This is a genomic window from Streptodolium elevatio (genome assembly GCF_053592165.1).
This window is the reverse complement of record NZ_JBSFVE010000009.1, coordinates 63,138-119,576: the sequence shown is the minus strand read 5'-3', so window position 1 is coordinate 119,576 and position 56,439 is coordinate 63,138. Positions and strand designations below refer to the sequence as shown.

51 protein-coding genes and 2 pseudogenes (1 of these 53 cut by a window edge) are annotated in these 56,439 nt (G+C 70.6%); 21 read left to right on the top strand and 32 right to left on the bottom strand.

The annotated features are described in order from the left end of the window. Positions 1-335 carry the 5' portion of a 2,4'-dihydroxyacetophenone dioxygenase family protein gene (locus ACWD12_RS18295; protein WP_450100362.1) on the bottom strand. 127 nt of this gene lie to the left of the window's left edge, so the window shows 335 of its 462 coding nt (coding positions 1-335); the start codon lies at positions 333-335; the stop codon falls past the left edge of the window. A gap of 104 nt (positions 336-439) precedes the next feature. On the opposite strand from ACWD12_RS18295, the gene ACWD12_RS18290 reads away from it, so the two are divergent. Both ACWD12_RS18290 and ACWD12_RS18285 read left to right on the top strand, forming a co-directional pair. Then, positions 440-1,306, top strand: coding sequence for an IclR family transcriptional regulator (locus ACWD12_RS18290; RefSeq protein WP_450100361.1), 867 nt, complete (start codon positions 440-442; stop codon positions 1,304-1,306). Positions 1,307-1,369: 63 nt separating this feature from the next. Then, on the top strand, positions 1,370-1,645 hold the full coding sequence (locus ACWD12_RS18285; protein WP_450100359.1) for a S1 RNA-binding domain-containing protein: 276 nt from the start codon (positions 1,370-1,372) through the stop codon (positions 1,643-1,645). A gap of 47 nt (positions 1,646-1,692) precedes the next feature. Here ACWD12_RS18285 and ACWD12_RS18280 read toward each other — a convergent pair whose 3' ends face one another. Further along, the gene (locus ACWD12_RS18280; RefSeq protein WP_450100358.1) at positions 1,693-2,439 is read right to left on the bottom strand and encodes a hypothetical protein; all 747 of its coding nucleotides are present in this window, start codon (positions 2,437-2,439) and stop codon (positions 1,693-1,695) included. A gap of 678 nt (positions 2,440-3,117) precedes the next feature. Here ACWD12_RS18280 and ACWD12_RS18275 point away from each other — a divergent pair. After that, a complete protein-coding gene (locus ACWD12_RS18275; protein WP_450100357.1) occupies positions 3,118-3,798 on the top strand; it encodes a helix-turn-helix domain-containing protein in 681 nt (226 codons plus the stop codon). A 47-nt stretch (positions 3,799-3,845) separates the two neighbouring features. On the opposite strand, the gene ACWD12_RS18270 is transcribed toward ACWD12_RS18275, so the two are convergent. Further along, a complete protein-coding gene (locus tag ACWD12_RS18270) occupies positions 3,846-4,517 on the bottom strand; it encodes a TetR/AcrR family transcriptional regulator (RefSeq protein WP_450100356.1) in 672 nt (223 codons plus the stop codon). 89 nt (positions 4,518-4,606) lie between these two features. Between ACWD12_RS18270 and ACWD12_RS18265 the strand changes: the two genes are divergently transcribed. Together ACWD12_RS18265 and ACWD12_RS18260 are read left to right on the top strand one after the other, a co-directional pair. Continuing rightward, positions 4,607-5,536, top strand: coding sequence for a zinc-binding dehydrogenase (locus tag ACWD12_RS18265; protein WP_450100355.1), 930 nt, complete (start codon positions 4,607-4,609; stop codon positions 5,534-5,536). A gap of 584 nt (positions 5,537-6,120) precedes the next feature. Then, positions 6,121-6,588, top strand: coding sequence for an NUDIX hydrolase (locus ACWD12_RS18260; protein ID WP_450100354.1), 468 nt, complete (start codon positions 6,121-6,123; stop codon positions 6,586-6,588). A gap of 187 nt (positions 6,589-6,775) precedes the next feature. Here the strand turns inward: ACWD12_RS18260 and ACWD12_RS18255 are convergent, their stop codons facing one another. From ACWD12_RS18255 to ACWD12_RS18235, 5 genes are all read right to left on the bottom strand, one after another. Continuing rightward, entirely contained in the window at positions 6,776-7,573 is a 798-nt protein-coding gene (locus tag ACWD12_RS18255) for an SDR family NAD(P)-dependent oxidoreductase (protein WP_450100353.1), read from the bottom strand. Positions 7,574-7,679: 106 nt separating this feature from the next. Continuing rightward, on the bottom strand, positions 7,680-8,981 hold the full coding sequence (locus ACWD12_RS18250) for an RNA polymerase sigma factor (RefSeq protein ID WP_450100352.1): 1,302 nt from the start codon (positions 8,979-8,981) through the stop codon (positions 7,680-7,682). An 89-nt stretch (positions 8,982-9,070) separates the two neighbouring features. Beyond that, entirely contained in the window at positions 9,071-9,436 is a 366-nt protein-coding gene (locus ACWD12_RS18245) for a YciI family protein (RefSeq protein ID WP_450100351.1), read from the bottom strand. 166 nt (positions 9,437-9,602) lie between these two features. Continuing rightward, positions 9,603-10,265, bottom strand: a complete 663-nt coding sequence (locus tag ACWD12_RS18240) for a response regulator (RefSeq protein ID WP_450100350.1) — start codon at positions 10,263-10,265, stop codon at positions 9,603-9,605. Continuing rightward, positions 10,240-11,418, bottom strand: a complete 1,179-nt coding sequence (locus tag ACWD12_RS18235) for a sensor histidine kinase (protein WP_450100349.1) — start codon at positions 11,416-11,418, stop codon at positions 10,240-10,242. Before ACWD12_RS18235 ends, ACWD12_RS18240 begins: the two co-directional genes overlap by 26 nt. 175 nt (positions 11,419-11,593) lie before the next feature. Here ACWD12_RS18235 and ACWD12_RS18230 point away from each other — a divergent pair, with 175 nt between their 5' ends. After that, entirely contained in the window at positions 11,594-13,873 is a 2,280-nt protein-coding gene (locus ACWD12_RS18230) for an MMPL family transporter (protein WP_450100348.1), read from the top strand. Positions 13,874-13,962: 89 nt separating this feature from the next. On the opposite strand, the gene ACWD12_RS18225 is transcribed toward ACWD12_RS18230, so the two are convergent. Together ACWD12_RS18225 and ACWD12_RS18220 are read right to left on the bottom strand one after the other, a co-directional pair. Then, the gene (locus tag ACWD12_RS18225; protein WP_358356976.1) at positions 13,963-14,376 is read right to left on the bottom strand and encodes a VOC family protein; all 414 of its coding nucleotides are present in this window, start codon (positions 14,374-14,376) and stop codon (positions 13,963-13,965) included. Positions 14,377-14,741: 365 nt separating this feature from the next. Next, positions 14,742-14,954, bottom strand: a complete 213-nt coding sequence (locus ACWD12_RS18220) for a hypothetical protein (RefSeq protein ID WP_450100347.1) — start codon at positions 14,952-14,954, stop codon at positions 14,742-14,744. A 96-nt stretch (positions 14,955-15,050) separates the two neighbouring features. Here ACWD12_RS18220 and ACWD12_RS18215 point away from each other — a divergent pair, with 96 nt between their 5' ends. After that, complete coding sequence (locus tag ACWD12_RS18215; RefSeq protein WP_450098265.1) at positions 15,051-15,221, top strand: hydrophobic protein; 171 nt, start codon at positions 15,051-15,053, stop codon at positions 15,219-15,221. Between the two features lie 201 nt (positions 15,222-15,422). On the opposite strand, the gene ACWD12_RS18210 is transcribed toward ACWD12_RS18215, so the two are convergent. The 4 genes from ACWD12_RS18210 to ACWD12_RS18195 all read right to left on the bottom strand — a co-directional run bounded on the left by ACWD12_RS18210 (position 15,423) and on the right by ACWD12_RS18195 (position 22,682). Then, entirely contained in the window at positions 15,423-16,325 is a 903-nt protein-coding gene (locus ACWD12_RS18210) for a hypothetical protein (RefSeq protein ID WP_450100346.1), read from the bottom strand. Positions 16,326-16,382: 57 nt separating this feature from the next. Further along, positions 16,383-20,723 carry a hypothetical protein gene (locus ACWD12_RS18205; RefSeq protein ID WP_450100345.1) on the bottom strand — a complete coding sequence of 1,447 codons (4,341 nt, stop codon included), beginning with the start codon at positions 20,721-20,723 and terminating at the stop codon, positions 16,383-16,385. A 287-nt stretch (positions 20,724-21,010) separates the two neighbouring features. Further along, positions 21,011-21,628, bottom strand: coding sequence for a hypothetical protein (locus tag ACWD12_RS18200; protein ID WP_450100344.1), 618 nt, complete (start codon positions 21,626-21,628; stop codon positions 21,011-21,013). A 619-nt stretch (positions 21,629-22,247) separates the two neighbouring features. After that, positions 22,248-22,682 carry an Hsp20/alpha crystallin family protein gene (locus tag ACWD12_RS18195; RefSeq protein WP_450100343.1) on the bottom strand — a complete coding sequence of 145 codons (435 nt, stop codon included), beginning with the start codon at positions 22,680-22,682 and terminating at the stop codon, positions 22,248-22,250. A gap of 134 nt (positions 22,683-22,816) precedes the next feature. On the opposite strand from ACWD12_RS18195, the gene ACWD12_RS18190 reads away from it, so the two are divergent. Both ACWD12_RS18190 and ACWD12_RS18185 read left to right on the top strand, forming a co-directional pair. Then, positions 22,817-23,503: a type III effector protein gene (locus ACWD12_RS18190; protein ID WP_450100342.1), complete on the top strand. Its 687-nt coding sequence runs from the start codon at positions 22,817-22,819 to the stop codon at positions 23,501-23,503. 313 nt (positions 23,504-23,816) lie between these two features. Then, complete coding sequence (locus ACWD12_RS18185) at positions 23,817-24,098, top strand: DUF2795 domain-containing protein (protein ID WP_450100341.1); 282 nt, start codon at positions 23,817-23,819, stop codon at positions 24,096-24,098. Positions 24,099-24,187: 89 nt separating this feature from the next. Here the strand turns inward: ACWD12_RS18185 and ACWD12_RS18180 are convergent, their stop codons facing one another. Beyond that, a complete protein-coding gene (locus ACWD12_RS18180; RefSeq protein ID WP_450100340.1) occupies positions 24,188-24,931 on the bottom strand; it encodes a hemerythrin domain-containing protein in 744 nt (247 codons plus the stop codon). A 326-nt stretch (positions 24,932-25,257) separates the two neighbouring features. Continuing rightward, the gene (locus tag ACWD12_RS18175; protein WP_358364198.1) at positions 25,258-25,440 is read right to left on the bottom strand and encodes a YegP family protein; all 183 of its coding nucleotides are present in this window, start codon (positions 25,438-25,440) and stop codon (positions 25,258-25,260) included. 384 nt (positions 25,441-25,824) lie between these two features. On the opposite strand from ACWD12_RS18175, the gene ACWD12_RS18170 reads away from it, so the two are divergent. The 3 genes from ACWD12_RS18170 (at position 25,825) to ACWD12_RS18160 (ending at position 26,726) form a co-directional block, all read left to right on the top strand. Continuing rightward, on the top strand, positions 25,825-26,055 hold the full coding sequence (locus ACWD12_RS18170; protein ID WP_450100339.1) for a hypothetical protein: 231 nt from the start codon (positions 25,825-25,827) through the stop codon (positions 26,053-26,055). Next, positions 26,046-26,195 (top strand): hypothetical protein, encoded by a 150-nt coding sequence (locus ACWD12_RS18165; protein ID WP_450100338.1) that lies wholly within the window; start codon positions 26,046-26,048, stop codon positions 26,193-26,195. The genes ACWD12_RS18170 and ACWD12_RS18165 overlap by 10 nt, the downstream gene beginning before the upstream one ends. A gap of 120 nt (positions 26,196-26,315) precedes the next feature. Further along, on the top strand, positions 26,316-26,726 hold the full coding sequence (locus tag ACWD12_RS18160) for an SgcJ/EcaC family oxidoreductase (protein WP_450100337.1): 411 nt from the start codon (positions 26,316-26,318) through the stop codon (positions 26,724-26,726). Between the two features lie 28 nt (positions 26,727-26,754). Here ACWD12_RS18160 and ACWD12_RS18155 read toward each other — a convergent pair. The 4 genes and pseudogenes from ACWD12_RS18155 to ACWD12_RS18140 form a co-directional block, all read right to left on the bottom strand. After that, positions 26,755-26,961 (bottom strand): annotated as a pseudogene (locus tag ACWD12_RS18155) (hypothetical protein); the annotation flags it as partial. A 122-nt stretch (positions 26,962-27,083) separates the two neighbouring features. Beyond that, on the bottom strand, positions 27,084-28,058 hold the full coding sequence (locus tag ACWD12_RS18150; RefSeq protein WP_450100336.1) for an alpha/beta hydrolase: 975 nt from the start codon (positions 28,056-28,058) through the stop codon (positions 27,084-27,086). A 152-nt stretch (positions 28,059-28,210) separates the two neighbouring features. Then, a pseudogene (locus ACWD12_RS18145) lies at positions 28,211-28,501 on the bottom strand (NAD(P)H-quinone oxidoreductase); the annotation flags it as partial. Positions 28,502-28,621: 120 nt separating this feature from the next. Continuing rightward, positions 28,622-28,864 carry a hypothetical protein gene (locus ACWD12_RS18140; protein ID WP_450100335.1) on the bottom strand — a complete coding sequence of 81 codons (243 nt, stop codon included), beginning with the start codon at positions 28,862-28,864 and terminating at the stop codon, positions 28,622-28,624. Positions 28,865-29,241: 377 nt separating this feature from the next. On the opposite strand from ACWD12_RS18140, the gene ACWD12_RS18135 reads away from it, so the two are divergent. Then, positions 29,242-29,862, top strand: a complete 621-nt coding sequence (locus ACWD12_RS18135; RefSeq protein ID WP_450100334.1) for a GNAT family N-acetyltransferase — start codon at positions 29,242-29,244, stop codon at positions 29,860-29,862. Between the two features lie 125 nt (positions 29,863-29,987). Here the strand turns inward: ACWD12_RS18135 and ACWD12_RS18130 are convergent, their stop codons facing one another. The 5 genes from ACWD12_RS18130 to ACWD12_RS18110 form a co-directional block, all read right to left on the bottom strand. Beyond that, positions 29,988-30,476, bottom strand: a complete 489-nt coding sequence (locus tag ACWD12_RS18130) for a hypothetical protein (protein ID WP_450100333.1) — start codon at positions 30,474-30,476, stop codon at positions 29,988-29,990. Positions 30,477-30,480: 4 nt separating this feature from the next. Continuing rightward, positions 30,481-31,314: a class II glutamine amidotransferase gene (locus tag ACWD12_RS18125; RefSeq protein ID WP_358355375.1), complete on the bottom strand. Its 834-nt coding sequence runs from the start codon at positions 31,312-31,314 to the stop codon at positions 30,481-30,483. 772 nt (positions 31,315-32,086) lie between these two features. After that, entirely contained in the window at positions 32,087-33,637 is a 1,551-nt protein-coding gene (locus ACWD12_RS18120) for a hypothetical protein (protein WP_450100332.1), read from the bottom strand. Between the two features lie 663 nt (positions 33,638-34,300). Beyond that, positions 34,301-35,068 carry an LPXTG cell wall anchor domain-containing protein gene (locus tag ACWD12_RS18115; RefSeq protein WP_450100331.1) on the bottom strand — a complete coding sequence of 256 codons (768 nt, stop codon included), beginning with the start codon at positions 35,066-35,068 and terminating at the stop codon, positions 34,301-34,303. 358 nt (positions 35,069-35,426) lie between these two features. Further along, positions 35,427-36,413: an outer membrane protein assembly factor BamB family protein gene (locus tag ACWD12_RS18110; protein ID WP_450100330.1), complete on the bottom strand. Its 987-nt coding sequence runs from the start codon at positions 36,411-36,413 to the stop codon at positions 35,427-35,429. Positions 36,414-36,977: 564 nt separating this feature from the next. On the opposite strand from ACWD12_RS18110, the gene ACWD12_RS18105 reads away from it, so the two are divergent. Next, positions 36,978-37,571, top strand: a complete 594-nt coding sequence (locus ACWD12_RS18105; protein ID WP_450100329.1) for a hypothetical protein — start codon at positions 36,978-36,980, stop codon at positions 37,569-37,571. A gap of 533 nt (positions 37,572-38,104) precedes the next feature. Here the strand turns inward: ACWD12_RS18105 and ACWD12_RS18100 are convergent. Both ACWD12_RS18100 and ACWD12_RS18095 read right to left on the bottom strand, forming a co-directional pair. Beyond that, positions 38,105-40,246: a PIG-L family deacetylase gene (locus tag ACWD12_RS18100; RefSeq protein WP_450100328.1), complete on the bottom strand. Its 2,142-nt coding sequence runs from the start codon at positions 40,244-40,246 to the stop codon at positions 38,105-38,107. Positions 40,247-40,580: 334 nt separating this feature from the next. Beyond that, positions 40,581-41,618: a TetR/AcrR family transcriptional regulator C-terminal domain-containing protein gene (locus ACWD12_RS18095; protein ID WP_450100327.1), complete on the bottom strand. Its 1,038-nt coding sequence runs from the start codon at positions 41,616-41,618 to the stop codon at positions 40,581-40,583. Between the two features lie 178 nt (positions 41,619-41,796). Here ACWD12_RS18095 and ACWD12_RS18090 point away from each other — a divergent pair, with 178 nt between their 5' ends. The 3 genes from ACWD12_RS18090 (at position 41,797) to ACWD12_RS18080 (ending at position 43,964) form a co-directional block, all read left to right on the top strand. Beyond that, positions 41,797-43,008, top strand: coding sequence for an FAD-dependent monooxygenase (locus ACWD12_RS18090; protein ID WP_450100326.1), 1,212 nt, complete (start codon positions 41,797-41,799; stop codon positions 43,006-43,008). Between the two features lie 259 nt (positions 43,009-43,267). Beyond that, on the top strand, positions 43,268-43,672 hold the full coding sequence (locus ACWD12_RS18085) for a hypothetical protein (protein ID WP_450100325.1): 405 nt from the start codon (positions 43,268-43,270) through the stop codon (positions 43,670-43,672). A gap of 169 nt (positions 43,673-43,841) precedes the next feature. Then, a complete protein-coding gene (locus ACWD12_RS18080) occupies positions 43,842-43,964 on the top strand; it encodes a hypothetical protein (protein WP_450100324.1) in 123 nt (40 codons plus the stop codon). A gap of 198 nt (positions 43,965-44,162) precedes the next feature. On the opposite strand, the gene ACWD12_RS18075 is transcribed toward ACWD12_RS18080, so the two are convergent. Next, positions 44,163-44,423 carry a hypothetical protein gene (locus tag ACWD12_RS18075; RefSeq protein ID WP_450100323.1) on the bottom strand — a complete coding sequence of 87 codons (261 nt, stop codon included), beginning with the start codon at positions 44,421-44,423 and terminating at the stop codon, positions 44,163-44,165. 315 nt (positions 44,424-44,738) lie between these two features. Here ACWD12_RS18075 and ACWD12_RS18070 point away from each other — a divergent pair, with 315 nt between their 5' ends. The 3 genes from ACWD12_RS18070 to ACWD12_RS18060 all read left to right on the top strand — a co-directional run bounded on the left by ACWD12_RS18070 (position 44,739) and on the right by ACWD12_RS18060 (position 48,598). Next, positions 44,739-44,879, top strand: a complete 141-nt coding sequence (locus ACWD12_RS18070; protein WP_450100322.1) for a hypothetical protein — start codon at positions 44,739-44,741, stop codon at positions 44,877-44,879. 435 nt (positions 44,880-45,314) lie between these two features. After that, the gene (gene katG, locus ACWD12_RS18065) at positions 45,315-47,504 is read left to right on the top strand and encodes a catalase/peroxidase HPI (RefSeq protein WP_450100321.1); all 2,190 of its coding nucleotides are present in this window, start codon (positions 45,315-45,317) and stop codon (positions 47,502-47,504) included. 476 nt (positions 47,505-47,980) lie between these two features. Then, positions 47,981-48,598 carry a toxin TcdB middle/C-terminal domain-containing protein gene (locus tag ACWD12_RS18060; RefSeq protein ID WP_450100320.1) on the top strand — a complete coding sequence of 206 codons (618 nt, stop codon included), beginning with the start codon at positions 47,981-47,983 and terminating at the stop codon, positions 48,596-48,598. Here the strand turns inward: ACWD12_RS18060 and ACWD12_RS18055 are convergent. From ACWD12_RS18055 to ACWD12_RS18040, 4 genes are read right to left on the bottom strand one after another with little or no spacing between them, the layout of a single operon-like run. Next, complete coding sequence (locus tag ACWD12_RS18055) at positions 48,513-49,310, bottom strand: ABC transporter ATP-binding protein (protein WP_450100319.1); 798 nt, start codon at positions 49,308-49,310, stop codon at positions 48,513-48,515. The genes ACWD12_RS18060 and ACWD12_RS18055 overlap by 86 nt on opposite strands. A gap of 55 nt (positions 49,311-49,365) precedes the next feature. Beyond that, positions 49,366-51,207 (bottom strand): dipeptide/oligopeptide/nickel ABC transporter permease/ATP-binding protein, encoded by a 1,842-nt coding sequence (locus ACWD12_RS18050; protein WP_450100318.1) that lies wholly within the window; start codon positions 51,205-51,207, stop codon positions 49,366-49,368. After that, complete coding sequence (locus ACWD12_RS18045) at positions 51,204-52,148, bottom strand: ABC transporter permease (RefSeq protein ID WP_358355441.1); 945 nt, start codon at positions 52,146-52,148, stop codon at positions 51,204-51,206. Before ACWD12_RS18045 ends, ACWD12_RS18050 begins: the two co-directional genes overlap by 4 nt. Before the next feature lie 21 nt (positions 52,149-52,169). Next, on the bottom strand, positions 52,170-53,702 hold the full coding sequence (locus ACWD12_RS18040; protein ID WP_450100317.1) for an ABC transporter substrate-binding protein: 1,533 nt from the start codon (positions 53,700-53,702) through the stop codon (positions 52,170-52,172). A gap of 344 nt (positions 53,703-54,046) precedes the next feature. On the opposite strand from ACWD12_RS18040, the gene ACWD12_RS18035 reads away from it, so the two are divergent. Further along, positions 54,047-56,293 carry a glycoside hydrolase family 3 C-terminal domain-containing protein gene (locus ACWD12_RS18035; RefSeq protein WP_450100518.1) on the top strand — a complete coding sequence of 749 codons (2,247 nt, stop codon included), beginning with the start codon at positions 54,047-54,049 and terminating at the stop codon, positions 56,291-56,293. Positions 56,294-56,439 lie beyond the last annotated feature (146 nt).

Below are 56,439 nucleotides of genomic sequence, written 5' to 3'. Positions count from 1 at the left end.
CCGTACATCTGGAACCAGACGCGGGTGTCCGGCTCGATGCAGGTCAGGGTGTGGACGGAGCCGGCGGGCTCGTAGAGGAACGACCCGGCGCGGTTGACGTAGTCGTACTCGGCGTACTTCCACGCGCCGGAGACGGTGTAGGCGTACACCGGGCCGGTGTGCCGGTGCGTCTGCACGGCGAAGCCCGGCTGGAACACGTTCTCCACGATCCACAGGCCCTCCTGCGCCTTGACGCAGATGACCTTGAGCTTGTTGCCGCCGCCGATCTCGACGAAAGGCAGGTCGTCCGCGCCGATGTGGACGGACAGCTCGGGACCCTCGGTGGCGGTTGGCATGGCGGGCTCCTCCAGGGTCGCCTCTGTACAGGCGACGAATATTCGGCGTAGCATGGTCAGCTATTTGGCGAAGATAGCGGCGCCGCCGAGGAGGAACAAGAGCCATGTCCACGTCACCGCCCACCGACCGGGTCGTCGCGATCGTGGAGTTGCTGCTCGACGTCGAGGACGGGGCGACCGTTTCGGAGATCAGCGAGCGCCTCGGCCTCAACCGCGCGACGTGCGCCGCCGTCCTCGGCGCGCTGGAGAACCACGGCTGGGTCGACCGCGGCCCGGACCGCACGTACCGCGTGGGCACGGCCCTGGTTCCGGTGGCGGGCGCGATCCTGACACGCGTGCCGATCGTCGACGGCGCCCGGAAGCTGCTGCGGCAGCTCGGCGACACCACAGGTCTCGCCGCGTCGCTGAGCCGTGTCGCGGCGGACCACACCAGCGTGATCGCGTCGTACGGTCGCGACCGCACCGGCCCGGCCGACCGGACCCGCCTGCCGATGTTCCCCCCGTTCGGCGCGGTCGTGCTGGCGTTCCGCGGCCCGGCCGAGCGCCGCGAGTGGCTGGCCCACGCCCCCGACACGGCGACCCGCGAACACCTGGAGCGGTTCCTGTCGACGGTCCGCGCCGAAGGCGTGGGCATCTGGCGCCTCGACGACGCCATGGAGCAGGTCGCCGAGGCGATCCGCACCATGTCGACGATGACGGGGCGAAGCGACCTGCCTCAGATGTCCGCCTTCCTCCAGCGGATCGGACGCGGCTACCTGGCGAGCGAGTTGGCGGAGGCCAGGACCCTGCCCGTCTCCTACATGGCCGCACCGGTGTTCGGCCACGACGGCAGACCGCAGTTCGAGGTCGAACTCCATCTCCTGCGGCCCGACGCCCGCGCGGACGACGTACGCGAACTCGCCGACGAACTACGCGCCGTAGCCGATGACCTAACCCTCCGCTGCGGCGGCACCCCCCGCCCCGACTCATGACCACGCCCCGTCAGTGCCGCGGACGTTCGCCCATAGCGAGCGCTGCTGACAGAAGGATGTGACTTGCCAGACGAACGCGAAACCCAGCGGCGAACGGTGCTGGAGACGTTGGAACTCGGTGAGGTCAGACGCGGAGTCGTGTCCGCGCTCACGAACTTCGGGATCTTCGTCGACCTCGGCGGACTCGACGGGCTGGTGTCTGCCGGCGATCCGGCCCTGACGCGGTTGGCAGCAGCCGGCCGCAACTGCGCCAAGGGCGACCCGCTGACCGTCCGCGTCTGCAACATCAACCTGCATCGACGACAGATCCGACTCCGCGTCGTCGAGACCCCCCAATAGCACCCCGACTCGCTTCGCAGAAGCAGGGTGGCACTCGAAGCGTTGTGTCAGTCGCCTCGAACTGTGGACTCGATCGCGCCGTCCGCCCCGACCGCGTACCCGTGCAACCCGTCCTCGGACGCGACGAAGAGGCGCGACTCGGCGGCCGCGAGCGCAACGACGGGCGAGCGTACGGCAATCTCCGCAACGCACCGCAACTCAGCCAGGTCCCACAGGCGTACCGTCCGGTCCTTGCTGCCGCTCGCCAGAAGGGTGCGCCTGCCGAGCGGCAGGAGACACAGCCCGCGGACCCAGTCCCGGTGCCCGGTCAGCACGCGCTTGGTACGTCCCGTCACGGGATCCCACAGACGCACGGTGCCGTCGTGGCTGCCGCTGGCCGGCAGGATCCGGCCGTCGACCGGCACTCCGCACACGGCGTTGACCCAGCCGCGGTGTCCGACCAGAGGCTTGGGGTGGTCGTCGGACGCGATGTCCCACAGCCAGACGTAGTTGTCCCAGCCGGTACCGGCCAGCAGAGTGCGGTTCGCCAGCGGGAGGGCGCATATGGCCTGGAGTCTGCCCTTATGACGGGCCACGGTGCGCAGGTGCTCGCCGGTCGCGGGGTCCCAGAGGCGTACGTGCGCCACGTAATCCGTCCCGGGCTCTCCGCAGGTGGCCAGCAACTGCCGCCCGCCGGACGGCACCGTGCACACGGACATGAACCGATCGGAGACCAACTCCCCTTCGGCGGTGCGGGCGTAAGCGCCTGTTCCGGGGCGGCTCGGGAGCGCCGGGTCCCACAGGTACCCGATCATGCGGACCCCCTGGCCCGCGGCAGGATCGTGCAGCCGGATGGTGCCGTTGCGGGCGGCGACAGCGAGGAGCGTCCGGTCCTCGACAGACAGCGCGCGAGAGTCTCCTCGCCGGTGGCCGGATCCCAGATACGGATCAGGCCGTCACTGGTTCCGCAGGCGACCCGCGTCGCTTCCGCCAACTCCAGTGCGCACAGGGCCTGGACGGCTTCGGCCCCGCAATCGAACGACGCCAGGTCGTCACGCCGCGGCCCCACCGCCCACAATTCCCGGTGCGCCGGCACACCTCTCACCGCCCCCCCTAAATGCGCAGACACTATATGCAACCACCAGGACAGGGATGCCCAACCACCATGGCGTGAACAACGGTTGACCCGTCAGCGCAGCCGGGGCAGATGTCCATGCGCGAGGTCGCCCGCGCTGTGCGGTTGCCTAGAGCAGCCTGCTCGCCTTCCAACCAAAGCCGCCCGACCCGTTGGCCGAACACTCCGTATGAACCCACTTGCCCCCGTGCGCGGATTGTCGGTTCCGCGTGCGCACAACGCCGATTTCCGGATGGCGACAGTGCGATTGTCGTTGCGTCCGCCGTCAGACCCTCCGGGGCGCGATCCGATCTTGGAGGACGCAGTGCACCAGGGTTCCGTCGCGCGCCCTGCCGGCCCAACCCCGGTGATAGCTGGGGTGCTCCCCGCCGGAGTGCTGACGAGCCCCGCGATACGCGACGCCGGCGCCCGCCGCGACATCGGGGAGATCTTCCGGCTCGCGCGCCGCGACGCGGGCCTGAGCATCAGCCGGATGGCGCGCTTGTGCGACATGACGCCGAGCCGCGTCAGCGCGTACGTGCGAGGTGCCTCGCAGGCCCGCGACCAGCGTGTGATCGAACGCGTCGCCGACGGCCTGCGCATCCCGGGCGAGATCCTCGGGTTGCGCAGCCGCCCGTGGGAGGGCGGCCCACACCCCTCGGCCCCCTCGCCGCACCCCTGCAACGCACAGGAGCCGCCGTTCCTGGGCGAGGTGGCGACGGGGGTCGAGGTGGAGGTCGGCCCGGACGGCCTGATGCGCGTCACGTACCGGCATACCGTGGTCAACACGACCGGTCGGCCGATCTCCCGACTGCCCCAGCAGCTCACGTTCCCCGAAGGCAAGGGGGCGCTCACGCTCGTCCCCGTGCCCGGTCCCGCGTACGACTTCACCATCGAAGACCTGTATGACGCCGGGACGTTCGCGACGTTCACCTGCCGGATGACCGCGCCGATCCGGGTCGGTGACGTGGCGCTCGTCGCGTACCGGTGCAGCTCGATGCGCTACGTCCGCAAGAGCACGGCGTCGAAGGCCGGGCTGGAAAGAGCCGGACGACGGTGAAGGTTCTGTCGTGGTTGCGCGCGGGTGGCACGGCCGCTGTCGAGTTCTCAGCGGGTCTGTCCGGCGACAGCCTCTCGGGGTACGGCCGGCAGCGTCATGGTGCCCGGGATCGCCGCGAACACGGCGCGCAGTTCGTCGGCGAGGGCTTTGCGCCCCGGTTCGCGTGGCAGTTCGACCCAGGTCTCCATCGCGCGGCGGGTGGCAGCGACCAGGACGTCGAGCGCGAGGCGGGGGCGCGGGTCCTGCGGCTCGTCGAAGGCCAGCCTGCGGTGCAGCGTGGACAGGGACGAGCGGATGGTGCGGTCGCAGAAGTGCAGGCCGTGAGCGTCCATCGACGGCGTCTTGGCGGCCAGGCGGCGGCTGAGCCGGACCCGGGAGGGCCAGTCCTCGTCCGTCATGCGGTCCACCGCGGCGAGCAGGGACTCCTGTAGGAACTCCAGGAGAGTGTCGCCGCCGGGGGTGCGGCGGTCCAGTTCGTCGACGAACGCCGCCCACATGTCCTGGGTCGGCGCCATCACCACGTCTTCTTTGCTCGCGAAGTTGCGGAAGAACGTGCGCTTGGAGACCTCGACCGCCTCGCACAGCTCGTCCAGCGTCGCACCGTCGAAACCGCGTTCGGTGAACAGTTCCAGGGCGGTGCCGATCAGCGCCTCGCGCGTGCGCAGTTTCTTGCGTTCGCGGAGTGAGGGGCCGGCGTCGAGGTTGCGGGTGGCAGTCATCGTGCGTCGAGTGTAGCGAAGAGGCGAACGCCCTTGATAGGTTTTTGCCACTGAGTGGCACTATTGGTCCAGCGGAAGGCACCACCGGCATGCGCGCACTCCTCATCGACCGCTCTGTTCCGGGCAACCTCCGTCTCGGAGAGGTCCCTGCACCAAGCCCGGCCCCTCACCAGGCCCTGGTCCGCATCCGAGCCACATCCCTCAACTACGGGGAGGCCAAGCACGTCCTTGCCTCCGCGCCCGAAGGGTCCATCCCGGGCTGGGACGCGGCAGGCGTGGTCGAGCGCGCCGCCGCGGACGGATCCGGCCCACCGGCCGGCACACCCGTCGTCACCCTCGCCCCCGACGGCGCATGGGCGGAACTGCGTGCCGTGGACACCAGCTGGCTCGGGACCGTACCCGCCGGTGCCGACCTCGGCACGATCGCCACCGTCCCGGTTGCCGGAGCCAGCGCTCTGCGCGCCCTGCGGCGCCTGGGGCCGCTCCTCGGGCGCCGCGTCCTCATCACCGGCGCCACCGGCGGCGTGGGCCGGTACGCGGTGCAACTGGCACGCCGAGCGGGAGCACACGTCATCGCCTCGACCGGTGCCCCCGCCACCCACAGGGACGGACTGCAGGCCTTGGGAGCGCACGAAGTCATCGGAAATCCAACGGAATTGACCGCTACCGTCCACGGCGTCGTGGACATGGTCGGCGGTCCGCAACTCGTCGAGGCCTACGCGCGACTCACCGAACACGGCACCCTCGTCTCCGTCGGCCGCGCCACGGACGCGCCCGAGCAGTTCGCGTCCGGCGCCTTCTCCGGTGCCCCCGAAGGACACGACCGCTCGATCACGAGCTTCTTCCTCCTCCGGTGCACCGACGTCGGACCGGACCTGTCCTTCCTTGCCAAGCTGGTGGCCGAGGGCAGCGTGGATCCTCACATCACCTGGCGCGCCCCATGGGACAAAGCCTCCGAAGGCATTGCGGCGCTCCTGGACCGCACGGTGCACGGCAAGGCCGTCCTGGACATCCCCTGACTCGCGCAACCCGGTGCACTCTTCGCGTCCGCAGGACAGGCGCGCATGCGGGTGGGAGCAGTACTTACGAGCACGGCCCTTGAGACCTGTTCGCATTCCCGTACGCGTCCCGCGCTGCTGGCCCGCTGCTCAAGCCGCCAGCCTCCGCGGACCCTCTGCCGCTGTTCGCGGCGGTCACTGTGCGCGGCGACCACCCGGTTCCCGGACGCTAGGGCGGGGTCCCTGACGAGGTGACGACCGGGCAGGGTGGACCGATGTCCGAGTCGTCCTTGCCGGGAGGTTTCGTCAATGCCGTCGTGCGTGTCGGGGACACGGGAGGCTGATTGCCGACAGCTACGACTTGTCGGAGCGGCACCGTCTTGTGACCACGGTCTTGTGGTGGCAGGACCGATGCTGGCGGGGCATCGAAGCCAAGGCCGACATCCCGCACCCAACGCGACCGCGTTCAGGCACGCGACCCGGGCCTCCACGGACCGACATCAGGCAACTTCCCCTGACACCAGTTCTGTTCGTTCGTCAATCACCATGCCGGCGCTATGTGACCCCAGCGAGGGCGGCTCGTTAGACCGGACGTTCGATAGGTCGTGCGTTCGATCGAGGGGGGTTCGGCGGTGCGCCATTCGACGGTGATCGGGGTCCATCTCGTACTGCGCAGCAATCGCGGGGTGCTGCTCGGACTGCGCCACAACACCGCGTTCGGCGACGGGCAGTACCACTTGTGCGCCGGGCACTTGGAAGCAGGTGAGTCCGTGTTGTCCTGTGCCGTACGCGAGGCCCGCGAGGAGACCGGCGTCGAACTCCACCCCGACGACCTGAGCCTGGTCCACACCCTGCACCATTTCGATCCGGACGACGGCCGCACCCGCCTTCAAGTCTTCCTCGAAGCCTCCCGATGGACCGGCGAGATCACCTTGCGGGAGCCGGAATGCTGCGCGGGGTGGCGGTGGTTCCCCGACGATGCCTTGCCGACAAACACCGTGGCCTACACCGCGGACGCGCTGACCGCGATCAAGTACGGGATCGCCTATGCAGAATCCGGGTGGCCCACATGACTCGGGATCACGATGTGGTGAACAGCGGGCGGGGGAACGGGCGTTGGGGGTGACCGGCCTGTGGTTCGGTCTACGTGTGGGCGAGCGCCCGTCTGTTGGCGTACGGCCTGCGCAGGCTGGGGGCGGCGGGCGTGTCGACGCCAGCTGGCGCCCGGGCCGCCGCCCCCCGGACCTGCGTCTCGGCGGCCTAGTCCAGCAGCGACCCCGCCGTCACGCTCGTCACCGTCCCGGTCATCCCGCCCGCGCCGGGCGACACGAGGAACACGGCTGTTGCCGCCACTTCGGCGAGCGTGACGGGGCGTCCGAGGAGGGCGCCGGGTCCGCCGGGGTCGATGTCCGCGCGGGTGCCCGCCATCTCAGCCATGCGTTCCGCGGCGCGCTCCCACACCTCACCGGCGTGCGATCCGTGGGCGACGGTCTCCGGCATGCCGTCGGGGCGCAGGCAGACCACGCGCACACCGTACGACGCCAACTCCCCCGCCAGTTGCCGGGACAGCGCCTCGACCGCCGCACACGCCGGGCCGAACCCGTTCGACGGCAGCGACATCCGTGCCGCGGTGGTGGACAACGTCAGGATGACACCGCTGCGTTGAGCCTTCATGTGCCGGGCGGCCGCGGTCGTGGTGAGGAACTGGGTGGTGCTGTAGGTCGTGATCGGCAGCAGGAAGTCCTCCGTTGCGAGGCTCAGCAGTGACGCCCCCTGCACGTGGTGCACACCGATGGCGTTGAAGCTGATGTCGAGCGATCCGGACGCGGCCACGTGCGCCGCGTGGGCGTCCACCGACGCCTTGTCGAGCGCGTCGACCTCGGCGGCCTCGGCGCGGCCGCCGTCCGCGACGATCTGCCATGCGACCGCCTCGACCTTGGCCGACGTCCGGCCGGCCAGGAAGACCCGGGCACCCTCGCGGGCGTACGCGCGGGCCACCGCGCCTCCGATGGCGCCGCCGGCACCGTAGACCACCGCGTTCTTGTTCTTGAGCTGCATGTCGGGCTCCACATCGTTCCGGGCTCCCGAGCGGGAGTCAGCCGACCGACGAACGGCCCGACGCGGTATCGACATCTCAAGACAACGATCACCGGAATTTTCTCCGCTACCGGCCCTCCTCGTCGACCGCGCGGAGCCTGCGGGCGAGATAGCGCCGATCCGGTTCCGCTCGAGCCAGGTCCAGGGCCTGGGCGTACGCGATGGCCGCCTCGTCGCGCCGACCCAGCCGCCGCAACAGGTCCGCCCGGGTCGCGGGCAACAGGTGGTACCCCGTCAACCGCCCCGACTCCTCCAGGCGCAAGACCAGTTCCAGCCCGGCGGCCGGCCCGGCCGACATCGCGACCGCCACCGCACGGTTCAGTTCGATCACCGGCGACGGGGTCATCTCGGCCAGCCGCCCGTACAGGGCGGCGATCAGCGCCCAGTCGGTCTCCGCGGCCGTACCCGCCACGGCATGCACGTTCGCGATCGCCGCCTGCAGCTGGTACGGCCCGACCCGTTCCACCGCGACCGCCTCGTCCAGCAGCCGCGACGCCTCCGCGATCGCCTCGCGGTCCCACCGCGACCGGTCCTGCTCCTCCAACGGCACGAAGTCGCCCGCCTCGTCGACCCGCGCCGCACGCCGGGCATCGTGCGTACGCATCAGCGCGAGCAACCCCAGCACCTCGGGCTCCCCCGGCAGCAGTTCGGCCAGCAGACGGCCCAACCGCACGGCCTCGTCGCCGAGTCGGCGCCGGATCAGGTCCGCGCCCGACGTCGCCGAGTACCCCTCGTTGTAGAGGAGGTAGACGACCGAGAGCACGGCGTCCGTACGCCGCGGCAACTCCTCGCGGGCAGGCACCTCGTACGGAATGCGCGCGTCCCGGATCCGCCGCTTCGCCCGCACCAGGCGCTGCGCCATAGTGGCCTCGGGCACCAGGAACGCCCGTGCGATCTCCGGGGTTTCGAGCCCCACGACGGTCCGCAGCGTCAGGGCCACCCTTGCGTCGAAAGGCAGTTGTGGGTGACAGCAGGTGAAGACCAGCCGCAATCGGTCGTCGGGTACGCCGTCTTCCGCGGCCGCACGGGCAACCGCCGCCGCGTCCGCCGCGTCGGCGTCCGCACCCGCGGAAAGCTCCGCGGCCTGCCGCATCTTCTCCGCCCCGACCGCTTCGCGGCGCAGGCGGTCGACCACCCGGTTTCGCGCGGTCGTGGTGAGCCATGCGCCGGGCCGGTCCGGCACTCCGTCGCGCGGCCACGTCTCCAGGGCGCGGGCGAACGCGTCCTGCGCGCACTCCTCGGCCAGGTCCCAGTCGCCGGTACGAGCGATCAACGTCGCCACGATCTGCGCCCACTCGGCGCGGAACGCCTCCGCGACGGCGGTCGCGGCGTCCCCGCCGGTCCTCCCGGCGGCCCCGGTACCGTGCATGACCCCGGCACGGTGCATGCCTCCGATACCGTGCATGGCCCCGGTACCGCGAGCGGCTCCGGCGCCCGGGCCGGGTTCCGGCGTACGCATCAGGCTCCCCGCGTACGCTCGACCCGCGCCTCGCTCCACACCGGCCGCACCTCGACGACCCCGTGCCCCGCGAATGGGTGCCGCGCGGCGATCTCGACCGCCTCGTCCGCGTCCGCGCACTCGATCATCACGAAGCCGCCGATCTGCTCCTTCGTCTCCATGAACGGACCGTCGGACACCACGCCTTCGCCGCCGTGCGCGCGTACCGACAACGCATCCGCACTCGGCCGCAACCGCGCACCCGAAAGCAGTACGCCGCGCCGCGTCATCTCCTCGGTCCACGCACTGTGGGCCGGATCTGCCGCGATCTCGTCCGGCGTCAGGCAACGCGCCTCGTCGTCGCAGATCATCAACATGAACTTCATGGCTCTTCCCTACCGCACGCGACCGTCAACCGAGCGCCGCCACGCACCCCGACCAGCCCCGGCCGACCAGCCCCGGCCGGCTTGCCCTCACACCTTGCCCTCACGCGGCGTCCGGTCCACCGCCCCGCCGCGCTGGCCAACGGGTGGAGGTTCGCAACCAGCCGGCTCAGGTTCCGGGGAGGATACGGCGCGTTTCGTAAGCCCACATCGCGATCTCGACCCGGTTGCGGGCGCCGAGTTTGGCCATCAGGCTCGCCAGATGGGTCTTCACCGTGCTGAGGCTGATGTGCAGTGCATCGGCGATCTCGGTGTTGGTCAGCCCGCGAGCGACGGCGAGCAGCACCTGCTCCTCGCGGGCGGTGACGGCGGAGACCGGCTGGGCCACGGGCCGGCCGGCGGGCAGGTCCGCGAATGCCTGGAGCAGACGGACGGTGACGCTGGGCGCAATGAGCGCGTCACCGCCGGACGCCGACCGTACGGCCTGGGCCAGAAGGTCTGGTCCCGTGTCCTTGAGGAGGAATCCGCGGGCGCCGGCACGCAGCGCGCCGTAGACGTACTCGTCGAGGTCGAAAGTGGTGATGACGACCACGACCAGCGGGTCGGCGACGCCCGGGCCGGCCACCAATCGGGTGGCCTCGAGCCCGTCGAGCGCGGGCATGCGGATGTCGAACAGGCAGACGTCGGGGCGCAGTTCGCGGGCCAGACGGACCGCTTCCCGTCCGTCGGCGGCCTCGCCGACCACCTCGATGTCGGGTTGGGCGTTCAGCATGATCCGCAGACCGGTGCGGATGATGGCCTGGTCGTCAGCGACGAGGACGCGGATGGGCACCGCTCTCGGTCCTCCCTCTGGGCAGCTCGGCTTCGACATGCCAGCCCTGTTCGGCGCCGGGGCCGGCTTGTAGTTTGCCGCCGAGCAGGGCAGCGCGCTCGCGCAGTCCGGCAAGTCCGTATCCGGCACGGCCTCGGCCGGTGCGGTGGCCGTTGTCACGTACGCTCACCCGTACCGTGTGCCGTTCCGCGCTGACCCGGACGACGACCTCGGTCGCGTCGACCGCATGGCGCATGGCGTTGGTCACCGACTCCTGCACGATGCGGTAGACGGCCGCGTCCACGGCCGGGGGCAGGGTGTCCAGTTCGCCGTCGAGACCCAGGTCGACCCTGAGGCGACCACCCGGGTTGCGCACCAGGCGCTCCAGATCCGCGACACCGGCGGGCGGCGCCAGCTGAGCGCCGGCCCCGCGGTTGCGCAGCGCTGTGACCATGGCGCGCATTTCCTCCAGCGTGCGCGCCCCTTCCTCCTCGACCCCGTCCAGCGCCTCGACGGCGGCGGACGGGTCGGTGCCCGCGAGCACCCGGCCCGCCTGGGCACGGATCACCATGGCCGAAACGTGGTGGGCCACCGTGTCGTGCAATTCCCGGGCGAGCTGCTCACGCTCGCGGGAGCGCATCTGCTCCAACTGCCGCTCGCGACCGGTCACCCGGAACCGCACGGCGGCCCCGATCAAGCCGGGCAGCAACAGGAAGACAAAGCCCCCGGCCAGTTCGGCGGCCGGGGTTTCGTCCATGGCGGCGCAGAGCGCGAAGGCCGTGAGGATCACCGCGCCGCCCAGCACGATCTCCCGTCCCGCCCCCCACCGGGACAGCGCGTACACCAGCACGAACACGACTCCCGCGCCGGTGTCCAGGCCGACGGGCTCGCGCGATGCGGTGGCAACCAGCGAGGCCAGCTGGAGCAGGGTCACCGAGCCGAACGCCAGCGTGACCATCGTCAGCGGGCGAGTCCGGCGCCACAGGGGCAGCAGGCACAGCCATACGGCGAACACCACCGCCACCGGCCGCCACACGACGTGCTCGCGCAGGGTGGCCTCCAGCACCACACCGCCCAGGCCCGCGGCGAGCAGCATCCAGTCCCGCCACACCCGGGCGGGCGCGTCGGGCGGTCGGGGTTCGGTCCACAGGGTTCGCAGGTCGTCTCGCAGCACGGTTCTCAGCCTAGGGACCGCACCGTGCAGCGCATCGGCCGAAAGGACGGGGCTTCACCCCGTCCTTGGGCCGACGGATCCGCGGCCCCCGAGCCGATGCCGCGGAGCGCCGTGGCGACGAACCTCGGCATCGGCGGCCGTACAAGGACGGCCGCCGATGTGGTTGGAGGAACCGATGCTCTCGAAAGCCCTGTTGCGCCTGGGCGCAAGCGCCGCCCGCCATCCCTGGCGGGTGATCGCGGCATGGCTGATCGCCGCCGCGCTTGCCGTCCTCGCCGCGATCACCATCGGCGGACGGACCGCGGACTCGATGACCGCTCCGGGGCTCGACTCCCAACGAGCCGCGCAACTGATCGAGCGGGCCGGCACCGGCCAGGAGGGGATGACCGCGCAAGTGGTCGTCACCCCCCTCGACGGCGGCGCGACGTTCTTCGACCACGGCAGCGCGCGCGCCGCTCTCACGCGGCTGCAGACCGAGGTGCGGCGGCTGCCGCACGTGCTCGGCACGAGCGACCCGGCGGGAGCACTCGACGCAGGCGGGGACACCAGCGTGCGCGGCGGCCTTGTCTCGGCCGACGGTCGGATCGCGGTCGTCCGGGTGCAGTACCCCGACCAGAGCCGGCTGTCGGGCGAAGACCTCGACGCCCTCGTCGACCTCGGCGACCGGCTGCGCGCCGAACTGCCCCTGCGCATCGAGATGGGCGGGGACCTCTTCTACGCCTTCTCCGACCCCGACGGCGGCGCAAGCGAGCTGATCGGCATCCTCGCCGCGGCCGCGATCCTGTTCCTGGCGTTCGGTTCGCTCGTCGCCGCCGCGCTGCCGATCGGCATGGCGGTCTTCGGGCTGACCGTCGGGGTTGCCGCGATGACGGTGCTGGCGGGGGTGACGGACGTCCCGACCTTCGCCCCTGTCCTGGGCAGCATGGTCGGACTCGGAGTGGGCATCGACTACGCGCTGTTCGTGCTCGCCAGGCACCGGGAGTACCTCGCGCGCGGGCTCGATCCCCGCGAGGCGGCGGGGCGAGCGGTGGCCACGGCGGGGAGGCCGGTGGTCTTCGCCGGCGGCACCGTCGTCGTATCGATCCTCGGCATGGCGGTCGCGAACGTACCGTTCATGACGGTGGGCGGGCTCGCCGTCTCGATCGTCGTCCTGATCATGGTGCTCGCGTCGGTGACGCTGCTGCCGGCCTTCCTCGGCGCCGCCGGCCCGCGCCTGGGCCGGGTCGGCCTGATCGGCCGGGCTCTGCAGGCCAGGAGACCGGGCCGACTCGCGCGGCGGCAGGACCCGGCGGCAGGCGCCGCCCACGCCGCCGGGTGGCGTCGCTGGATCGGGCACGTCAGCCGGCACCCGGTGCCGTACGCGGTCGGCGCGGCGGGGCTGCTGCTGACCGCAACGCTGCCCGTGCTCGGCCTGCGCGTCGGCCTGCCCGACGACGGGTCAATGCCGCACAGCCGTACCGAGCGCCGGGCCTACGACCTCGTCGCCGAGGGATTCGGCCCGGGCACCAACGGTCCCCTCGTCATCGCCGCGGACCCCACCGGTGACCCGGGAGTGCTGGACCGACTCGCCGCAACGGTCGCGGCGGATCCGGGCATCGCATCGGTCGCGCCGACGCACATCGATCCGGCCACCGGCATCGCGACCCTCGTGGTGTTCCCGACCACCAGCCCTCAGGACAAGGCCACGGCCGACACCATCGCCCGGCTGCGCACCGACGTGCTGCCCACGGCGATCGGCCACGGCCCGGCCAGGGCCCACGTCGGCGGCGCCGCCGCGAGCCTGTCCGATGTGGGCCAACGCACCAGCCAACGCCTGCCGGCGTTCGCCGCCACCGTGCTGGCGATGTCGTTCTTGCTGCTGATGGTGGTCTTCCGCTCGATACTCGTACCGCTCAAGGCGGTACTGCTGAATCTGCTGAGCATCGGCGCGGCATTCGGCATCATGGTCGCGGTCTTCCAGTGGGGCTGGGGAGGCGCACTCATCGGGCTGGAAGCGACGGTTCCGATCGTGTCGTTCATCCCGATGTTCCTCTTCGCCATCCTGTTCGGCCTGTCGATGGACTACGAGGTGTTCCTCCTCTCCCGGGTACGCGAGGAGTACCTGCGCACCGGCGACAACGGCACGGCGATCGTCGAGGGCGTCTCGGGCACCGCCCGGATCATCACCTCGGCCGCCCTCATCATGGTGGCGGTCTTCCTGTCCTTCGCCGTCTCCGAGGACCCCTCCACCAAAATGTTCGGACTCGGCCTGGCCACCGCGATCTTCATCGACGCCACCGTCGTACGCATGGTGCTGGTACCGGCGACCATGACGCTCCTCGGCCGGGCCAACTGGTGGCTGCCGAAGTGGCTGGACGCGATGCTTCCCCGCGGCCCGGTCGGCACCGACGACACCGACGACACCGACGCGGAATCCACGGGTGAGGCCCCGCGTCCACGGCTGGTTGACCGTTGACCCGACAGGCGGCTCTACGAGGGTGTGTCCGGGACGGCAGCGGCTCGCGCCGCGCCGTCCCAGGCGGTTGTGAAACAAGAGGTGCGCGGCTACTCGGCGTAGGGCTGGTCGGTTCCCTGGTCGCTGTAGCCCAGGCTCCAGATGTAGCCGTCCGGGTCGGCGAACGCACCGCCGTACCCGCCCCACGGCAGCGCGCCGCCGGGCTTGAGGACGTTGGCGCCGGCCTTGGCGGCCTCCGCGATGATCTCGTCGACGCGGGCCTCGCTGCGGACGACGTACGTCAGCACCAGCCCGCTGAAGCCGCTGCCTTCCGGTTCGGTGCCCACCTGGGCGGCCAGGCCCTCGCGGGCGTAGAAGCCGACCGGCGACGCCCCGTCCGACTCGAAGAACACCGAGACCCCGTAGTCGTTCTGGATCTTCCAGCCGAGTCCCTCGGCGTAGAACCGCTTGGTCTGCTCCATGTCCCGGACACCGAGCAGGATCGAGCTGACGTGTGCCTTCATGGCATGCTCCTTGAACTGTGAACTGTGAACTGCGGAAGTGTGCGCCCCGGTCCTCCGAGCCGGCACCCCGGTGTCGGGGTCGCGCGGAGTGGAGTGGGAGCCGGACGTCAGGACCGCGTGGGGACGGGCGAGGCGTCGGCCTCCCAGGCGAACCCGTCGGCCGGTGCGGTGGTTGCCATGACGATCACGCTACGGGCGACACCGCGGACCGCGCTTCTCGAATCCTGACCGGTCTCCTGAGACCCGCGTCGCCACGCACGCCGCCGCCCCACCGGCCCGGTGTCGACGGTCGCGTATTTCCCAGGCCGCGCGGTTCACAGTGCTATGTGGAACGCTGCCGCCTCGTTGCGGCTACAGCAGTGGTGTCAGATCCCCGAGACGATGAAGACCCCTGCCACGGTCAGGCATCCCAGCGCCACGGGATCCAGGCGCCTCCGTACGGCCGTGGCGCGAACCGCGGCCGCGCGTCTGCCAGGTGACTCCAGCCACAGGTAGGCGAGAAACCCGACCCCGGTCACGAGCGACAGAACGACCCACTGGATCGGACGTTCGTAGTAGACCGGTTCGCGGCCCAGCATCACGCAGATCAGCGCCGCACCAGACCGGCGTCCGTATCTGGGAGGCGCTCCATCTGGAGTTGGAGTGAAGAGGGGCGCTCCGGGCAGCGTGAGGTCATGATTCCGTTGATCGTGGTTCTGTTGCTGGCACTGGTGCTCTTCGGAGCGGGGTTCGCCCTCAAGGCGCTGTGGTGGATCGCTGTAATCGTCCTGGCTATATGGCTGCTGGGGTTCCTCTTCCGCAGCACCGGGGCAAGCGGCAGCCGCGGACGCTGGTACCGCTGGTGAACCCAGGCGTGGTCCCCGCCGGGCGCCGACCCCAATGACGTGGTCGCGTACGCCCACAAGGACCTGACCCGCCCGCCGGGGCGGCACCAGCGCGCTTGCTGGTGCCGCCCCGGCGGGCGGGTTCAGCGGTACATGCCAACTTTGGCCGGTCGCTGCCGCGGCACGCGGTCTCCCCCTGGTCGGCTCGGCTCCCCCGGTCTGTTACTCGGTCGGTGCGCGCGTGGACGGCGAGGGGGGCACGTCGGCGACTCCGAGGTACGGTGCGACGGCGGCGGCCACGGCTGCGGATCTTAGGTAGTTCGCGGCCAGGTGGAAGTCGAAGAGGTTGATGCTGTCGGTCAGATCGAGGTCGACGCCGGGGAACCAGCGGCTGAGCGGGCGGAGGATCGCGACGGGATCGCCCGGGTCGGCGACGTTGACCCAGCGGCGGACGTTCGGCGGACGTTCACCAAGTCCGTTCACCGGCGCGGGCGTCAGGCGCTCGAACACGCCGTGGCGCAGCGCGAGCGGCGAGCCCATTGTGACGAGCAGGTCGATCTCCACGTCCTGGCGGGCGTGCAGCGCCTCGTACGCCACAACGCTCCCGAGCGAATGCGCGAGGACCACCGTCGGCCGCTCCCGGTCCAGGACACCGCCCACTTCGTCGCGCGCGGCCTGCCGAGCGGGCGCGTCGGGTGCTTTGAGGTACGTGGCGACCTCGCGGAAGACAAGTGCCATGAAGAGACGGGTGAGCCTGCCGTCGAGCGAGAAGCGCCGGGCCAACATATCGACGGCGTGCCGCAAAGGCACGGTCAGCCGTCCCTGCGCCACGACTTCCGGCAGCTCATGGGCGTCCAGCCACATCTCGGCGAGGGCCGCCGCATCGGGGTCCGTCGTCGCCAGGCGATCGAGGGCTTGGTCATCGGTGCCCTGCGCCACCGGCTTGCCTCGGTAGAGGTGGTGGGCATAGTACGCACACGTGAGATCCGCCTTTCCGAGGCTCGCAAGTCCCAGCCCTGCGGCCAGGCCGGCGCTCCAGTCGGCGGCCACGGCTTCGGCGACCGCGTCCGGTCGGCCGCCGCGCACGTGGTTGCCGACTCCGTGTACCGCGACGATGCGGGACATGCGCGCTCCTTTAGGTCGACCGCGACCGCGGGGGCCGTGGGCTCGGGCAGATCGGTGTCATGCGTGCGATGCGCGTTCCAGCCGGAGGACCGCCGGGTCGGGCGACAGGAGCATGAGGTCGGCTCCCATGCCGACGAGCAGATCGCCGGAATTGGTGACAGCGAGCGCGAACACGCTGTCGGGAAACGCGAACGTGTCGACCAGGGTGTCGAGGGCGAGGTCCCACAAACGCACTTTGCGGTCGGTGCCACCGGTCAGCGCATGCGGGCGGCCGTCGCGAAGACAGGGCACTACGCAGGTCACCTCGCGATCGGTCCGGCAGCCCAGGGCGTTCGCGTGACCGGTGCGGAGATTCAGCTTGTGGACGTGGCCGTTGCCGCCCAGGAGAAGGACTGCGTCCCCGTCGAGCATGGTGAATGCCATGGCGTGCAGGGGTTCGTCGAACTGCTCGACAATCTGCGGCGGGTGGTCACCGTCGACGACGACGAGGCGGCCGTTCAGGTCGAGGGCGGCGATCAGCGGGCCGCCGCCGGCGCGCGGCAGTGAGGCCAGCAGCGTGATCCTCTGGTCGGAGACGGACACCGCGGGCTCCTGCGGCGATCCGCCGCGGAGCGGGAGCCAACGCAGTGCCCCGCTGTCATCGCCCAGCACGACGTATTCGTGGTCCCCGATCCGCGCGCTCGCCGCCGCGCCAACAGCCGGCGCGCCGCTCCAGAAATGCACGGCGGTGACTCCACCCCCGGCTGAGGCGTCGAAGGCCTGAAGTGTCGCCTGGCCAACGGCGAACACACTGTCGGACCGTCCGTCCGTGGTCGTTCCGATCGTGTGGAAGTGGTTCTCGCCGTGGTCGAGTCGCTCGTTTGTGCCGTCGCGTAGGTTCCACAGCCGCAGGGAGTCCCATCCCAGCGACACGGCGGTGTCCCCGGACGCGTCGTGCGCGGCGAGCACGCCGATGACCGGATCGCGGTGTGCCGCGGCGCTGGGGGCGGCAGCGGGGCCGTACGTCTCCCAGATCCGGATGGACCCGCGCTCCCCGCCGGTCACCAGGCGGTGCCCATCGTGACTTCGATAGCCGCACACCGCGGTGATCTGTGTGGTGTGCCCCCGGTGGACAGCCACCTGTCCGCCGCTCGCGACCTCCCAGATTCCCAGGACGCCGTCCGAGCCGACGGTGGCGATGTGCGGCCGGGCGTCGTCGGGCGCCGCGACGGCGACCAGATCGACCACCGCACCGTCGTGCGTGCGGAAGGTGACGACCGGACTGCCGTCGCCGAGGTCCCAGACTCGGCATTTCCCGGTGCTGCTTCCGACGACGGCACACGACGTCCCGTTGAGCAGGACCGTGCGAGCCACGGTCGCCCAGGACGCGTCCAGGTCACGGACGCACACGCCGTCCGTCACACGCCATACCGCCGCGGCACCACCGCAGGTGCCGAGCAGATGCGGTGCGCCGTCCACCAGGCACACGTCCAGGGAGTTCACCGGGGCCTCTCCGACGTGGAAGTCCCCGGTCATGTCGCCCGTGGCGAGGTTCCAGGTACGCAGGCTGCCTTGCTCGGCACCGCTCGCCACGAGACGGCCGTCCGGTGTCGCGGCAAGGGACCACACCGGGGTCTCGTGCGCGGGAAACGTGTCGACCAGTTCTCCGGAGGGCCACGACCAGACCCACAACCACCCGTCGTCACATCCGGTGACGAGGCGCAGTTCTCCTTGTTGGCGAATCGGCACGACGCACCCGACGGGGGTGGGATGGGGCAGTGCTTGGACAGCCGCGTGGGCGTCCAGGTCCCAGATCTTGAGCGTGTTGTCGTCCGCGCCGCTCAACAAGAGGGTACGGCCGTCCAGTTCCACGGTGCGGAGCGTCCAGATCCGGGTCTGCGGGTGCCCGGGCAGCGAGGCGCGCAGCGCGCGGCTGGGCGCCGATCCGGCGGTCCAGCGGATCGACCAGTTCTGTCCGTGGAGGAGGCGCTCGGCGAGTTCCGTCGCATCGAAGCGCATGGCGTCCACGGCCAGCATCTGACGGCGTTCCGTCGCAGGTAGGGATCGATGGGACGTGTGGCCGGCGAGGTAGACCGAGGCGGCGAGCGGCAACTGCCCGGGGAGGTGCTGGAGTACGGCGGCAAGGGCGTCGGGATCGGCATGGACCAGGAACTCCGCGTCGTCCAGCAACTCGTCCAACTCGCCTGCGTCGAGGGCGTGTTGCGCGGCGTGCCGGACGAGGTACGGCTCGGCAAGGTCCCACCGCGGCACTCCGTCGGGACGCCGCGGGACCGACGCGAGCATTGCCGCCCACACCTCCCGTGCGTACCGCGCCGCCGCGAACCCGCCCGGCGCGGAGACCGTGCCCTCCGCGACCCCCGTGGCGATGAAGGGGTTCGCGCGAAGCTCATCGGCCAACCCTTGGTGGAACAGCCGGTAGAGCGGGCTGCCTTCGCGGTCGGCGTCCCGGCGCAGGTAGAACCTGCCGGACTCCAGCGCGCGGCGGATCTCCTCGATGCCGGGCGTCGGCAAATGCCCGGGGGCGAACGCGGGCGCCACGGCGGCGATGACCCGTTCCGGCATGCCGGCTCCCTGGCTGTAGGCGAGCACAGCCAGCACGGCGGCCACCCAGAAGTCGGCGCGCCGCAGCAGGTCGAGACGCAGGACCATGCCGAGCGACTTGGGTACCAGGGCCGCGAGTTGCTCGGCGTCGGAACGTGTCTCCAAGCGTTCCGAACCACCAAGGACATAGCGGACGAACAATGCGGAGACGAGGAACTCGCCCGCTTCGCGTGGCGACCGTCCCGACTGCGGCTCGCCGGTACGCACCACCTCTCCGGCGATGCACTTGGCGAGATGGTTCAGGACCGGAAGCGGGCACCTGGCCGCGAAACCCGGGTCGTCGCGGAGCAACCCGCGTACGTACGCGGTCAGGTCACGGATGAGGTCGTCGTCCGGCACCGTGCTGAGGTCGAGCAGTCCGCCCATTGCCGCGGAGCGTGCGAACAGCGGGGCGAACCGCTCCTCCGGGCGCGCACCCACGAGAATTCGGAAGGCGGCCTGCCCGTCGCCGCCGACCGCCGCGAGCAGCGGAGTCAGCAACGCGGACACCACCTCCTCCGGACGCTCCGCCTCGTCCAATGCGTCCAGCACCAGCACCGCGGGTCTCTCCCACCCGGCCAGCGCGTCGACCACCTGGGGCACGGTCCACCCTGAGCCGTCGTCCGGCGGCGCGGCCAACCCCCATTGCCTCGCCAGGGACGCGAGGATGTCTTGGTACGAGCGCCGCCGCGCGTGCACGACAGCCAGGTTCCCGGTCTCCTCGGGAGCGGTGTCCCAGCCGAGGGACGGCTCCCACAGCGACATCGTCTCCGCCCTGAGGCGCGGATGGGCCGCGCACACCAACACCCCCAGCAGCGCCGACTTCCCGCCCCCCGGCTTGCCGGTGACGACCCGGAACGGCGGACCGAATCCGGCGAACCACTCCGTCAACGCGACGACTTGCTCTTCACGGCCCTGGAACATGCCGCGCCGATCCCCGTCGTCGTGCCTGAACAACTCGACACCACCGGCACGGCCCACGAAGTGCCGCTGGTCCAAGGCCTCGTCGAGCAGCGCGCCGGCTCCGATGTCCACGTTGCGCCGTACACCACCGGCGGAACGGTCGAAGCGCGGGTTGCGGAAGAACCGTAGCCAGGACAGGTCCGTGCCGACCTGGGTCATCGGCAGGGTGATCTCCTGCGGCACCAGGAGCTGCGCCGCCCGGCGCGCCACGGCAACCGCGACCTCATGGCAGAACCGCTCGAACGGAATGAACTCGTACGTCTGGTGCAGGCCGATCGTGCCGTCGTGGAATCCCGCCAGCACCTCCGCGACGGCCTGGCTCAGGATGCCGTCGTACGCCTCCTCCCCCGGCTGCGCCGCGGCGATCACCCACCCGCGCCGTCGGCCGGCCGTGAGGAACTGCTGCCAGGCAAGTCGCGCGGGAGCACCGGCGTAGCACAGGTCCAACAGGAACAGCACGTTCGGCGCCTCGTGCGCCGCGTCTCCGTCGTCGCCGGTCTCCAACGTGGCCAGCCACGACTCGACGTCGATCCTCGTACGCCGGCCGTCACCGCCCACGACGTACAGCTTTTCCCCCGCACCTGACAGCCCGTGCGAGAGCAGATGCACCACGGCGAAACCCGAGCTCTTGGTGAGGACTTGGTCCACCGCGTCCTCCAGCGCGGAGGCAGTGGCTGCGGGATCGGCCTGGGGCGCCACCTCGACGTAGCCGTACTTGCCGGTGAGCATCGTGCGCACCCGTTCGGCGTACTCGGCGGCGAACTCCAACGGTGGCCGGGCCCCGAGCTTGGGCCGCGCGAGATCGATCGGTGGACCCTCGATCCCGACCACCAACGCCTGGTACCCCCCGAACATCGGCCCCCTTCCGACGCAGAGTGCTTCCGGATGAGATCGTAGAGCCGAAGGCATCGCCACGACCGACGTCTGGGCATTCCGCGGGACGCTGAGCTTGCGCCTCACTTTGGGACGAACACCCTTGGCTCATCCGCATCTTCGACCAGCCCGATGACACGACTCGGATGGTCGAGGTTCTGGCGCAGGCAGATGCGGGGACGAAATCCGGAAATCGCGGCGCCGATCCGCGACTTGCTCGGCAGCATGCTCGCCTGGCCGGTCCGGCATCCCCGACGCGCCGCCGCCGGTCAGGCGCTTATCGCGGGGCGGTGGCGTACCCAGTACGCACAGGTCAGGGCGAGCAGCATCGGGCCCCACAGCAGCCCGGGCGTGATGCACGCGTACGCCAGTACCTGCCAGCCCGCGTTCGTGTAGTCGGCGTTCTCGCCGATGCCGAACCAGGCGAAGACGAAGGGCGACCAGAACGCCATCACACCCAGCGCGCCAAGCGTGGCCGCGGCGATGGCGGCGCCCGGCCGAATGCGCTTCCCGCCGACGAACGGCAGCCACCGGGGCGCGGTTTCGCCCCAGTCGCGGACCAGACCGAAGCTCAGCAGGGCGAGTGCCTCGGTGATGATGCTCAGGGCGAACACATAGGGGATGGAGATCCACAGCGCCGGCATGCCGCCCTCCTCGGCGCTGCCCATCTCGAAGCCGAAGGCGAACGGCAGCCGCCACAGGCATTGCGGGAGCAGGACGAGCGGGATCAGGTGCGCGACACCCTCGGCCCACCGCGGCACCGGCCGCTCCGTGCCGCGCATCGGACGGCGCCGGGTAGTCGGCGTGCCGTCGGAGGACACTGCGGGTGCCGGTGCGGAAGGCTTGGCGAGGGCAGAAGGAGCGGCGGCGGGAACGGCGTTCGTCATGCCTCAAAGCCTGGCCGAGCAGCCCTGACGCATCGTCCTTTCCGCGGGTGAGCCGCCTCCGCCGGACTGCCGGTGGTCGGCTGCAACTTGCGGCGTACGGGAGGGCGCGCCGGGGCGACCGGCAGCGTAGCCCGCCCTAATGCGCGGTCGGCTTCGCGCTGTTGCCTTTGTGGACCTTCGCTCATGGCGATCTCAGGTCTGCGTGATCTTTTGCGCCCCGTACCGGCCGACCTGCACTGAGAAGAGTTCCGAACCGCGCTCGGTGTGCCCGCGCGCAGCGACTTCCAGCTGTTGGCGCGGTGGTATCCGACGTTCACCGTGAACGACTTCCTGCATGTGACGCTGCCGACCGCAGGGAATCAGGCGCAGGTCGCGCACGGAATGCCGGAGGACGCGGAGATGATCCGCGACCTGTGGGAGAACGACGATTCGCACGGCAACGCCCCGTTCCCCGAGCCGAATGCGCGCCTGGCACCCGGCGCCCAACCCCCGATAGCCCCTGCTCGAATGCGGCATTCGAGCGGGATTCCGCTCTCCCGCCAGGGGCATGCGATGGGAGGCCTGCCGGTTCCGGTCCCTTGGCCGGGCGGGACCGGAACCGGCAGCTCGGTCCGCGTCGTCAGCTGCGGAGCTGCTTGCGGTCGTCGGCCTGGCCGACAGTGATCTTGCGGGGCTTGGCGCGCTCTGCGATCGGGATGCGCAGCGTCAGCACCCCGGCGTCGTAGTCGGCGACGATGCCCTCGGCGTCCAGGACGTCGGCGAGCTGGATCTGCCGGGAGAACACGCCCAGCGGCCGCTCGGACAGCTCGACCTGTACGCCCTCGCCCACGGCGACGGGGCGGCGTTCGGCACGGACGGTGAGCATGTTGCGCTCCACGTCGATGTCGATCGCGTCCGCGGCGACGCCGGGCACGTCGAACGCGACCACGTACTGGTCGCCGTCGCGCCACGCGTCCATCGGCATCGCGGAGGGACGCGACCAGGTGCCGTTCTGGCCGAAGAACTGCTGGGCCATTCGGTCGAGTTCGCGGAAGGGATCGGTGCGCATCAGCATCGGAAAACACCTCCAGGCATTCGGGCAACGGGTGCCAGTGCGCTTCACCTGACTCCTGTTATAGCATGTCATCGGAACGACGACAAACACGTCCGTCACTGAAAAGACGACACCTGAGGAGAAGGGGAGAAGCCGTGACCGACACCCCCGGCCGAACGCCGGACCACCCCGGCCCGCCGGCCGTGCCCTTCCTCGCCGTCGCGGCCGCCCTCGCCGCGATCGACCAGGCCGTCCACACCGCGCAGGACGGAACCGCGGCCGCCATAGCCCCGGAAGCCCGCGGGGAGACGCCGTCCCGGGTGGAGGAGGCGCTCGCCGCGCTGCTTCTCCTGCGCGAACTGCGCGGCCGCCTCGCCGCGTGGGAGCCCGACCTCATCGAAACCGCCCGTGACGCCGGTGCCAGCTGGGCCGCCCTCGCCGAGCCCCTCGGCGTCACCAGCCGCCAAGCCGCCGAACGCCGCTATCTGCGTCTGCGCCCCGGCGGCGCCCCCGGTACCACCGGCGACCAGCGTGTCCAAGCCACTCGCGACCGTCGAGCCGCCGACCGCGCCGTCACGACCTGGGCCCGCGACCACGCCGCCGAACTACGCGCTCTCGCCGGTGCCACCGCCGCTCTCGACGACCTGGGCCGTCTCGCCGCTCCTCCCCTCGCCGCCCTCGCCGACGCACTCGGCCACGACGACCCCGCGCACCTCCTGGCCCCCCTCGCCGACATCGGCCCGCACCTTGCCGCGCACCCCGCCCTCGCCGCGAAGGTCACCGACCTGACCGACCGCGCCGCCGCGATCCGTAACGCCAGCGACCTGCAACGCCGCACCTGACCCGCAGCCAGCCCGCGGTCGATCGACCGAGGGCCTCGGCCCTAACACCGTGACGCAGACGCGGACCGAGGGGGAACTGATATACGAAAAATGCGAGGAATGTGTGTAACGGGCCTCGACCGAGGGCAATGCCTTGATCGGTAACCCGAACGGGTGAACGGCGCCCAAGGACGAGACTGCGACCGCCCACGTCGTACGTCCGCTCGGAGGTCCGCTCGTACGTCCGACCACCGCCGCCGCGAGCCGCCGCACCGCGGCGTCGCTTTCTGCGCTGTGACATGTGAAAGCTGTGAATGTGAAAGGAGCAACCGTGATGTCGACCGCCCTTCCCGCCCTTCCCGCCCCGACCGCCCCGACTCCGCTGCGCCGCCCGGTAGCCCCTCAGCCGCCGACCCGCGAGGCGGTGTGCCGGGCGCTGGTCGATGTGACCTGGCCGGCTCGCAAGGCCGACCTTGTACGCGCCGCCACCCCTCGCCGTGCCCGTACCGACATCGTCCGCCTGTTGGAGACCTTGCCCGACGCGCCCTACCTGGGCCCCAACCAGGTCTGCCGTACCCTCTTCGGCCCGCACGGCCACACCCAGCCCAGCCCCTGACAGCGGTTTTGACCAGGTCCAGAACATCCGTACCCACGCGGCCCGTTGCGCCACCTGCCAGTCGCGCACAGCGACCTTCGGTGTGCCCGTCAGTAGGAGTCACCCGCCAGCAACCGCTCCATGGGGTCGAGATCGGGCAGAACTACTCCTCGGCCGCCGCCTGTCGGCACCCGTGATGCGCGCAGAAGCTCGGCGAGCGTGTGGAGTTCTCCCGTACGCGCGTCGGCGGCGAGCCGCGAAAAGAGCTCCCGCTCCTGCGTGACCGCGTGTTCGTGGACGTCGAAGACCAGGCGTGTCACCAACAGATCGAACCGGGCGTCTTCGGACTTGAGTTCAGCCATGTCCGCCAGACGGTGATGTATCCGGACGTGGTCGCCGAGTCCGCCGGCCGCGAGAGTCGGGCCCTTGGGGACCCTTCGCCGCACCGCGGGAAAGAGAAAGCGCGATTCCGCCTTGGCGTGTCTGCCCAGTTCGGCGGTAATCCTGCGCGCGGTGCGCTTGCGGCGCGGGTCGCCCCAGGGCATGGACTGGATGAGGCCGCACAAGCCGTCGATCCTGCGGTGGTCCTCGGTCAGTTCAGCTATCAGGTCCTTGTCGGCCGACATGGCGGTGTCTCGCGATCCCTTCTCCCAGGTCCTGCGTTCGAAGATGCCCCCGGGGTTAGAAAGCATCTTCGACAACGCTGCCCGCGCTCGTCCGGCGTACGCATCGAGCCCCTCGGAGCGCGTCGCCGCGACGAACCGTCGTTGGACGGTGCGTTGCGAGGTGTCGAGGGTGGCGCCGTCGAGCACCACGGGCGCGATCGGGTCGCGGTCCACGACGCCCGCACGCACGCACGCACCAGGCGCCGTACGAACCACTCCGCGTTGTCGTAGTCGGGCACGAGCCAGGCGGAGCCCTTCAGCCAGACGGAGCGCCGCGTCACGTCGGGGATTTCCGTACTGCCGCCCACGAGCCGGTCACAGAGGATCGTGCGGTTCCCGGCACCCCGCAAAAACCGCCCGCGCTCCGAGAGCTTCTGAATGGCGCATTGCAGACGCGGCCCCTCGGCAGACGTGGGTGGTGCTCACCACCGACGCGCCCGCTGAGGGGCCGCTCCGTTGTCTGCTTCCCGGGACGGCGCGGAGCACCGGACGGGCTTCAGCGCGATGCGCTTCGGCTACGCGTCGGTCTCCACGACCGCGGCGTCGGCCGCGTTCTTCTTGATCGACTCGATGCCGTTGAGGCAGGCGTTCTTCGTCGCGTAGCCCTCGCCGACGGCGATGATCTCGCCGTTCGCGGCTTTGAGCCGGAAGCGGTGCTTGCCCGCGTTGTCCTCGTACACCTCGAACTTGGCCGCCATGCGGACCTCCTTCGCCTCGGCCGCCCGCGCGGACGGCCACAGGGTTGCGGTCGACCTGGACGCCGACTGCACGGCCGCCGGAACGCGACCGCCCTCCTCCGCTGCCCCTCCCGCCGGTGCCCATGCGCAACGGTGAGGTCCGCGCGGTGGCTTGGGCGGCGCAGCCGGGCACGCTGCGCGGCTGATCGTGGTCTTCCGCTGCCGCCCGGCCACCGAACGTGCGGCGCCGGCACGGCGGTTCATCTCCCTCCCGGTCGGCACGCGCATCGCGACCGCCCGAGACCGTCGCGCGGTTACAGCCAACTGTGGTGTGGGCAGGCGCAATCACGAACGGCGCCCTCAGGCCACGGTGTTGCGCAGCCCAACACGGTTCGCCGACACGCGGTGTGCCGCGGCCAACTGCTGTCGGACTGGCTGATGTGGGCGCTGTTGTTCGACGACTACTACTGCGATACCGGTCCCCATTGCGCGCGTCCGGCCTCGTTCAACCCGCTGGCCGGTCAGGTGATGACCCGCGCCCTGTATCCGGCCACCACGCCGACCGGGGACGGTCGGTTCGACGCGTCCGCGTCCGCCTTGGCCGCGGCATCCTGCTGGCCGTCCCCATGGACCTGACTTCCTACGCCCACGAGCAACACCAGGACTGCCTGGAGTCCAACCTGGTCCACATTCTCGCGGCACAGAACTCCATCGGGGCGCGGCGGCCGTCTTCCCTCTCCTGGTCGTGGACCTCCTGCACCACCCCTGACCCCTGAGCCCGAGGCGCGCGACAGCAGCTGAGAGGGTGGGGGACGTGACGGCGAAGGCAGAGGGCTTCGATCAGTAGGTCGAACCGTTCCGTGCGGGCCCGGCGAACCGATCACAAGGGAGATCCGATGTCCGACAGCCGTACGCAAGACAAGGCCGCCATCGCGGCCGTCCTGACCGCGTCCTACAAGGCGTGGGAGGCCGGCGACGCCGAAGGTATGGCCGCCGACTACACCGCGGACGCCACCGCCATCATGACCGGCTCGCTCCGCGACAGCCGTGAGGTGATCCGCGCGAGCATGGCCTTCGCCTTCGCCGGGCCGCTCAAGGACACCTCGACCTACAACAAGCAGATCGGCCTCCGCTTCGTCGGCAGGGACGCGGCGATCGTCGTCAGCGAATCCGGCATCCTCTTCCCCGGCCAGACCGAAGTCCCGGACGCTCGCAAGGTGAACGCGACTTGGGTCTTCGAGGAGCGGGACGGCCGGTGGCTCATCGCCGCCTACCACAACAGTCCTGCGCTGACGCCCGGGCAGTGAACCCCTCCCCCACAAGGCGCCCGCCTGGCTAGACGGTTGTCTGCTTGAGCGGCGCCGCGGCTGCCTGGGGGGCGGCGGTGAACAGGGCGTGGACGGTGGTGCGGACGTGTTCTGCGACGGCTTCCGGGGTGGAGGCGTCGAGTTTGCCGTCGAGGTGGAGGAAGGCCAGGCCGTGGACGAGGGCCCACACCATGGTCGAGAGGGCATCGGGGTCGCCGTGGGGGAAGGCGGCGCGGGCGCGGCCCGCTCGCACGCGGATGCTCGACTCTGCCGCGGAGGCACCACGGAGCCGGGCCCGCGGCGCCACATGGCGCTGCGGGCCCGGACGTACGCGTGCATGGGACGCACCCCGTCGCGTCAGCTGCCGTGCAGTGCCGTGCGGAGGGCGTCGACGGCGAGCGCGCGGGCGACGTTCGCGGCGCGGGTGTCGCGCAGGCTGTCCAGGAGCAGGAAGTCGTGGACCATGCCCGCCACGCGGACGCTGGTGACGTCCACGCCGGCCTCGCGCAGTTTGTTGGCGTACTGCTCGCCTTCGTCGCGCAGTACGTCGGCCTCATCGGTGATGACCAAAGTCGTCGGGAGGCCCTTCAGCTGGTCCAGGCTCGCCTGGAGCGGGGAGGCGTGGTGCTCGGCGCGCTGGGCGGGGTCGGTGGTGTACGCGTCCCAGAACCACTTCATGCCGTCGCGCGTCAGGTAGTAACCCTCGGCGAACTGCAAGTAGGAGGGCGTGTCGAAGTCCGCGTTGGTCACCGGGTAAAGCAGCACCTGGGCCTTGAGGTCGATGCCGCCGCGCTCCTTGTTCATCAGCGCGAACACCGTGGACATACAGCCGCCGACCGACTCGCCGGTGACGGCAATGCGCGAAGTGTCCAGGCCGTGCTCCGCGCCGTGCTCCATCACCCACTGGCCCACGGCGTAGTTCTGCTCGACCTGCGTCGGGTACTTCGCCTCGGGCGCCCGGTCGTAGACCGGGAAGACTCCCGCCGCGCCCGCGCCGACGGCGAGTTCGCGGAAGAGGCGGTCGTGGGTCTTGTCGTCGCCGAAGACCCAGCCGGCGCCGTGGATGTAGAAGACGACCGGCAGCGAACCGGTGGCTCCCTTGGGTCGGATGATGCGGGTGCGGACGGTGCCCCACTCGCCGGCATCCACGTCGACCCACTCCTCGTCGACGTCCGGGCGGGGCACGCTCGGGTCGCTCTGCAGGCTCAGCAGGATGTCGCGGCCCTTCTCGGGCGGCACCTCGTAGATCCGCGGATGCGGATCCGTGGCGTCGCACAACTCCTGCGCGGCGGTTTCCAGGTAGGGCGTGACGGGCGGGGGAAGCGAGGTCATGGCGGCTCCAATCGCGGGCACATGCGTGCCCTGGAAGGTACGTCCCGCACGGTTGCCGACCGCTCGGGTGCGGAGGCCGCTCACGGGACGAGGCCCCTCGCTCAATCCTGGTACGCGGCCCGGGCGGCGCAACCCGACGCGTTCGCCCAGTAAGTGCCGATACCCCCGCCGCCGCCGTGCACGAGGAGCGTCTCCCCCGCCGTGAGTCCCGCGGTCATGACGAGGTTGGACCACACCGTGGCCGCGGCCTCGGGCCGAGCCGCCGCCTCGACCAGGCCGACCCCCCTAGGCACCGTCAGCAGCTGCCCCGCCGGCACGGCCACCTTCTGGGCGTACCCCGCCCCGGGTCAGCAACGCGCACACCTCGTCACCCACCCACCCACCCGCCAGCCGGTCACGCGCTCACCGACGGCGCTGATCCGACCCGAGACCTCCAGTCGGGGAGTCAGGCTGGTTGAACCACGACGTCAGCCCGGACGGCCGGTACGCCGCGGGGCCGTGACCGGAACGGCGTCGACGTTCCTGCGGGCCTGGTTCCTGGACCCGTTCGCGCTACGTGACCTTTACTTCGCTGTCAGGTACGCGCGGATCTCCGCGATGAGCGCCGGGGGCATGGTGTCGTCGAGAGGTCCGCGAGTCACGAACTCGTCGATCGTCTGAACCCCGATCGTGTATCCCCCACCGAAGCCGACGTCCGAACACCACCCCAGATAGCGCACGCGTCCGCCCTCGTACATCAGCGAGCTGTCCGGCGGGCAGGTGGTGCAGCACCGGTGATCGCTCTCCCACCGCCACGTCTTCGCCACGTCACGCTCCCGACCCGACGGCCCCACCGATCCGGTCCAGGCGAGGCATTCGTCGCTCCCAGTAGAGCACGAACGCAGCGATGACTACTGCGATGCACTACTTCGTCACGACCGGATGGCGAACTCTCCTTACACAGAATGCCGTTCACGAGTTGCGCGACCACTTTCGACACTCGGGTGAGCATGGCGTCGACGGCGTGGTGCTTGACCTCACGGATGAGGTCGACGGGCCGGTAGACGTTGAACTGCTTGACCTGTTTGCCGGCAGTCATGGATTCGTTGCACAAGGCCCGCTCTGGCACCGCCACAACTCCTTTGACGCCCCCACCCGACCGCCGCGATGATCCACGGGTTCATTCAGAGGACGGATTGCCCGCATGACTTCACACTTCGAGGCTCCCGTGTTGCACGGGACCCACGTACGGCTGGAGCCGCTGTCACCGGTACACGCGCCGGGACTGGTCCAGGCCGCGGAGGAGAGCCGCGAGACGTACGGCTTCACCCTCGTCCCGCGCGCCGACGAGGTAGCGGCATACATCGAGACGACCCTCGGCCGCCCCGGCTGGACCTGCTTCGCACAGATCCGCACCACCGACGGCGCCGCCGTCGGCTGCACCAACTACCTGGAACCACGAACCTGGCCAGGCGGCGCCGATCTCTGCGCACTCGAAATCGGCGGCACCTGGCTGTCCGCCTCCGCGCAGGGCACGGCCATCAACACCGAGGCGAAGTACCTGCTGTTCGAGTACGCGTTCGAGAGCCTCGGGTTGGCCCGTGTCGACCTCAAGACCGATGCCCGCAACGTCCGCTCCCGAGCCGCGATGGAACGCCTCGGCGCGCGCTTCGAGGGCGTCCTCCGCAACTGGTCGCCGTCCTGGGCCCGTGGCGAAGCGGGCAAACTCCGCGACTCGGCCATGTTCAGCATCACCGCCGACGAATGGCCCGACCTCAAGCCCGCCCTTCAAGCCCGAATCAACAACAAGTCCGCAACCCCCTGAACCGCCGACATCAGCGGCGGCGGGGGCGGGGGCGGGGGCGGATGGAACGGGCTCGGCTGCTGGGGCGGGAGGTCACCGTGGGCGGGGCCTCGGGGCTCGTGCGCTCGCTCCGAAGAGCCGACGGCTCAGCGGTCCGGTTCGGTCGACGTCGAGCGCTGAGCGGCGGACAGTCGGGACCGGGCGATGTTGCGGATGCGGCGGGTGCGGCCGTTCTCGGCCAGGACCTGCAGAGGGGGCGTCGCCAAGGACTGCTCGGCGGTGTGGAGTTGGAGCCAGTCGGACGCCGTGAGCAGGCTTTCGACGTCCCATGGTTCGTCGAGGGTCATCGCCCGTAGCAGGGTCCACTCGTTGAGGCGTCGTGTGCAGAACTCGTCCACCATGACGGCGCGGCTCATCTGCAGGCACCACGAGGGATAGCCGGGATCCGCGAGCAGTTCGGCAGCCCGTCTGTCGAGATACTCGCAGACGGCGCTGCTCGCCATCCCTTTGTCGGGGTCGGTGAGTACTCGGGCGACAAGGGTGGCTGCGTCCGCAGGGGCCACCTCGTCGAACGCCTGCCGGTAGCGAGCAAACCGTACGTGCTCGTCCGCGCTCCAGCCCGAGTCCGCCGACACCGCGCTATGCCGCCTGGGGGGCGAAGGGGCGGAGTTCGTCGGTGTCCGGGCCGACGACGCCGCAGCTGCTCTCCGGTACTTCGTTCCACGCACCGGGCAGGTCGCCCAGAGGCTCGGACACGACGAGGCGGGTGTCGTCGGACACTTCGCGCAGGAATTCCACGTCGGGGTGCAGTGCCCGCAGAGCCTCCACCCGGGTGCTGAAGAAGAGCGAGCGCGAGGTTCGCTGCGTGGAGTAGCGGAAGGCCCAGATCCGCTGCCCGTCGGTCACCGCGATCGTCATCTGGAGGGGGAACTCCACGCCGTGCTCGCGACCGACGCCCTCCACCAGACCCGCCATCCGCGCGACCGCGCCCGGCGGGTCCTGCTCCAGCCCGAGAGTGAGCGCGAGAAAGAACATCAGCTCCGAGTCCGTCGACCCCTCGATGTCGGGGAACAGCGCCGGGTCGACGGCGAGGGCCAGGTCCCGCCGCAGCCGGTGGAAGTCGGTGATGGCGCCGTTGTGCATCCACATCCAGCGGCCGTGGCGGAACGGGTGGGAGTTGGTCTGCTGCACCGCCGTGCCCGTGGAGGCCCGGATGTGCGCGAAGAACAGCGGAGAGCGTACGTGGTCGGCAATCTCCCGCAAGTTGCGGTTGCTCCACGCCGGGCCGATCTCCCGTACGACCGCCGGTGTCTCCAGATCAGGCCGGTACCAGCCCACTCCGAACCCGTCGCCGTTGGTCGTCTCCACGCCCATCCTGGAGTGGAGGCTCTGGTCGATCAGCGAATGGGACGGCTTGTAGAGAATCGTGCCCAGGAGCACCGGGGTGCCCGAGTAGGCAAGCCATCGGCACATGGTTCCACCACCTCGCGATCGTCTGGCCGCCGTCCGCGCGGACGCCGTCCAGGGTCCGCCGGCCTGGGGCCGGCAGCCCCGGAATGCGCTTTCGGCGCTCACAGCCACCGCTCGCCGACCACGGGCGGCGGGCGGCGCGCGACAGGCGGCCCAAGTCCTCAGCATTTCAGCGATGCGGAGCTCTCGCACCCGCGCGGCGGCCCGCCTGGACACAAGGACGCAGGTTCCGAGGATTTTTCGTCCCGGCCGCATCCGAATGCCTCCCGACGCCGGAAGAAGGTGTGAAGGCCCGCTCCGTGAACCGACGGGGAGGAAGGATCCGATGCGCAGAGATCGTCCCTGGCCGGTGTGGACGCCGGTCCCGGCCGTCCGAGTGCGTACCAATCTGCCCGCCTGTCCGCGCCGAAGCAGGTGACATGAGAGTGCGACGTTCAGCGGCGTCCGGTGTCGTGGATGCCACGCCCCGGTTGTCCTTGAGTACGCCTGGACCCACCGATCGGCCGCGCACCGTGGTCGTGGTCCTGCCGGGAGGTCGGTCTCACAGCACGGCAAGGGCGTCGCGGCGCAACCTGGCGTACCTCAGGATGGCCTCGATGGCCGGAACGCTGCGTCGGCGGCTGGACCCGCTCGGTGTCGCCATCAGGCTCTTCCGGGAGTTGGGGTGCAGACGCAGATGTGCGCGGTGTCGCCCGGCCGCGGGCGCGCTTGGCGGCAGAGGCTGAAGGCGGGCTTGGGGGTGCGGGGCGGCGTCAATGCCTCCCGGCCGCGGACCTCACGTTCCGCAGCCGTCCGGGACGAAGTAGCTGGAGGTGATCCGGTAGACACCGGGGCGCGAAGCGGTCAGTTGTATCCAGGGGCCGCTCGCGCGCAGGCAGGCGCCTTCGGCGTACAGCCAATGCGAGTAGGCGGCACGCACGGTGACGGTTCCCGGGCGGGGCATGTTGAGCACGATGTCGGCGTCGCCGGCGCGGAGCACCTCGGCGGGGGCACTGGCCAGCGGCACGGCGTCCCGGACGCGGAAGACGGTCCAGTAGGCGTCGTTCCAGACCGGCTCCAGCCAGGAACTCAGGCGGCCGGACCGGATCAACGCGGCCTCGGTCCTGGCGTAGCCGTCCGGTGGAGCGTGCGGCAGGACGACGTAGCCGACCGCCCACTCGTTCAGCCACGCCCGATAGCTCGCCTCGTGGAGCTCCTCGGAGTAGAACAACCGGCCGCGCTCCATGTCGAGTTGGCGGTTCCAGCCGCGTACCGCCTGGAAATGCCGGGCGAACACCGGCGCCTCGCGGTGCGAGCCGGTGGGCACCACTTCGACACGGCCGCGGTACGCGCCCAGCCGGTCCAATTCGGCGATGACGCCGGCGGTGTGCCGCGACCAACCCGGCACCTCCGTATGCGACTCCACGTCTCGGGCGGTCGCAACCACCGTCCAGATCACGCACATCGCCAGCCCCGCGGCACAGAAGCGTGTGCGGTACGACGCGTCACCACCGACTCGGAGCAAGGACCTCCGAGGATGCGGGCTTCGCCGTCGCCGCTCGAACCAGATTGCGAGCAGCGCGGGCGCGCCGAAAAGCGCGGCCAGGCGCTCGACGTTGGTGCCCACCGGCGACGGAATCAGCCAGGTCAGCACCACACCGACGGCATAGACCGCAGCGCCGGCCCGCAGCACGCGCCAGTCGCGCGGTGCCGCCAACGCCACCACCACCCCGGCCAAGGCAGGCAAGATGATCCGCTCGGCCCCCATGGGCTGTTGGCCGTGGGACGGGAAGAGCGCGCTCACCAACCCGCCGACCACTCCTGTCGGTACGGTCAGGGCCAGGCCTGTCGCCCACTGCCGGTCGAGCAGGAACCCCGCGCCCGCCACGAGAAGGAACAGGCCGGCCACGGGGCTGAACAGCACGGTCAGCGCCGTCCCGACGACCCCCGCGACGACCCGCCACACAGGTGTACGCCGCACCATGAGGACCAGCAAGGTGCCCAGCGCGCTTGCGACACCGAGAGCGAACGTGGCGCGGCCCGAGACGACGTTCGCCCACAGCGCCAGCGCCCCTGCCAGCACCGGCCACGTCGGCACGTTCCGGGTGGTACGCACCAACAGCGCGGCCAGCAGCCAGGTAGCGGTCAACCCACTGAGGGCGGCGAGGGTGCGGACTCCGAGCAAGGCCATCAGCGGCGGCGAGAGGACGCTGTAGCTGCCGACGTGGATCCCGCCGTACCAGAACAGGCCGTACGGGGTGCCCGGATGCCGTACCGCGAACTCCGCCCACGAGTACTGAGCCGCGAGATCACCGCCACCGGTGGCCAGGAGAAGGCCCCATCCCACATACAGAGGCAATGCGAGCACAACCGCCACATGGCATATCCGCCACCGGGAGGGGGAGACGCCGGACGGCTTCGCGGGCTCGGGGTCCCCGCCGAGACGCGCACTGGACGTGCCGCCGCGCGCCCTGGGCACCTGGCCCAGGCGACCACCGAGCCGTTCGCCGGATGCGGCGCCGACGAGCGCCGTCGCGGTGCGGCCGCCCTCGCCTCCGAACGCCGACCGACGCGGGACCGGGCCCCACCTCCGGCGACGCGGTCGTGCGAAACGATCCTGGCCGACGCCCCCGCGCGGCTCGCTCATGACAGGTTCCTCACAGGCACAACTGGGCTCCGCAACCCGCTGGACGGATGCGGAGCCTGCTCAAGCATCAGGATGACGCATGAAGACTATTTGGCAACGCGCGCTGCGGGGCGCCCGGGGGCGGACCGGGCTCGATCAAGAGGCGGCCGGCGGCCGTACTGGAGCACCGTAGGAGGCGATGCCGCCCCGCGTCCGGCATCTACAGCGATCCACTCGAGGCGGCAGCGCCTGGCTCCAAGCCGCCCCCCACGAGGCAACTGAACCCTGCCCATACAACGTCGACACGGACGTGGGCGGCCGATGTGTCGAGGCGGGGTACGTAGAACTCACTCGCACCCCGCCTCCAAGTCACGCTCGCGGGTATCAGGCCGCGTGGTTGCCGCCGAGCCGGCGGCGCAGCAGGTAGCCTCCGCCGATCAAAGCGGCGGCGGCCGCGAGGATCCCGCCCACCGCCACGGCACCGGTCTGCGCGAGCGAACCGCCGTCACCGTCGGTCGTCGCGGGGGTCGACGGAGCCGGCGCCGCCGAGTCGGTCGTGGCCGGGCTCGGGGACGTCGGAGGCGCCTCGGTGCCGGATGGCGTCGAGCTCGTGGTGGCCGGGGGCGGGGTCTTCGTACCGTCGGTCGGCGGCTTGCTCGTCGACGGTGTGGTGGGAGGAGCGGTGGTGACCGGGGGCTTGGTGGTGGGCGGGGCGGTGGTCGGCGGAGTGGTGGTGGGCGGCGTGCCGGCGCAGGCGTGCGACAGGTTGAACCACTTCACCTCGCCGCCCTTGACCTCGGCGACGGCGGAGGTCAGCGTGGCACCGACGGGCGAGGCCACGTACGCGTGCTTGTCGGTGGGCGCGTCGAACGACGTGACGACCTGTTCGCCGCCGGGCTGGAAGGTCACGGTCAGCTTGACGAAGACCGTGCCGTTCGTCGGCAGGACGAAGTGCCAGCCGTCTTTGTCCGCCGGAATGCCAGGGCATTCGCCCTGCTCCACTCCGTCGTCCGTGGCCTTGATCGGGAGCGGCTGGTGCAGGGGCACGCTGTAGGTGTCGCCGGCGGCGAATGCCGGGGCGGTGGTGGCCAACACCGCGGCGGGCACCGCGAGGACAGCGGTGAAGCGCGCGGCTATGGAGCGGAAAGACACGAGAGGCACCTCTGGTGGGGACGGGTGGCGGCCCGTACTGGTGAGGTCTCGGTCCGGGACGCAGGAGGCCGTGCCGACGCGGGCGCGCTGCCTGGTGCGTGGTGGTGCGCGCGGCGCCGGACAGGTTTGCGGCTCCGGGATCGAGGGCCCTCGGTGGAGGGCAGCCAAGATTGTCTGCCGCAAGATCACCGCGTCAAGCATGGTTTCGCCACTTCAGGGGCTGTATTCCGATTTGCGCGCTATCGGCGCTGTAACGATTACGCCCAACGAAATGGTCTCAGAACGTTCCCCGCAGCTTGTCCGATCGTCGCGGTCGAGCGCCGTCGGCCGGTGGCAACAGGCCGGTGGGTTGGCGGAGTCAGTCGGGCGACCCCGGCGGAATGACCGCGTAGAGCGTGCCTGCATCGTCGCAGAGCACCACGGAGTCACCCGCAATCAGCGGTTCGCACATACCGAACGCCCCCGGACGCGAGGACCACAGCATTGCTCCCGATCGCGCGTCGAGCGCCGTCAGCATCCACGTGCCACAGGCATAGACGATGCCGTCCGCTACCGTGACCCCTTGCCCCGCGTCGCCGGTGTCCGTGTACCAACTCACCTGCCCGGTGGCCGAGTCGAGGGCGAGCACCGAACCGGCGGCTTCGCCGACGTACAGCGTTCCGGCGTCGAAGACCGGGGCACTGCCCACATAGCCCGCGGTGTCCCTGTGCCACGAGGTACGACCGGAAGCGGCATCGTAGGCCCGCACTCCCAGCGCACCCCGGTTCGCCGACATAGCCATGCCGACGTAGACCCTGCCGTGCACGACAGTCGGCGCAGAAATGCCGGCGCCTTCGGCGTCCGCGACCCACCGGCGTGCGCCGGTCGCGGCGTCGAGAGCGTGCAGGCCACCCTCGCAACTCACGTAGACGGCACCTCCGGCGAAGCGCGGCGGGGCGGTGACATGGCGGTCGACGGCGACCCGCCACAGTTCGCGTCCGGTTGCGGGATCACGGGCACTCACCGAGGCCGTCCCAATTCCGACGTAGATCGTCCCGTTCGCGTAGGTCGCATGATGGAACCCGCCTTCGGGCGCGGGTTGCCGACGCCACCGCACCGCCCCGGTGTCCGCATCCAGAGCCACAAGATCCCCGCCGGTCACGATGACCGTCCGGTCGACGACCACCGGTATGCAGTCCGCGATGTCGGCGGTCGGCTGTTCCCATACGACGTCCCCCGTCGCAGGGTCCAGTGCCGATATACCCGCGCCACCCACGTAGATCCTGCCGTGCGCGAACGCGGGGCTGACGGCCGCGGTTCCATAGCTGTCGTACGTCCAACGCACCGCCCCTTGGCGCAACTCCACAGGAGGCCTCCCCGTCGATCCCGGCCCGCGCCGCCCGGCGGCTCCTCCACCGCATGCCACGGCGAGCGCGCCGCCGGTCGCAAGGAGGCCCAGCAACATCCGCCGCCGCGAAGGCCGCGGGTCAACCGCCGCGCTACCGTCCGGGACCGCGCGCGACGGCCGCGAGAACAGCCCTGCCCGCCCGCGAGGATCGTGAGGTTCGCAGGCTTCAACGGACATGGGACGTGACATGACCGCAGATCTTGTCATCGAAGAGCGACGGACCATCACTGGGACGGCTCGTCCGGTTCGCCTTGGGCCCACGGCCGGTCGCGTACGGACCGCGCGCACAGTCACGGCTTGCAGGCCGCGGCCTGCCTGGTGGGTTCGTGGTGATCTCGATGTCGGAGAGCCCCGCAGGGGCAACGAGCTCGCGGCACCACGCGGGCGCACCTGGCCGGGCCCGCACACCGTGTGACGTGCGGGCCCCGGGGGAACGCGCAGCGGTTGAGGGATTCCCTGGCATCGGTGCCGTGCTTTCGCTGGTAGCGTCGCGACGCTTCCGGGAACGCGTACGAGGGGTTCGTGATCATGCAGAGCCAGCCGAAGTGGGCGTGGTGGATCGTCGGGATCGTCATTCCGGTCATCGGGATCGTGGTGACCATCTGGGCCGCCAACCCGTCGTCGGACTCCGGCGCGTCGGACGCCGGGACCGACCGGCCGCCCACCGCGACCGGGCCCGGTTCCCGTCCGGGGCCGACCGCGCCGCAGGAGCCCGCCCCACCGGCGGCGGACGCACCGCGCAAGGTACTCGTCGGCCCCGTCGAGGTGACCATCGACTCCGCCAAGAGCTACCTCGAACTGGACACCGCACCCCCGATGGCGACCCAGTCCAACAAAAGCGCGGACGTCGTCGCGCTCTTCAACCTCGGCGACCCCAGCCTCCAATCCGAGGGCTCGACCAACACCATCGGCCTCCTGCCCCCCGAAGGCCCCGACCCCACCCCGTCGGACTGCGAGGAAGCCGTGGACAAGCGCGGCACCTACAACAGCGGCGACCTCGTCCGGGGAACACGTCTGTGCGTCGAGACGGATGAAGGGCACATTGCCTACCTGCGCGTCATCAGCGGCGTGTCCATCGGGGCGCCCGTTCGCTTCCAAATTACCGTGTGGGAATAGGAATTCAGCGGCACGCCGGTGCGCACGGGTACGGCGGGGTTTCGTCCGCTCGAGCATCGCTGCGGACAACCTGTGGCGTGGTTCGTGCGCAACGCGGAGGCGAACGTGGAAACGCCGGTCTGGCGACGGTGTGAACCGCATGCGCTCTGTCACCCGGTCGGCGACCGCATGCAGCAGATCGTCGCGCTCGGGGAAGTAGCAGTACAGAGCCATTGAAGCCGGGTCAACCGCCTCGGCCACGCGCCTGAGGGTCAGAGGCTCCGCCGGATCCTCAGTCGGAGTTCTCGGCCCCGTCCGTGGCCGGCGTGATCGAGTACGCGTCGATCAGCCCGCGGATTGAACTCCTTCTCGTTAAGGCGTTCGTCTGTCCGCGACCTACTGGCGCCGCTTCGTTCACGCGCTCTCCGGCATCGCGGACCCGTTTCCCGCCGGCCCGGCTGCCGACGGCGCGCCGCCCCGGTCCGCCCCCCTGACCGACCGCGATGGACGTCAAGACCGCGACGGGCACCGGGTTAAGGGGCAGCTCGCGCCGATCACCCCCGCGCCGCCTGACCCGATCCCGCCCCCGGCGAGTCGGCCGCGACCACCAGCGTGCCGTCCGTACGCAGCCCGGCGACGACCGTCCGGCCGCCGGCGTCCGTGGCGACCGCCGGGCCGACCACCACCGGCCCCGGAAGGGCCGGAAGTGCCGCCGCGGACACCGCACTTGACAGCGCCGCCGTCTGCACCGCCCCGTGGCAGGTACGGGCCGCCACCACGGGACCGGCCACCCCGCCGCCGTCCGCGGCCACCGCCCCGAACCCGGCCGGGTCCGCATCCGTCCCCGCGGTGGCCGGCAGCACGAACGGCTCCTCCCACCCCGCGCCCGACGCGTGCTGGCGCACCACGACGACGCGCCCCGACCCCGCCTCCCGGTGCACCACCAGCAGGCGCCCTTCCGCGTCCCGTGTCACCGCGGGCGGCCCCACCGGCCGATCGGCGGGCAGTTCGGCGTTGACGCGCACCGTCCCGTCGACGGCCTGGGACCAGCGGTGTACGGAGTCCCGCCCGGTGCCGAACACTTCGACGTGCCCGTCGGCCGCGGTCACGGCGGTCAGCCCCTCGACGACGTCGCCGCCGCCGAGCGCGGCCCACGGACCCCAGCCGCCGTCCTTGCCGGCCCCGCTCGCCGACATCACCCGCGTCGACACGCCCTTGCTGTGGTCGCGCACGAATACATGCAGCCGACCGTCGCCGCCCGCGGCCGCGACCGGCTCGCCCACCCCGTGTCCGTCGGCGGCGCCGGGCGGACCGCCCGTCGGATCGGGCGCGCCGAGCGAGGACCAGCCGCCGAGCGCACCGCCGGGAACGGTCTCCACGGCACCCACGATGTCCTGCCGTTGTGGACGCCCTTTGCCGCCGGGCGCGATGCGCAGCGCGAAGACGTGCATGCGCCCGTCGGGGGTGCGTACCAGTGCGAGCCCCGGCGCGAGCACGCCCTCTCCCGGGCCCGCGAACATCTCGGGGCCGTGCCATTCGCCGCTGCCGGGCGCCGACTCGCGCCACCGCGCGACGGCGCCGTCCACCACCGCCCAGGCGCTGAGCCGCCGGTCCGGTTCGGCGGCCAGCAAGAGGCCGCCCGCGGGATACCGGTACGTGGTGCTGCGCGGCCACGGTCCGTCGAGCGCCCGCCCGCCGACCTTGCGGTCGCCGCAGCCCGCGGGGTCCTTGCAGTAGTCCTCGCCGTCCGCCCACCCGTAGATGTCCAGCGGCCCGCGCTTCGCGGCGAGCGCGCCGGGCCCGAGGTTGGCCGGCCAGCGTTCGTTGTAATAGCCGCGGTACGCCGTCACCGTCACATGCCGGCCACCGCCCGGGCCCGCGTACTCGCGCAGCGCCTCCCACGCGAACAGCGCGGCGGCGGTGTGGTCCTGGTGGTCCGAGTGGTCGCCGAAGTCGGTGCCCCGCGGATGCCGGGCGTCGTGCACCTGGTGGTCGGGGTCGGGGTCCATGGTGCGGATCAGGGTCGGCCGCACCGTGCGGAGCAGATCGGCGAGCGACGCGATCAGTTCGGCCCGGGTATAGGTGTACGGCCCGCCCGCCCGGCTGCCGTCCGGCACCAGGGTGCTCAGCTCCTTGTCGGAGCCGTCCCAGAGGGTGCGCAGCCGCGCCGTCCGGGACATGAACTTCTCCTGTTTGCTCGTGTTCAGGAAAAGCAGGCGCACGCGCGGGGCGGCCACCAGCGTGTCGAGTTCGGCCACGGCCCCGCCCCGTAGACGCACGCTCTGCCGGTGCCATGGGGAGCTCCGGTCGCCGGTGGCCATGGCCGCGTGCGCGGCGCGTGCGCCGTTGTTGCGGGCGGCCGCGTACGCGCGCGGATCGCGACGTGCACCGGGACCGTTGCGTCCGTCCGACTCGCCCGCCGTCAGATACACGGTGACGGAGCCCGCGCCGGAGGCGATGGTGCGCGCCACGTCCGGGTTCATGAAGTACAGGTCGTCGTCCTGGTGCGCGACGAACTGCACGGCGGTCCCGGCAGGCGGCGGCGCACTGCCCAACTCGGCAAGCGGAACGACGTTCCGCGCCGCCTGTCGGGGATGCAGGTACGGGCGCACGGCCACGGCGGTCGCGGTCGCGACGAGCAGCGCGACGAGCACCGTGCCGACGAGGAAGCGCCGGGTACCGGGAGGCGGATTCACGAGCACGATTGTCGCGCAGCGCCTGCGGAGTCGGCGGCGGCGGGGCGGCCGCGATTTGCCGGTCACCCGGGCCTGTCCGGCCGACCGCTCCCGCTCGGCGTGATCGGCCCGGGCTCGTGTTGCCGAAGCGGTGCCGGTACGGCGGTGGCGCGGGCGGCTTCGGCGTACCCGTAAGGGAGCAAGCCGACCGCAAGCGGCGCGGCCGACGCGGCAGTCGGCCGCGCCGACACCGCTGTGAGGCCTACAAGGAGCGCAACACCGTCGAACGCTGTATCAACAGCTCAAAGCAGTGGTGCGGCGTGGGGGCGACGCGATACGACAAGAACGCCACCATCTACCGCGCAGGCTCGCCATCGCCGCCATCCGCGTCTGGGCGGCACGATGATCCACCGGAAAGCGCCTGGCCAGGCCGGCCGGCGGAACGCTGGTCGAGGAGTGAGGCGAGGCCGCCGAGGAGGCACTGGAGGCCGAACTCGAAGAGGGCATCGAGGTCGAGGTCGTAGCCGACCGCGGCGAGGTCGGAGAGCTCGGGGAACCGGCCGGTGGCCAATACCGCCAGGAGCGCGGGCTCCTGGGTGTCCATCCACTCCTCGCTGTCCAGTCCGCTGTGCGCTTCGGCCTCCCGCTCCGTCTCCAGGTTGACGGCGATGCCGCGAGCGTAGTTGAGCAGCGCGAGGTGCGCGGTGAAGGCGGAGTGCAGGTCGAGTCCGTGGGCGTGCAGGATCGCCAACATCCACTCGCCGTACGGCAGTGCCGAGGTGATCACGGGCGGACGTGTGATGGACAGCGCCGGTGCGAGCCAGGGGTGTCGGCGGAACAGGTCCCAGAGCTGCCGGGCGGCCAGTTCGATCGCCTCCCTCCAGCCCGGCGGAGGGTCGGCGGGCAGCGGGTGCTGTGCGATGACGCTGTCCATCATCCGCGTCAGCAGGTCGTCCTTGTCGGCCACGTGCCGGTACAGCGACATGGTCGCCACCCCGAGCTCGGCGGCCACCCGGCGCATGGTGACCGCGGCCAGCCCTTCGGTGTCGGCGACCGTGACGCCTGCGTCGACGATCCGTCCGAGCGTGAGCGCCGCCTGGACCGAGGACTCATCGGACGGCTCACCCGGGCGTGCGGGGGCCGTGGGCCGGGCTGCCCGTCCCGGGCGGCTCGGGGCCGCGACGACTGTCCCGACGCCCGGGACGGCTCGGACCCTGCCTTCACGGCGCAGTTCGGTGAGTACCTTGGTCGCGGTCGCCATGGCGACGCCCCACTGCCGCATGATCTCCCGGGTCGAGGGCACGCGATCCCCCGGCGCCAGTTCGCCCGTCTCGATCCGCCGCCGCAGTTCGGCGACGATCCGGCTGTAGCGCGGTACCGCCCGTCCGCTCACCGACAACCCTCCGCACTAGTGCACTTTTATGGGCGCCATCCTAGCCACCGACGCCGGACGGCCCCGGGTAGCAGGGCCCTTCTTGCCTCTACGCACTAGTGCAGCACTATCCAATACACCATCTGGAAAAGGCATTTCGTGATTGCGTATCGCTCGGCGTACAGCGTACATTCCCGCCATGCCGAACAACGAGATACTCATTTGCGGTGCCGGTATCGCAGGTCCCGCGCTGGCGTACTGGCTACGCAGGGGAGGCTTCACGGTCACCATCGTGGAACGCGCGCCGGCACCCCGGCCGGGCGGGCAGACCGTGGATCTGCGCGGCGCCGGCCGCACCGTGGTCGAACGAATGGGGCTGATGGACCAGGCCAGAGCGCAGAGCGTGGACCAGCGCGGCCTCGCCCTCGTGGACGCCTCCGGCCGGACCACCGCGCGATTGCCCGCCGACGGCTTCGGCGGCGAGGGAATCGTCTCCGAGATCGAAATCCTCCGCGGCGACCTCGCCCGTCTGCTGTACGAGGCCACCCTGCCGGACACGGAATACCTCTTCGACGACACCGTCACCGACATCCACCAGGACACGGACGCGGTCACCGCCACCTTCGAGAACGCCGCGCCGCGCCGCTTCGGGCTGGTCGTCGGCGCGGACGGACCGCACTCCGTGGTCCGCGCGCTCGCCTTCGGCCCGGAGCGGGACTTCGTCCACCCGATCGGCCTTTACACGGCCTGGTTCACCGCCCTCGACAGCCTGGACCTCGACGGCTGGTTCCTGATGCACAACGCGCCCGGCGGCCTGGTCGTCTCCGCCCGACCCGGCCGCCTGCCCGGCGAGATCAACGCCGGCATCAGCTTCCGCTCACCACCACTGACCTACGACCGCCGCGACACCACCGCCCAACAGGAACTCGTAGCCCGGCGCTTCGCCCACGTCGGCTGGGAGACCCCGCGCCTGCTGAGGGCGATGCACACCGCCCCGGACTTCCTCTTCGACTCCATGGGCCAAGTCCGCCTCGACAGTTGGTCGCGCGGCCGCGTGGCGCTGCTCGGCGACGCCGGATACTGCGCGACCCCGCTGACCGGCCTCGGGACCAGCCTTGCCCTGGTCGGCGCCTACGTCCTGGCCGGTGAACTCGCCGCCGCCAAAGGCGACCACGGTGCCGCCCTCCGGCGCTACGACACGGTGATGCGCCCGTACGTACGCCAGGCCCAGCAGTTGCCGCCCGGCGGAGCCGCCGGGTACGCACCGTCGAGTCGGCTCGGCATCCGGCTGCGCGACCTCTCGATGCGGTCGACGACCCGCTGGCCGATGCGGAACCTGCTCGCCGCACAGTTCGCCAAGGCCGGACAAATCGCACTGCCGCAGTACAACCTCGCCGCAGACACACACTGATCGGTCCCCAGCCACGGGCCGGCGTTCCCGGCGTCCGGGGACGGCGGTCCCTGGTGCCCGGGACGCGGACGCGCGGACAGTGGCGGACGGAGCGTGCTTCACAGCAGAGGCCGAACAGGGGGCGGTGACGTGGGCCGGCGAAGGTTGGACAGCGCGGCGGAGTACGGGCGTGATGCGTGCGCCGGAGGCTCCGGTGGGCAGTGACGCGCACAGTGGCGTCACGCTGCGGCTGGGCCATGAAAACCCGCGGGGCGCAGGCATGTTCGAGCGCATCACCTACGCCATGACGACGGTGGTGTCGCCTCGTCCTGTACGTGGCGCCGACGACGTCGAGGGGCGGTGCTCCGCGTGCGGTGCGCGGTTCGTCTACCGGGTGTGGTCGCGTTCGGCGTTGCGGAGGCGACGCGTCGCGTGGACCGCCGTCCTGCATACCGGGATCGCCGTACTGGTGGTGTGGGTCCTTCTGATGAACCGGTATCCAGAGGCGTCCGCAGGCGGGCACACCGTCGTGTCGGGCTCCGTGTGGGCGGTCGGCGTCATCGGGCTGGCGGGGGTCTTGCAGGGCGTTTCTCGGCTGTGCAAAGAGGATGGCACCCGCCTGGTCGACGCGCCGAGTCGGCACCGCGGGTTCCGCAGCGTCCGCAGCGACGGGCCGACACCATGAACGGCGCATCGGCGGCCACGCGGTCCGAGCACTCTGTGGCGTCGCGACACCGAACCGGGGGCGATGTTGCCTGTCCGTACCTTTGACATCGCAGCTGTCCCATCCCGTCGTACACCACGCTCGGGAGCAAGGCTCGTCGCCGCGCCGGCGCCGGCAGAAATGCCAGGCGGTGACTGACAACAGCTTCAGCACTCATGCGATCTCCGACATCGAGCGCGTGTCCCGCAACGCCGACGGCGAGACCGTCGGTCCCGGCCGGCACCTCGGCGCGCGCGACCGCGCGGTCAACTGACCGCACGTTGGCCGGCCCGTCGGGCCCAGGCGTCGACGGCGGTGGCGCCGACGAGAGTCCGGCCGGGCCGGCCGCCACGCTCGCGAACGGCTCGTACGCAGGAGTCCCCGGCACTCGTACGGCCGCTTTCAAAGCTCTTGAGTTCAGACGAACGACCGTGGGCTTCCTGGGCGCCCCGATCCACCGCAAGGTGCGAACTCACATGGAATCAGGAGGCGTTCGTCCTTGATCGGCCCGTTCCTCGGTACGCCACCGCCGCGCCGTTCCCGCCCGGATGCCCGCAAATTCGGCTGCCTGTCCCGGCGTGAGTCCGGCCGCCATCGCGGCGACGACTGCGACCTTGAGTTGACGCAGCACTTCCAGTTCGGCGTTCCTCGCCTCCTGGTACCGCACGCCGTACTCGACCAGGTCCATCTTCAACTTCTCCAACTCCCCCACGACCACCACTCCTCCGAGCACGCCACACCTGGATCGCCATACCTCAGCACACCATCAGCCCTTGATCCATTCCGCTCACCCCTCCACTGATTTCCCCGGCCGGGGTCACGCGACCCGGAGCTCCAGCGGAGACGCCCGGAGACGGAACGCCTGGTTCATGGGCAAGGCGGCGTCTCCGTCCCGATATCGAACTGCCCGAATGACTGCCTGATCACGTCGCGGCCGGCACCAACGAGGACTCGGCGAGGATCCGGAACCCCGCGCGGCAGCGGGCCCGTCGGCGGTAGAGGAGCGCATTCGGCATGGGTCCTGGCACCGTTCAAACAGACTTGCAGCATGTCCGCGGTCATGCCGCAGGCGGCTCGGGACGAGGCCGATCCCGGCGAGGGGGAGCGCGTCGTTCTCGCCGCGGTGCGGACGGGCAGCGCGGTCAGGCAGGCTGCTCGCGCGCCGCCCGCGGCCGGAAATGCCCGTTGATGTCGGGCTGGGAACGACCGGAGTCATCGTCGGCTCGTTTCGCGGGTGCGCCGTGCGGGGGAACGATCCTGACGGATCCCGTGGCGGACGTGGAGAACGGCCCGGTCCCATCAGCCCGACGCCGGCAAGCACGCGAGGGCGGCTTCCCCATGACGACGCCGATGGGGGCGCCATGCCGCGCGCAGTGGACACTCACGAAGCCTGCGGTGTTGCACCTTTTCGTTGCGCCGCGTCGCACCCTGTCGCCTTTCCGGGGAGCGGAACCGGCGAACGCTCATCGGGCGGGTCGCGCTCTGCGTGTCCTCCCAGGTGTACGGCTTTCGGTGCGCGAATATCGGGGCAGCGGGCACGTGTCCCGCCCCGGGCCGGAAGGAAATCCCGGGAGGCGTGGGCGCTGCGGCCGCACACAAGCACCGAGTGAGGAAGAAGGCGGGCGTGTCCGGTAGCGAGAGCGAAAATCCAGCGATCCCCTCCCCCACCCCCGCGACCACGCGTCCGAGAACAAACCGGGACTGGTGGCCGCAACAGCTGGATCTTCAGGTACTACGCCAGCATTCCACCCGGTCCGAGCCGTTGGGCGGGGATTTCGACTACGCGAAAGAGTTCGCGAAGCTCGACGTCGACGCGCTGAAAGCGGATGTCTTCGCGGTGATGACGACGTCCCAGGACTGGTGGCCTGCGGACTACGGCCACTACGGACCGCTTTTCATCCGTATGAGCTGGCATGCCGCGGGAACATACCGTATCGCCGATGGCCGGGGCGGCGGGGGCGGCGGCGCCCAGCGCTTCGCACCCCTCAACAGTTGGCCGGACAATGCGAGCCTGGACAAGGCGCGCCGTCTCCTCTGGCCGGTGAAGGAAAAGTACGGGCAACAGATCTCCTGGGCCGACCTGCTGGTCTTCGCCGGCAACTGCGCCATGGAGTCGATGGGATTCAGGACATTCGGATTCGCTTTCGGCCGCCCGGACGTGTGGGAGCCGGAGGAAATCTTCTGGGGGCCTGAGGACACCTGGCTCGGAGACGAGCGCTACAGCGGCGACCGGGAACTCGCCGGCCCGGTCGGCGCCGTCCAGATGGGTTTGATCTACGTCAATCCCGAAGGGCCCAACGGGAATCCGGACCCGATCGCCGCCGCGCGGGACATCCGCGAAACCTTCGCACGCATGGCGATGAACGACGAGGAAACGGTCGCTCTCATCATCGGCGGCCATACCTTCGGCAAATGCCACGGCGCGGTCGACCCCTCGTACCTCGGCCCGGAACCCGAGGGCGCCCCGCTCGAACAGCAGGGCCTCGGCTGGCGGAACGCGTACGGCACCGGCAGCGGGGTCCACGCGATGACCAGCGGGCTGGAGGGTGCCTGGACCTCCGAACCGACGAAGTGGGACAACGGCTACCTCGACAACCTTTTCCGCTACGACTGGACGTTGACGACGAGCCCCGCCGGCGCGCAGCAGTGGACCCCCACGGACCCGTCGGCCCAGGGCACGGTGCCGGACGCCCACGACCCGTCGAAGCGGCACGCTCCGATGATGCTGACGACCGACCTGGCCCTGAAACTGGACCCGGTCTACGGACCCATCTCGAAGTCCTTCCACGAGAACCCGGCAAGGCTCGCGGAGGCCTTCGCCAAGGCCTGGTACAAGCTGCTGCACCGCGACATGGGGCCCATCTCGCGCTACCTCGGCCCGTGGGTCCCGGAACCACAGCTGTGGCAGGACCCCGTACCCGCGGTCGACCACGAACTGGTCGGGGACGCCGAGGTCACCGCCCTCAAGGCGAAGATCCTCGACGCGGGCCTCTCCGGCCCCCAGTTGGTCGTCACAGCCTGGGCCGCGGCGGCGAGCTTCCGCGGCACCGACAAGCGCGGCGGGGCCAACGGGGCGCGCATCCGACTCGCGCCGCAGAAGGACTGGGAGGCCAACGACCCGCCCGAGGTGGCCGACACGGTGCGGTCCCTCGACCGGATCCGCCAGGAGTTCAATGACGGGCGATCCGACGGAAAGAAGATCTCGCTCGCCGATCTGATCGTCCTGGGCGGATGCGCGGCGGTCGAACAGGCCGCGAAGGATGCCGGGCACGACGTCACGGTCCCGTTCGCGCCCGGTCGTACGGACGCCTCGCAGGAACAGACGGACGTGGAATCGTTCTCCGTCCTCGAACCCCGCGCCGACGGGTTCCGTAACTACCTGCGGCCCGGTGAGAAGCTCTCGCCGGAGACGCTGCTGTTGGACCGTGCCAACCTGCTGACACTCACTGTGTCGGAGATGACGGCGCTGGTCGGAGGTATGCGCGCCCTGGGCACCGGGTTCCGGCAGTCCTCGCACGGGCTGCTCACCGACCGCCCGGGGGTGTTGACGAACGACTTCTTCGTCAATCTGCTCGACATGGGCACAGAGTGGAAGCCCTCCACGACTGCCGAGAACGTGTTCGAAGGTCGGGACCGCGGCACGGGTTCGGTCAAGTGGACGGCCACCGCGGTCGACCTCGTCTTCGGTTCGCACTCCCAACTCCGGGCGATCTCCGAGATCTACGCCTCCAAGGACGGCGGCGCGCGCTTCGTGCGCGACTTCGTCGCTGCCTGGGACAAGGTGATGAACCTCGATCGGTTCGACCTGCGCTGAGTCCTCCCACGCCGACACCGACACCGGCACCGGCGCTCAGCATGTAGTAGCCACTACCCAGCGCACCGCACCACCGATCGCCTCTCGTTTCGCCGCCGGCCGGCTGCATACGCCCGCCGGCGGCGAAAAGCCCTGGCGGCCCTCAACCCGTCCGCTCCTCATCGCAGATACGCACACGCCGCGTCCTGCCCGCCCCCTCGCTCGGCCGCGCGGTCGACGGCGTCGGCGAGTTCCTCACGACCGTCGCGGCGACGACCGTCCTCTGGCGGTTCAAGGCGGCGACCATCGACCTGCACACGACCGAGGGCCGCTCCTGACGCCTGACCCTCGACGCCCACAGCGTCCGCTGCGAGGACCTCGCACGGGGCGCTCCGCCGAGCCACCTGGCGACACGAGGCGCAGCCAGCGAACTCGTCCTCTACTTCCAAGAGCGCATCCCGCTCCACAACCTGGCAACCACCGGCGCCACCGAACCGATGGAGCAACTCCCAGACTGGCCCCTGGACTCGTACACCGCGCACTTGCGACACAGCCGTAGATGGTGCGCGCACTCCCGCGGGCCCCCTGAGCCCGCCCGAGCCCGATCCTCCGCCGGACCTGAAAACGGACGAACTCCGGCACACTGCCCGGGCCTTCGCGGCCTGGAACTGCGAACCGAGACCTTCTCGTTGGGGCCGCCGGGGCCGGAGAGACCGGAACCGGAGGGGCCGCAGCCCGAGGGGCCGGAGCCGAACGTCGTGTTGTACGCGGTGACCGAGCACACCTCAGGCCTGAGACTCCTGCAACCGGCGGCCTCCGGCGAGGCGCCGGTCTCCCAGGTGCTGCCCGCCGCCGAGGCGCACTGCGCGACCGAGCGGGACCCGAGCGCCCCTCGGGTCACCCAAAGGCTGGTGCTCGCTGCCGACGACCTGGGCTGCGTCACCCTCGCCGCCGCGGTGATCCGTCCCCGCCGCGTCATCCCGGCCGGGACGCCACCGGAACTCGCCGCCGCACAGCGTGAATTGACTGTCACCTGTACGGCCGGTGCGCGGCGACCACCTTCGGTGCCGCGCGCAGGAGTTCACGGGTGTACTCGTGCCGCGGTTCTTCGGTGACGGCGGCCGTGGTGCCGGTCTCGACGATCTCGCCGTGCCGCAGGACCGCGACGCGGTGGCTGACGACGCGGACCACCGCCAGATCGTGGGAAACGAACAGGTATGCCACACCGGTCTGTTCCTGAATGTCCAGTAGGAGGTCGAGGATGGTCCTCTGGGTGGTGAGGTCCAGCGCGGAGACCGGTTCGTCGCAGACAACCAGCCGTGGGCGCGGAGCCAGGGCGCGGGCGATGGCGACGCGCTGGCGTTGGCCGCCGGAGAATTCGCGGGGCAGGCGCTCGGCGGCGTCGGCGGGCAGGCGTACCCGGTCCAACAGGTCGCCGATCCGCGCTCTGGCGTCGCGGCGGTCGAGCCCGAGGGCGTACAGCGGCTCGGCGAGTGTGTCGCCAATGGTGCGGGACGGGTTCAGCGACGTGTAGGGGTCCTGGAAGATCACTTGGAGTTCGCGGGCCAGTTCGCGGCGGCGGCGTCGCGTCGCGTGCTCGATCGGTTCCCCGTCGAAGACGATCGTGCCGGAATGCACGGGTACAAGGCCGAGCACGGCACGTCCGATCGTCGTCTTGCCGGAGCCCGATTCGCCGACCAGGCCCAGCGTTTCCCCCGGCCGTATGTCGAGGCTGATGCCCTTGAGCACCTCGGCCCGCGGCGCTCGCCGGCCCTTGCCCGGGTATGACACCCGAAGGTCCCGGACGTCCAGCATCGTCTCGCTCATGCGGCGCTCCTCATGGTGCCACGGATGGCCCGGATGGTCGTCGGCAGGGCGGGCCTCACGCGCCGCTCCCGGCCTTGTGCGGCTGCCAGGGGGCACGGGCGGGGACGTTGTCGAGGACCGCGTCGAGGAGCGTACGCGTGTACGAGACACTCGGCGCGCGCAGAATCCGCGCCACGTCACCGCTCTCGACGATGCGTCCGTCGTGCATGACGGCGACCCGGTCGCAGATTTCGGCGACGACACCGAGGTTGTGGGTCACCAGCAGTACGCCCATGCCGCGTTCCCGCTGGAGCCGACGCAGCAATTCCAGGACCTCCGCCTGAACCCGGACGTCCAGCGCGGTGGTGGGCTCGTCGGCGATCAACAGGTCCGGATCGCAGGAGACGGCCCCGGCGATGAGCACCCGTTGCGCCATGCCGCCCGAGACCTCGTGCGGGTACAGACCCATGACCCGTTCCGGCTCCGGGATTTCGACCTGTCGAAGCAGTTCGGTCGCCCGCGCCCGGGCGTCCTTGCGGGACAGTCCGAGCACGACCCGCAGCGGCTCGACGAGCTGGCTGCCGATCGTGAAGGACGGGTCGAGGTTGCTCATCGGTTCCTGCGGTACGTAGCCGACCACTCGGCCGCGCAGTTCGCGGTGCCGTGACTCCGGCAGACCGGCGATGTCGCGCCCCGCGATCATGATGCTCCCGGTGAGCACGCGCCCGCCTTCGGGCAGCAGGCCGAGTACGGAGAACGCGGTCTGGGTCTTCCCCGACCCGGACTCGCCCACCAGTCCGACGATTTCGCCGGGGGCGACGTCCAGGTCGATGCCGCGCACGACTTCGCGGGTGCCGTCGGGCAGGTCGTATCCCACGGAGAGTCCCCGAACCGAAAGCAGCGCGGCGCGCTCGCCGGCGTGCGGGCGGTCCGTGGCACTGTCGGGCGCGTCGTCGGTGCGAGGGCTGCCCGCCGCCTGTTCCGGACGAAATCCGGAAAGGACTCGACGTGTTCGACGTCGCCGCCGGGGCGGGGGCGTGCGCTGTTCCTCCAGCGCGTCGCGCAGCCCCGCCGCGATCAGGACCAGTGCGCTGGAGGTCAGGCCGAGCGCCAGTCCGGGCCAGAGCATGAGGGTCGGTTCGCGCTGGATGTTCTGGAACGCCTCGTTGAGCATGGCGCCCCAGGTCGGGGTGTCACCGCTGCCGATACCGAGGAACTCCAGTCCGGCCTGCAGGCCGATGGCGATTCCGGCGACGAGGGCGACCATGATGATGATCGGGCCGCGGACGACGATGAGCACGTGCCGGCCGACGATGCGGGTGTCGGACAGGCCCGACACCCGGGCGGCATCGACGTACAGCTCCTTGCGGACGTCGGCGACGATGCCCCTCACCAGTCGGAAGAACGCCGGGGCGACGAGGAACCCGAGGACGACCATCAGCACCCAGACGGTGGGGCCGAGGACGGCTCGCGAGGCGAGCAGCACGACCATCGCCGGCAGCGCCATGACGAGGTTGGCCGCCCAGTTCGCGGCGGCGTCGAACCTTCCGCCGTAGTAGCCCGCAAAGAGCCCCGAGGGGACACCGAGCACCAGAGCGACGACGAGGGAGATGAGCGCGCCGACCAGGGTGTTGCGACCCCCGAAGAGGATGCGCGACAAGAGGTCGCGGCCCGCGGAGTCGGTGCCCAGCGGGTGTGCCCCGCCGGGCCCGGCGAACGCATCGCGCAGTACGGCGGTGTTCGGGTCGGCCGGAGCGATCCAGGGCGCGAAAAACGCGCCCAGCACTATGAGAGCGAAAACCACGAGCGCGCCGAGCGCCAACGGGTTCCGGACGAGGCGGCGCAGCACGCCGTGCCGCGCGGCGGTGGCGGACGCGGCTGCCGGCGCGACGCCGTCGGTGGGCAGAACGGCGGTCATGCGGCCCTCGCCTTCGGGTTGAGCCAGCCGATCAGCACGTCGACGAGCAGGTTGATCAGGACCACTCCGACCACGGTGAACATGACCAGCGCCATGATCACCGGGATGTCACCGCGGGTGGTGTAGCTGATTGCCATGCTGCCGATACCCGGCAGGGCGAAGATCTGCTCGACGAGGACGGCACCGCCGAGCAGGCCGACAAACTGCATGCCGAGGACCGACAGCGCGGGCGCCGAGGCGTTGCGCAGGACGTGCTTGAGCACGACCCGGTGTTGCGGAAGTCCGCGTGCGCGCAGGGTGCGTACGTAGTCCTGCCGCAACGCGTCGACGACCGCGCCGCGGACCTGCTGGGACACCCCGGCGACCGTGCCGACCGACAGGGACAGGACCGGCAGCGTGATCGTCGACAGCCAGCCGCTCGGCGACTCCGCGAACGGGGTGTAGCCGATCGCGGGGAACCAGTTCATCTGTACGGCGAAGAGCTGCACCATGACCAGGGTCACCAGGAACCCGGGCAGGGCGTGTCCGAGGACTCCGACGAGTTGCACCGTCCGGTCGATCGCCCCGCCCCTTCGGACTCCGGCCCACACGCCGAACAGAAAGGACACGACCGTGGTGACGACGGTGACGCCGACGACCAGGCTGACGGTGACCGGCAGCCGGTTGCCGATCGCGGTGTTCACGTCCTCGCTGGTGAACCAGGAGGTGCCCAGGTCACCGCGCAGGGCGTTGCCGAGCCAGTCGGTGTATTGCTCGACCACCGGCCGGTCCAGGCCGAGTTCGGCGTTCTTGGCGTCGACGGCCTCCTGGGTGGCGGCCGGGCCGAGGAGTTGGCGGCCGGCGTCCGTGTCGGCGATGGAAAGCAGCAGGAAGGACAGGAACGAGATCACGAACAGGAGCAGGACCCCCGACGCGATCCGCGCCGCGATGAAGCGGGGCATGGCACGGGCCTTCGGTCGGGGCTACTTGGCCGGCTTGTAGTTGTAGATCGAGGGGACGGCCATGCCGTCCTGCGGGGTGATCTCGACGGAGCCGTCGGACACGTGCAGGTACGTCATGCGATAGAAGGGGACGAACCACGCGTTCTCGACCAGGTGCCGGTTCAGCGCCTGGGCGGCGGCCTTCTCCTGGTCGCCCGTTTCCGTCTTGAGCTTGGCGAGCAGGTCCTGGACCGTGGGATCCGTGGTGCCGAAGATGTTGAACGGGCCCGGCGAGACCAGGTCGTTGGCGATGACCCAGTCGTTGGAGGACTGGCCGAGGTTCATGACCATGCCGGAGAACTCCCGGCCCCGGATGATGCGGTCGATGGCCTTGGTGGGCTCGACCTGCTCCCACACCAGGTTGATGCCGACGGCCTTGAGGTCGGTCTGCAGGGAGGCCGCAAGTGCGTCGTTGATGATGGTGGCGACGCGCGGGAGTTTGAGGGTGAAGCCGTCGGGGTGGCCGGCCTCGGCAAGAAGTGCCTTGGCCTTGGCCGGATCGTGCGCGTAGTAGCTGTCGAGTTCCGGCTTGTAGCCGGGGCTTGTCGGTCCGAAGACCTGGGCGGTGGCGGTGCCGCGGCCCTGTCGGAGCTGGCTGACCATGGTGGCCCGGTCGACGGCGAGGTTGATCGCCTGCCGGACGCGCGGGTCCTTCAGTTGCGGCGTGATCTTGCCGTCGCGGTCGAACAGCAGGATCCCCTGGAAGTCGAACTCCTGCTTCACGGCCTTGATGCGGTTGTCGGACTCGATGCCGATCTGCTGGTCGGCGAGTTGCAGCAGCGCGGCGTCGATCTGACCGGTCTTGACGCCGTTGACGATAGCGGTCTCGTTGTCGAAGACGCTGATGTTGACGGACTTGTAGGGCAGCGGGGCACCCCAATAGTCGGCCTTGCGCTCGTAGGCCCACTTGGTGCCGATGACCGTCTTGCCCTTGTCGAGGGTGTACGGCCCGGTGCCGTCGGGCGCGCCCTTGAGGCTGTCGGGCTGCGCGAACCGTGCCGGGTTGGCCATGAGACCCGCGGCGTCGCTCAGGTAGTAGAGCATGGCGGGGTTGGGCTGCTTGAGCTTGAGGTTCACATGTGTGCCGTCGACGACGTCGACCGCGTCCAGGTCGTTGAACCAGCGGGTGTTGGACCCCTGGGTCGCCTTGAACCGGTCCAGGTTCGCCTTGGCGGCGGCGGCGTCGAATGGTGTGCCGTCGGCGAATTTGACGCCCTCGCGCAGGGTCAGGCGCAACTGCGTGCGAGTCGCGTCCAGTTCCCATGTGGTGGCGAGCATGGGACTGTAGGTGCCGTCGGGCTCGCGCTTGAGGAGCGTGTCGTACACCGTCTGGAAGAACGGCAGCGTGCTGCCGATCGCGGTGGTGGGGTCGAAGCTCTGCGGCACGGAGAGCGTGGCGATGGCGAGGCTGTCGGTGTTGGCCGAGTGACCGCCGGATCCCCCCGCGCAGCCCGACACGGTCAGCGCGGAGGTCACGAAGACCGCCAGAGAGGCCTTCCGGGCGTGGTTCGTCATGTGTTCGCTCCGACGGGAGGGGGACCAGGTCCCGAACGATGGGCCGATTTCGCAGAAGCCGGTTTCGCGGCGGCACGGACGCGGGCGAGCGATGTTGCGGCAGGAGGCAGCCCGAGGGCCGTCCTCCGACTCGACCACCCGGCAAGGCGCCAAAACAGTAAGTCGATCGGTTTCTACGAGTCAATGGTCTCCGGGCATCCTTGACCCAGAAAACCGATCAACTTATGGTTTTGGCCTGCCCACCGGTAGTCGCCGGTAGCCACCGCCCACGGAACGGAGCCGACGTGGCCCAGCACGAGCTGACGCTCGCCGAGAAAGCGTCCCTGACCAGCGGACTGGGCCAGATGACCAGCAAACCCGTGCCACATGCCCAAGTTCCCTCGGTCACGATGTCCGACGGGCCGCACGGGCTGCGCCTCCAGGGTGAGGACGCTGACGCCGGTCAGTTGAACCTGCGTGCCGCGACCCCGGCCACGTGCTTCCCGCCCGCCGTGGCCCTCGGCAGCAGCTGGGACGTCGACCTCGCCTACCGCGTCGGGGCGGCCATCGCCGCCGAAGCCGCGGCCCACGGCATCGGCGTCCTGCTCGGACCCGGCGTCAACCTCAAGCGCTCACCGCTGTGCGGGCGAAACTTCGAGTACTTCTCCGAAGACCCGTGGCATTCGGCCGAGTTGGGCGGCGCAATGGTGCGCGGCCTGCAAGACGCCGGCGTCGGTGCGACCCTCAAGCACTACGCGGCCAACAACCAGGAAACCGACCGCATGCGGATCAGCGCGGACATCGACGAGCGCCCCCTTCGCGAGATATACCTGCGCGCGTTCGAACGCATCGTGCGCCGCGACAAGCCGTGGGCGGTCATGTGCGCCTACAACGGCGTCAATGGGGTGCCTCTGTCCGAGAACGCCCGGTTGCTCACCGACGTACTGCGCGACGAGTGGGGTTTCGACGGGCTCGTCATGTCCGACTGGGGCGCCGTGCGCAACCGCGTCGCCGCGCTCCGCGCCGGACTCGACCTGGAGATGCCGCCCACCGGCGGCCGTACGGACCGGGAGGTCGAGGCCGCCGTCGCCGCGGGCGACCTCGACGAGGCCGTTCTCGACCGCGCCGTCGAACGGGTGGTCCGCTTCGCACGCCGGGCCGCCCGGCCGTCCGGAGACGGGACCGGCATCCCGTACGACGACCACCACCGCCTCGCGGGCGAGGTCGCCGACAACTGCGTGGTGCTGCTGAAGAACGACGGCGGACTCCTGCCCCTGAACCCGTCCGCGGGTACCGTCGCGGTCATCGGCGAACTCGCCCGCACCCCGCGCTATCAGGGCGGCGGTAGCTCCCAGGTCAGCGCCACCCGCGTCGACGTGCCGCTCGACCGACTGCGCGCCCTGGCGTCCGGCGCCACCGTGGAATTCGCCCCCGGATACCCCTTGGCGGACGGTCCCCAACCCGACGCCGACCCCGAACGGCTCGCTTCCGACGCGGCACTCCTGGCCGCCGAGAGCGACGCCGTCGTGCTGTTCCTGGGACTGCCCCGGCAGGACGAGTCCGAGGGTTACGACCGCGACCACCTCGACCTGCCCGACACGCAGCTCGCCCTGCTGCGGCGCGTCGCGGCCGCCAATCCGCGGGTCGTGGTGGTGCTGTCCAACGGCGGGGTGGTCCGCACCAGTCCGTGGCATGACGATGTGCCGGCCGTCGTCGAGGGCTGGCTCCTGGGCCAGGCCGGCGGCGGCGCGATCGCGCGTGTGCTGTTCGGCCACGTCAACCCGTCCGGCAAACTCGCCGAGACCGTCCCCGAACGCCTTGAGGACAGCCCGAGTTTCCTGTCCTTCCCCGGCTCCGAGGGGCATGTGCGGTACGGCGAAGGCGTCTTCGTCGGATATCGGGGGTACGACGCCGCCCGGCGCGCGGTCTCCTTCCCGTTCGGGCACGGCATGTCCTACACCACGTTCGCCTACCGGGACATGACCGTGGAGTTCGACGAGGCGGGCGCGAACCTTGTCGTGCGTCTCACCGTGACGAACACCGGCTCCCGCGCCGGGCGCGAGACCGTACAGATCTACTCGGCGGCCCCGGCCGACTCCACGATCGAGCGGCCGGTGCGCGAACTGCGCGGCTTCGCGTCCGTGACGCTCTCGCCCGGCGAAAGCGCAGAGGTGGACATCGCGTTCCCGCGCACCGATCTCGCGTACCACAGCGTGCGGGACGACGGTTGGCGCGTCGAAGGGGGAACGTACCGGGTCGAAGCCGCCGCATCCTCACGCGACATCCGTCTCGCCGTGGACGTCCCGGTCGACGGCGATCCGCCACGCGGACCCCTGACCGCCCGTCACACACTCGGGGAGTGGCTCGACCATCCCGCGGGCGGTCCGCTGCTTCTCGCCCGACTCGCCGCGGTGTCCGGCGGCGCCTCACCGCTCGCCGAAAACCCCATGCTGCTGCGCGCGGCGGCCGGAGTGCCGGTGGAGGTGATCGCGGACTTCGCCCACGGCCTGATCTCCCAGGCGCAACTGCGCGAACTGGAGGAGGAGGTCGCCGCGGCGGCGGGCGCACCGGCCACCGCCGACAGGGAGGTCGGGAGCCCGGGCAGCCGCTGATTCGGCGTACTCGCCGCGGCCGTTCCGCCCGGCCCGGAACCCACGAAGCGGCGGGACCCCCCGGGGGCCCCCCGCGTGGCCCCCGCGCCGCCCGGACAGCGCCAAAACAACGGGAGAGCCGCGGGTAGGGGCAGAGTGGGGAGTTG

What these genes read in the sequence shown, in the direction of transcription:
- ACWD12_RS18290 (WP_450100361.1), top strand. Translation starts at nt 440, where the DNA reads ATGTCCACGTCACCGCCCACCGACCGGGTCGTCGCGATCGTGGAGTTG.
- ACWD12_RS18280 (WP_450100358.1), bottom strand. Translation starts at nt 2,439, where the DNA reads ATGATCGGGTACCTGTGGGACCCGGCGCTCCCGAGCCGCCCCGGAACA.
- ACWD12_RS18270 (WP_450100356.1), bottom strand. Translation starts at nt 4,517, where the DNA reads ATGACTGCCACCCGCAACCTCGACGCCGGCCCCTCACTCCGCGAACGC.
- ACWD12_RS18265 (WP_450100355.1), top strand. Translation starts at nt 4,607, where the DNA reads ATGCGCGCACTCCTCATCGACCGCTCTGTTCCGGGCAACCTCCGTCTC.
- ACWD12_RS18255 (WP_450100353.1), bottom strand. Translation starts at nt 7,573, where the DNA reads ATGCAGCTCAAGAACAAGAACGCGGTGGTCTACGGTGCCGGCGGCGCC.
- ACWD12_RS18250 (WP_450100352.1), bottom strand. Translation starts at nt 8,981, where the DNA reads ATGCACGGTACCGGGGCCGCCGGGAGGACCGGCGGGGACGCCGCGACC.
- ACWD12_RS18245 (WP_450100351.1), bottom strand. Translation starts at nt 9,436, where the DNA reads ATGAAGTTCATGTTGATGATCTGCGACGACGAGGCGCGTTGCCTGACG.
- ACWD12_RS18230 (WP_450100348.1), top strand. Translation starts at nt 11,594, where the DNA reads ATGCTCTCGAAAGCCCTGTTGCGCCTGGGCGCAAGCGCCGCCCGCCAT.
- ACWD12_RS18225 (WP_358356976.1), bottom strand. Translation starts at nt 14,376, where the DNA reads ATGAAGGCACACGTCAGCTCGATCCTGCTCGGTGTCCGGGACATGGAG.
- ACWD12_RS18220 (WP_450100347.1), bottom strand. Translation starts at nt 14,954, where the DNA reads ATGCTGGGCCGCGAACCGGTCTACTACGAACGTCCGATCCAGTGGGTC.
- ACWD12_RS18215 (WP_450098265.1), top strand. Translation starts at nt 15,051, where the DNA reads ATGATTCCGTTGATCGTGGTTCTGTTGCTGGCACTGGTGCTCTTCGGA.
- ACWD12_RS18210 (WP_450100346.1), bottom strand. Translation starts at nt 16,325, where the DNA reads ATGTCCCGCATCGTCGCGGTACACGGAGTCGGCAACCACGTGCGCGGC.
- ACWD12_RS18205 (WP_450100345.1), bottom strand. Translation starts at nt 20,723, where the DNA reads ATGTTCGGGGGGTACCAGGCGTTGGTGGTCGGGATCGAGGGTCCACCG.
- ACWD12_RS18200 (WP_450100344.1), bottom strand. Translation starts at nt 21,628, where the DNA reads ATGACGAACGCCGTTCCCGCCGCCGCTCCTTCTGCCCTCGCCAAGCCT.
- ACWD12_RS18195 (WP_450100343.1), bottom strand. Translation starts at nt 22,682, where the DNA reads ATGCTGATGCGCACCGATCCCTTCCGCGAACTCGACCGAATGGCCCAG.
- ACWD12_RS18185 (WP_450100341.1), top strand. Translation starts at nt 23,817, where the DNA reads ATGTCGACCGCCCTTCCCGCCCTTCCCGCCCCGACCGCCCCGACTCCG.
- ACWD12_RS18175 (WP_358364198.1), bottom strand. Translation starts at nt 25,440, where the DNA reads ATGGCGGCCAAGTTCGAGGTGTACGAGGACAACGCGGGCAAGCACCGC.
- ACWD12_RS18165 (WP_450100338.1), top strand. Translation starts at nt 26,046, where the DNA reads ATGGACCTGACTTCCTACGCCCACGAGCAACACCAGGACTGCCTGGAG.
- ACWD12_RS18160 (WP_450100337.1), top strand. Translation starts at nt 26,316, where the DNA reads ATGTCCGACAGCCGTACGCAAGACAAGGCCGCCATCGCGGCCGTCCTG.
- ACWD12_RS18150 (WP_450100336.1), bottom strand. Translation starts at nt 28,058, where the DNA reads ATGACCTCGCTTCCCCCGCCCGTCACGCCCTACCTGGAAACCGCCGCG.
- ACWD12_RS18135 (WP_450100334.1), top strand. Translation starts at nt 29,242, where the DNA reads ATGACTTCACACTTCGAGGCTCCCGTGTTGCACGGGACCCACGTACGG.
- ACWD12_RS18125 (WP_358355375.1), bottom strand. Translation starts at nt 31,314, where the DNA reads ATGTGCCGATGGCTTGCCTACTCGGGCACCCCGGTGCTCCTGGGCACG.
- ACWD12_RS18090 (WP_450100326.1), top strand. Translation starts at nt 41,797, where the DNA reads ATGCCGAACAACGAGATACTCATTTGCGGTGCCGGTATCGCAGGTCCC.
- ACWD12_RS18085 (WP_450100325.1), top strand. Translation starts at nt 43,268, where the DNA reads ATGTTCGAGCGCATCACCTACGCCATGACGACGGTGGTGTCGCCTCGT.
- ACWD12_RS18070 (WP_450100322.1), top strand. Translation starts at nt 44,739, where the DNA reads ATGTCCGCGGTCATGCCGCAGGCGGCTCGGGACGAGGCCGATCCCGGC.
- ACWD12_RS18060 (WP_450100320.1), top strand. Translation starts at nt 47,981, where the DNA reads ATGGAGCAACTCCCAGACTGGCCCCTGGACTCGTACACCGCGCACTTG.
- ACWD12_RS18055 (WP_450100319.1), bottom strand. Translation starts at nt 49,310, where the DNA reads ATGAGCGAGACGATGCTGGACGTCCGGGACCTTCGGGTGTCATACCCG.
- ACWD12_RS18050 (WP_450100318.1), bottom strand. Translation starts at nt 51,207, where the DNA reads ATGACCGCCGTTCTGCCCACCGACGGCGTCGCGCCGGCAGCCGCGTCC.
- ACWD12_RS18045 (WP_358355441.1), bottom strand. Translation starts at nt 52,148, where the DNA reads ATGCCCCGCTTCATCGCGGCGCGGATCGCGTCGGGGGTCCTGCTCCTG.
- ACWD12_RS18040 (WP_450100317.1), bottom strand. Translation starts at nt 53,702, where the DNA reads ATGACGAACCACGCCCGGAAGGCCTCTCTGGCGGTCTTCGTGACCTCC.
- ACWD12_RS18035 (WP_450100518.1), top strand. Translation starts at nt 54,047, where the DNA reads ATGACCAGCAAACCCGTGCCACATGCCCAAGTTCCCTCGGTCACGATG.